At 34.9% G+C, this 41,647-nt stretch carries 20 protein-coding genes and 4 pseudogenes; all 24 read left to right on the top strand.

The features are described from left to right. Positions 1-99, top strand: a pseudogene (locus BX659_RS19760) (fructose-6-phosphate aldolase); the annotation flags it as partial. A 108-nt stretch (positions 100-207) separates the two neighbouring features. Further along, a complete protein-coding gene (gene tkt / locus BX659_RS16490; protein WP_106231949.1) occupies positions 208-2,178 on the top strand; it encodes a transketolase in 1,971 nt (656 codons plus the stop codon). Positions 2,179-2,644: 466 nt separating this feature from the next. Beyond that, positions 2,645-3,676, top strand: a complete 1,032-nt coding sequence (locus tag BX659_RS16485) for an aldose epimerase family protein (protein ID WP_097019323.1) — start codon at positions 2,645-2,647, stop codon at positions 3,674-3,676. Positions 3,677-3,975: 299 nt separating this feature from the next. Next, positions 3,976-4,974 (top strand): LacI family DNA-binding transcriptional regulator, encoded by a 999-nt coding sequence (locus BX659_RS16480; protein WP_097019322.1) that lies wholly within the window; start codon positions 3,976-3,978, stop codon positions 4,972-4,974. 758 nt (positions 4,975-5,732) lie between these two features. Further along, positions 5,733-7,781 (top strand): ABC transporter substrate-binding protein, encoded by a 2,049-nt coding sequence (locus tag BX659_RS16475; protein ID WP_097019321.1) that lies wholly within the window; start codon positions 5,733-5,735, stop codon positions 7,779-7,781. 103 nt (positions 7,782-7,884) lie between these two features. After that, positions 7,885-8,868: an ABC transporter permease gene (locus BX659_RS16470; protein WP_097019320.1), complete on the top strand. Its 984-nt coding sequence runs from the start codon at positions 7,885-7,887 to the stop codon at positions 8,866-8,868. 13 nt (positions 8,869-8,881) lie between these two features. Then, entirely contained in the window at positions 8,882-10,015 is a 1,134-nt protein-coding gene (locus BX659_RS16465) for an ABC transporter permease (RefSeq protein ID WP_097019319.1), read from the top strand. Positions 10,016-10,047: 32 nt separating this feature from the next. Further along, on the top strand, positions 10,048-11,064 hold the full coding sequence (locus tag BX659_RS16460) for an ABC transporter ATP-binding protein (RefSeq protein ID WP_097019318.1): 1,017 nt from the start codon (positions 10,048-10,050) through the stop codon (positions 11,062-11,064). Then, entirely contained in the window at positions 11,054-12,139 is a 1,086-nt protein-coding gene (locus tag BX659_RS16455) for an ABC transporter ATP-binding protein (RefSeq protein ID WP_097019317.1), read from the top strand. Before BX659_RS16460 ends, BX659_RS16455 begins: the two co-directional genes overlap by 11 nt. Before the next feature lie 42 nt (positions 12,140-12,181). Further along, positions 12,182-13,666, top strand: a complete 1,485-nt coding sequence (locus BX659_RS16450; protein WP_374956487.1) for an alpha-N-arabinofuranosidase — start codon at positions 12,182-12,184, stop codon at positions 13,664-13,666. Positions 13,667-14,025: 359 nt separating this feature from the next. After that, the gene (locus BX659_RS16445) at positions 14,026-16,836 is read left to right on the top strand and encodes a LamG-like jellyroll fold domain-containing protein (protein WP_253250808.1); all 2,811 of its coding nucleotides are present in this window, start codon (positions 14,026-14,028) and stop codon (positions 16,834-16,836) included. A gap of 181 nt (positions 16,837-17,017) precedes the next feature. Continuing rightward, entirely contained in the window at positions 17,018-19,090 is a 2,073-nt protein-coding gene (locus BX659_RS19620) for a family 43 glycosylhydrolase (protein ID WP_097019326.1), read from the top strand. A gap of 481 nt (positions 19,091-19,571) precedes the next feature. Then, positions 19,572-20,528, top strand: a pseudogene (locus tag BX659_RS19755) (LamG domain-containing protein); the annotation flags it as partial. Continuing rightward, on the top strand, positions 20,505-21,944 hold the full coding sequence (locus BX659_RS19750) for a glycoside hydrolase family 43 protein (RefSeq protein WP_374956486.1): 1,440 nt from the start codon (positions 20,505-20,507) through the stop codon (positions 21,942-21,944). The pseudogene BX659_RS19755 and the gene BX659_RS19750, both read left to right, overlap by 24 nt. A 138-nt stretch (positions 21,945-22,082) precedes the next feature. Beyond that, positions 22,083-24,899: a LamG-like jellyroll fold domain-containing protein gene (locus tag BX659_RS16430; protein WP_253250807.1), complete on the top strand. Its 2,817-nt coding sequence runs from the start codon at positions 22,083-22,085 to the stop codon at positions 24,897-24,899. Positions 24,900-25,035: 136 nt separating this feature from the next. Continuing rightward, positions 25,036-27,420, top strand: a complete 2,385-nt coding sequence (locus BX659_RS16425; RefSeq protein WP_181186455.1) for a hypothetical protein — start codon at positions 25,036-25,038, stop codon at positions 27,418-27,420. A gap of 169 nt (positions 27,421-27,589) precedes the next feature. Further along, entirely contained in the window at positions 27,590-31,015 is a 3,426-nt protein-coding gene (locus tag BX659_RS16420; RefSeq protein ID WP_097019314.1) for an alpha-L-arabinofuranosidase C-terminal domain-containing protein, read from the top strand. Between the two features lie 828 nt (positions 31,016-31,843). Further along, positions 31,844-32,776, top strand: coding sequence for a hypothetical protein (locus tag BX659_RS16415; RefSeq protein WP_097019313.1), 933 nt, complete (start codon positions 31,844-31,846; stop codon positions 32,774-32,776). Positions 32,777-32,943: 167 nt separating this feature from the next. Next, positions 32,944-34,167, top strand: coding sequence for a LamG-like jellyroll fold domain-containing protein (locus BX659_RS16410; RefSeq protein WP_097019312.1), 1,224 nt, complete (start codon positions 32,944-32,946; stop codon positions 34,165-34,167). A gap of 535 nt (positions 34,168-34,702) precedes the next feature. Then, positions 34,703-36,670, top strand: a complete 1,968-nt coding sequence (locus BX659_RS16405) for a methyl-accepting chemotaxis protein (protein ID WP_172431993.1) — start codon at positions 34,703-34,705, stop codon at positions 36,668-36,670. A gap of 330 nt (positions 36,671-37,000) precedes the next feature. Beyond that, a pseudogene (locus BX659_RS16400) lies at positions 37,001-37,963 on the top strand (glycoside hydrolase family 43 protein); the annotation flags it as partial. A gap of 24 nt (positions 37,964-37,987) precedes the next feature. Beyond that, a pseudogene (locus tag BX659_RS19745) lies at positions 37,988-38,407 on the top strand (RICIN domain-containing protein); the annotation flags it as partial. 510 nt (positions 38,408-38,917) lie between these two features. Then, positions 38,918-40,249, top strand: coding sequence for an MATE family efflux transporter (locus BX659_RS16395; protein WP_097019309.1), 1,332 nt, complete (start codon positions 38,918-38,920; stop codon positions 40,247-40,249). Positions 40,250-40,315: 66 nt separating this feature from the next. Beyond that, complete coding sequence (locus tag BX659_RS16390) at positions 40,316-41,278, top strand: acetylxylan esterase (RefSeq protein WP_097019308.1); 963 nt, start codon at positions 40,316-40,318, stop codon at positions 41,276-41,278. Positions 41,279-41,647 lie beyond the last annotated feature (369 nt).

Here is a 41,647-nt window from a genome sequence, read left to right as displayed (position 1 = left end):
ACAATTCCTTATGGAGTAATTGAAAAGATGTCAAATCATCCATTAACTGATAAAGGAATCGAAAGCTTCTTAGCAGATTGGGAAAAAGCACAAGGATAATTAAAATAGTGTGAGTGACTAGTGTGGGTGTGAGTTAAGGAAAAAAGAAATTGATAAAAATACTCACCCTCACACCGACACTTACACTAAATTATAAGGAGGGCAATTATGTTAAAGCAAATAGCTAATACAGTTAGAGGTTTATCGGCTGATGCAGTGCAAGCAGCAAACTCTGGTCATCCTGGGTTACCTTTAGGATGTGCAGATATAGGAGCTTTACTTTACCAAGAGGTGATGAAGCACAATCCAGCTAATCCAACTTGGGCAGACCGTGACCGTTTTGTTTTATCTGCAGGGCATGGATCAGCTTTGATTTATTCTTTATTACACATTTCTGGTTATGATTTATCCTTAGAGGATTTAAAGAACTTTAGACAATTTGGTTCTAAGACTCCAGGACATCCTGAATATGAAGATGTACCAGGTGTAGATACAACTACTGGACCTTTAGGGCAAGGTTTTGCTAATGCAGTGGGAATGGCAGTAGCAGAGCGAATGATGGCTGAAAAATACAATACCGATGAATTTTCAATCGTAGATCATTATACATATACTTTACTAGGTGATGGGTGTATGATGGAAGGTATTACTTCAGAGGCAGCATCTTTAGCAGGGCATTTAGGCTTAGGAAGATTAATTGCTATTTATGATGATAATGAAATCTCAATTGGTGGTAGTACTGACATTACTTTCACTGAGAATGTTCCAGCTAGATTTAAATCTTATGATTGGCACGTGATTGATGCTGTAGATGGACATGATATCGATGCTTTAAGAGCAGCAATTGAAGAAGGTAAGAAAGTAACAGATAAGCCAACTTTGATCGTAGCTCACACTAAGATTGCTTGCGGTGCACCTACTAAAGAAGGAACAAGTGCAGCTCATGGTGCTCCATTAGGTGATGAAGAGATTCAAGGATTAAAAGAGAATATAGGTTTACCTGCTGACCAGAAATTCTACGTGTCAGAGGAGGTAGCAGAAGCTAGAGCAAAAAGAGCTGAAGAGTTAGCAAAGCTAGAAGAAGAGTGGAAAGCTACTTTTGCTAAGTGGGCAGAAGCTAACCCAGAGTTAAAAGCAGAGTGGGATCAAGCTCAAAACTTAGAATTGCCTGCTAACTTTAAAGAAGTAATCTCTAACTTTGAGATAGAGGCTCCAATTGCTACTAGAAGTTCTTCTGGGGCTACTTTACAAAAAGTTGCTGACGAGGTACCTTACTTAGTTGGTGGTTCTGCAGATTTAGCACCATCTAATAAGACTTATTTAGATAAATATGCTGAGATACAAAAGGATAATTATAATGGTCGTAACTTCCGTTTTGGTGTAAGAGAGCATGCGATGGGTGCTATTGCAAATGGTATCTCACTACATGGTGGATTAAGACCCTTTGTTTCAACCTTCCATGTATTCTCAGATTACTTAAGACCTGCAATTAGAATGGCAGCTTTAATGAAGCAGCCAGTAGTTTATGTCTTTACTCATGATTCAATCTATGTTGGTGAAGATGGACCAACCCATCAACCAATTGAGCATACAGAAGCTTTAAGATTAATTCCTAACTTACAAGTATTTAGACCAGCTGATGAAGAAGAGGTCAAAGCAGCTTGGGTTGCAGCAATGGAAAAAACTGATGGACCTACAGTGTTAGTCTTAACTAGACAGAACTTACCTCACCTTGATAAGGTAGGAGGAATTGAGGGATTCTACAAAGGTGGATATGTGGTTAAGGATGCTGACAATGCTGATGTAACTTTAATTGCTTGCGGTAGTGAGGTTTCTTTAGCAGTAGAAACAGCAGAATTATTAGCTAAAGAAGGTAAAGAGGCTAAAATTGTTTCTGTACCTGAAAGAAGTAACTTTGCAGCTTCTGGAACAGAGTATGTTGAAGAAGTTTTAGGAGATACTGAATTAAGAGTAGCAATGGAAGTAGGGGTTGCTCAAGGTTGGTATCAATTCTTAAGACCTCAAGATATGACAATTAGCATGGAAACCTTTGGTGCTAGTGGTCCTGGTGAGCAAGTAGCTAAGCACTTTGGTTTCACAGCTGAAGATGTAGCAGAAAAAATCTTAGCTAAGTTATAAAAATAAGGTTTAGTACAATATAGTAATTCTGATAAGAATCCATATACTTTAAAGCAGAGTATTATGGATTCTTATTTTGTAGAAAAAATGATGTAATAAAAGGATATTAGGACACTTTTATCTCAGTGTACAGTGTACGGTTGACAGTTAAAGGGCTTTAAAGATTTTTATACCGAAGAAAATTATTGTTTGAACGAAGCAAAAATTGAATTAAAATTTAAAGTTAATCAAAATCTTAACTAGAGAGAGTCTAATATTAATAATAATTAAGACTGTGATTGCTGAGAGAGTTTAATTTTCTTCTAGACTTTTTGGTGACTTTTAGGGCAATGCTAAAAGTTACTCGGGAAAAAGCTGATAAGCTTTCCCGAAAAATATTTTAATGATTTTGCTTACTTTTTAAAGTATAGAGTATCTTGATATATCTATTAAGCAATAAAAATCATGTAGCTAAGGAGATGATCAGATGGAGATAACAAAAAAGAGCTTTGGTAAATTAGCAACTGGTGAAGAAGTAATCGAATATATCTTAAAGAATGAAAAATTACAGGTTAATGTACTTAACTATGGAGGGATTATTACAAAGATCTATGCTCCAGACAAAAATGGTAAGATGGAGAATGTGGTATTAGGTTATGATAATTTAGAGGACTATCTAACTAAGTCACCTTACTTTGGAGCTATTATCGGTAGACATGCTGGCAGAATAAGCAATGCAGAATTTAAGCTTAATGGAGAGGTCTATCAATTAGCTGCCAATGAAAATGAAAATAACCTACATGGTGGAACTGGTCTTGATAAGCGGATTTGGGAGGTAACAGAGCTAGAAAATGGACTAGAGCTAAGTTATTTCAGTCCTCATTTGGAAGAAGGCTTTCCAGCAGATGTAGAATTTGTAGTTAGATATTTATTAGTAGGTGATACCTTAGAAATAGAGTATCAAGCTAGACCAGATAGAGAGACTATTATTAACTTAACAAATCATAGCTATTTCAATCTATCAGGAGAGGCTAAGACTGATATTTTAAATCATGAATTGATGATAAAATCTGAGAAATTTTTAGTCTTAGATGAACAGTCAATGCCTACAGGAGAGATTAGAGAGGTAGAGGGAACTCCTTTTGATTTTAGAGAATTTAAAGAAGTAGGTCAAGAGATTGCAGCAGATTATCAACAGCTTAAATTTACAGGTGGTTATGACCATCCTTATGTTTTAGAAGAAGGAGAAAACTCTGTAACATTAAAGGATAAAGAGTCAGGAAGAGTATTAAGTGTTTCGACAGATCAACCAGTATTAGTCTTTTATGCTGGAAATCAGATAAAAAGAGAGGATCAAGGAGTATTAAATAGTGGTCAAGAAGCCAGAAAGCATTTAGCTCTCTGCTTAGAGACTCAAGATTACCCAGATGCAATTAATGTTGATAGCTTAGCGACTAAGACCTATACACCAGAGAAGATTTATACGGCAAAGAGTATTTATAGTTTTTATATTGATTAATCTTATATTATCTTTGAGTAAGTAAAAGAAACAGTAGAGATAAAGGTAGTTTATAAGTAATAATACTTAGTTAAAGAATCTATAAATCCCACTAGTTTTATAAATAAGATAAGTAAGTTTATTTTATTTTTTAGAAAAGATATTTTAAGAAAATAATCTTCATATTTGTAATTACTTGACAGGGGGTATTATATAGAGTTATAATTAATCTTAACCGGTTAGAATATAATTAATTATTATATAAATAGATAGTATTCATTATAATTTAAAATAGTTTATAAGATTAGGGGGATTAATAAATGGCTACTATGAAAGATGTTGCAAAGCTTGCAGGTGTTTCAGTTGCTACAGTTTCTGCTGTTATCAATACTGACTCAGGTGTTAATGTCAGTGATAAGTTGACCAAAAGAGTTGAACTGGCTATAAAAGAGTTAAATTATAGACCTAATAGGATAGCGAGGGCTCTTTCTAGAAAGGAGACAAATACTCTGGCTCATCTGGTTCCATCTATTGACAATAATTTCTTTTCTCAAATAGCCAAGAGTGTTGAAGATATGGCTTTTGAAAGAGGATATAGTGTTTATTTGTGTAATACAGAAAGCAAGACTGATAGAGTAGAGTTATATATGAAGAACTTATTAGAGAACAGAGTTGATGGAATTATTACTACTTTAACTTGGGAGATTACTGAAAGTGATTTTATTGAAACAATAAATTCTGAAGGTATCGCTGTAGTTGGATTGGCTGGAGGTAGAATAATAGATGAGATTGATACTGTTACAATAAATGATGTAGATGGAGGAGTTATTGCCACTAAACATCTAATTGATGCAGGACATATGCATATCGGTTTTATTGGGGTTGAAGATAGTAAGACAACTGAAGACAGGCTTATTGGTTATAAAAAGGCTTTAGAGGAATTTCAAATAGATATAAATGAAGACTATATAGAATTAGGAAGTGAATTTTCTAGGGGAGAAGGATTTAGGCTTACTGAAAAATTAATCAAGAGAAGTCCTGAATTAACGGCTATTTTTGTGTATAATGATGTAATGGGGACAGGAGTTATAGATAAGTTGAATGAGCTTAAGATGAGTATACCAGAAGATATAGCCATTATTGGTTTTGATGACAGTGTAGCTACTTATGTTAGACCGAATCTGACTACTATGGCTTTACCTAAAGAGGAGATGTCTAAACTTGCTATAGATATGTTATTTGATAGAATCAAGGGCTCTAAAGAAGCACCACAGCATAAGAGTGTGTTACCCAAGCTAGTTAAAAGGGAATCTACTTGAGCTGATTACTAGAATAGATAATAGCATTATACCGTCTGTAGTTGATAATTGGTTTTGTTATCAACCCCTTTCTATTTTTGCTGTATTTAAGCTTTTCTAACTAATTTTGTGGTAACGCTACCACAAAATTAGTTAAGAGTTTTATTAGCCTAAAAATATAATTTTAAGGTGTAATTACTAGTATAAGTGAGTTATCCCCTTTTAAATACTTTTAATCATCAATAAAATTAGTTTTATTGATTGACATTAATGAAGATTAGGTATATAATTAAGGTAACAAACATCTTCTAATCGGTTAGAAATATTTTTTTAGAGGTAATCTAAACGGTTAGAAATATTTTTTAACCTTTTTCTAAACGGTTAGAAAAGAGGCGTTATAATTTTTGGTTATTGTGAAGTAGTATCCTATAATTTTTAGAAGATAATAAAAACTACTTAGTATAAGCGGTGAATTTTGTAATTATTATAAGAAGATAAAAACTCAAATAAATTATTCTTTAAAACTATAAGCTGAAATAAGAAATGATAATTTGTTGAGATATCATAAGTTATTACATTAAATTACTGTGTTTAAGATTAAATCACCCTCTTTTGAGCTAACTGTGGAAAAAGGTACTTAAATAAGTTATAATATAATCAGAAAATATAAGTTTATAAGTCTATAATAATACCCGCAAATATTATCTAATTTATAATTAGATAATATTTTGAAATGGGTATTTTTGTTTATCGAGATTTTAATACAAAGGAGGAATATAATGTTTAAATTCAGAAGTACTATATTAATTTTAATGCTGGTTTTAGTAGTAACTCTAGTAGGTTGTAGTGGAAGTGACCAATCTGCTAATAACGAGAAGGTAGAGACATCTAAAACAGCAGAAAAGACTCAAGATAAAGCTGATAATTCTACTGGTCAAGGAGCAACAGGAGCACCTGTTAAAGTTGGCAAATATGGTGAAGCTCCAATGTTACATGCTAAAGTGGAAGCAGGTGAATTACCACCTGTAGATGAAAGATTACCAGAAGAGCCTATGGTAGTTGATCCAGAAGATGAGGTCGGTTTATATGGGGGTACTCTTCAGTTAACACAGTTTAACACTGATAGTTTAGGTATTCCTGGACAGCTTAATTCAGAGGCTCCACTTACACACAATAAAGACTTAGATCATCTAGAAACTATCGGAAACTTCGTTAAAGATTGGAAGTTTACTGATGGTGGTAAGAAATTAACTCTTTATTTACGTAAAGGGGTGAAATGGTCAGATGGAGAACCATTGACTGTTCATGATTTTGTATTCTGGTTTGAAGATGTTATGCAGAATAAGGAGATCAGTCCTATATTCCCAGCTTGGTTAGCTCCAGGTGGAGAGCCTATGAAAGTAAGTGCTTTAGATGATTATACTTTAGAGTTTAATTTCAAAATTCCTTATTATGGATTTATTGATTGGATAAATGGTTATTGGTATCGAGGTATGGACTTCTTTATACCAGCTCACTATTTAAAGCAATATCATGTTAAATATAACCCTGATGTAGTTGAAATGGCTGAGAAAGAAGGATATGGTTCATGGGTTCAATTATTTAATGAACAAAACTCAGCAATCTTTACTGATCCTAAGCCTGTTGGAAGACCAAGACTTTCTGCTTGGGTAGTAAAAGAGATAACTACCACTGGTAGAGTATATGAGCGTAACCCTTATTATTGGAAGGTTGACTCAGAAGGTAACCAATTGCCTTATATTGATAAGATCAAAACAATTATTACACCAGATGCAGAAACACGTAAGTTAAAGATACTTTCTGGAAATATCGATTATGCAAGTGCTTTCCTTTCTTTAAAGGATTATCCTACTTTCAAGGCTAATGAAGAATCTGGAGGATATGATGCTTGGATAGGAAAATCAATTTGGGCAAATAGAGTTACTCTTGGAGTTCAACATCAATATCAAGATGATCCAGTTATGGCTAAGATCTTAGCGAATAAGAAGTTCCGCCAAGCTCTTTCTATAGCAATTAATAGAGAAGAGATCAACGAATTGGTATTCTTAGGTCAGGGAACTCCTCGACAGTTAGCTTATACACCTGGTACTGTACCGGTATATAAAGAGGAATGGGCTCAATCTTATGCTCAATATGATCCAGAAACAGCTAAGCAATGGTTAGATGAGATTGGATTAAAGGATAATGATGGTGACGGATATAGAGAAAGACCTGATGGAGAGATATTAATCCTTAATCTAACAGCGAATTCCAGTAGATCTGTAGCAGTTGAAACTTCTCAATTAGCTCGTGATTATTGGGAAAATATAGGTATTAAAGTTAACCTTAAAACACTAGAAGAAGGATCTTTATGGCAACAACTAGGAAATGGTAAGAGTCAAATCTTGACTCAGTTTATGACAGGTTCTAGACCACCTTGGGATCAATATAACCCTGCTATCCAGACACATTATGAATGGGGTAACTGGTTTAATTATTATAACCCATTTGATGGAACAGTTAGAGATATTCCTGAAGGTGCAGATGCTACTAAACCACCTCAATATGCAATTGATTGGTATACTTGGGGACAAATGATTCCTCATGTTAACGAAGAAAAACAGAAAGAACTTTTAACTAAGATTGGAGATATGGTTGCTGAGCAAGTGCCATCAATTGGAACTGTTGGTATGGCTGGACACGTAGGAATCTCTAATAAAGGACTTGGTAATGTACGTAGAGTTGGAGATAACCCTTCTGTAGCAGCAACTAAGAATGCTTATGTTGAGCAATTCTACTGGAAAGATGCAGCAAGAAGAAATCAATAAGCTACAAAAAAGTTGATTAAGAAAATATAATTTCAGAAATCATATTCATTCGACATCTGTCGGATGAATGTGATTTTTAGAAAATGATAGGGAGGAGATTTCATTGTTAAACTATATAATCAGAAGATGTCTAATGGCAATTCCGTTATTGATTGCAATCTCTATTGTTACTTTTATAGTAATTAAGTTACCACCTGGAAGTTATTTAGAGACTTATATAGCAGAACAGCAAAGATTAGGTGGGGAAGTAACACAAGATAGAGTTGAGGCTATTAAGCAGCGTTATGGCTTAGGTCAACCAACTTATGTTCAATACTTTAAATGGATTAGTGGTTTTCCCCGTGGAGATTTTGGAATGTCCTTTAAAGCTCAGCAACCAGTTGCAAAGATAATTAAAGAGAGAATAGGGTTTACAATCTTACTTTCTTTAGCAACTGTTTTATTTACTTGGAGTTTAGCCGTTCCGATAGGTATTTATTCAGCAGTACGCCAATATTCTGTCTTTGACTATGTCTTTACCTTTATTGGTTTTATAGGGGTAGCAATACCTAATTTCTTATTGGCATTATTCTTAATGTTTATAGGTGTTAAATTTTTCGGAGCAGATCTTAGTGGTCTTTTTTCAATGGAATACATGGGAGAACCTTGGAGCTTCGGTAAATTTATCGATATGTTAAAGCATCTTTGGGTACCCGTTGTTGTAGTAGGAACAGGAGGTATGGCTGGACTTATCCGTATTATGAGAGGGCAGATGCTAGATGAATTACGTAAAGCTTATGTTCAAACAGCAAGAGCAAAAGGTTTATCTGAATATATTGTTATTGTAAAGCATGTGGCTAGAATAGCTATCAATCCCTTTGTTAGTACAATCGGATGGATGTTACCAGGGCTTATTTCTGGAGGAACCCTTGCTGGAATTGTATTGGGATTACCAACTCTTGGTCCAAAGCTTCTTGATGCACTTAAAACTCAGGATATGTATTTAGCAGGTACAATTATGATGCTATTGAGTTCCTTAACCATTATCGGAACTTTAATTTCAGATATTCTATTAGCGATAGTTGATCCTCGAATCCGTTATGAATAGGAGGTTGTAGTATATGGAAAATGAAAGTAATATTAAAATAAATGAAGATGTTTCAGTAGATAATACTGATCTTGAGCGTAAGAAGCCAGCTTCGCAATTTGAACTTATCTGGCGTGACTTTAAAAAGCATAAGGTTGCAATGTTTTCAATGGGATTTTTAATCTTATTGTATCTATCTGCGATATTTGCTGGCTTTCTTTCAACTTATGATCCTAATCAACGTTTTACTGAGTACACAAATGTTGCTCCACAACGAATCCATATTATAGGAGAAGATGGTTTACAAAAACCCTTTGTTTATGGGCTTAAAGGCGAGCGTGACCCATTAACTTTAGCTAAGATTTATAAAATAGATGAAAGTAAAAAACATTCAGTGAAATTTTTTACTAAAGGACATCCTTATAAATTATTAGGACTATTTAAAACTAATATTCATCTTTTAGGTGTTGATGAAGGTGCTATGTTCTTATTTGGAACTGATGGTTTAGGAAGAGATTTGTTCTCTCGTACTTTATATGGTGCTAGGATCTCCTTATCAGTTGGTTTTGTTGGGGTTGCTATTACTCTTGCTTTAGGACTTATGATTGGAGGTATATCAGGTTATTTTGGAGGGACAATTGATAATATCATACAGCGAATAATTGAATTTATAATGTCTATTCCACCAATTCCTTTCTGGTTAGCTTTATCAGCAGCACTTCCTCCAGATTGGTCGGTACTTCAAACTTATTTTGCTATTACATTAATTCTATCGATTATAGGATGGACAGGTTTGGCTCGTACAATCAGAGGACAGGTTTTTGCTCTTAAAGAAGAGGATTTTGTTAAAGCTGCTCACTCTTTTGGAGCCAAAGGAGGTACAATTATTTTTAGGCATCTATTGCCAAATTGTATGAGCTTTATTCTGGTAAATGTTACTATGGCAATACCTGCAATGATTTTAGGTGAAACAACTTTAAGTTTCCTAGGTCTTGGTCTTCGTCCACCTGCTATCAGTTGGGGAGTATTGTTGATGGATGCTCAGAATATAAGAGCTTTAGCTGACTATCCTTGGCTCTTTATACCAGCAGGCTTTATAATAGTTACAGTTTTAGCATTTAACTTTGTAGGAGATGGGGTAAGAGATGCAGCAGATCCTTATCATTAAACCTTGTGTAGAAAGTGAGGGGAGTTAGAATTATGGATAAAAAGAAGATATTAGAGGTTAAAAACCTAAGAACCTATTTTTATACCCATGAAGGTGTAGTTAAGGCCGTTGATGATGTTGATTTTGAAATCTATGAAGGTGAGACCCTAGGAGTAGTTGGAGAGAGTGGTTGTGGTAAGAGTATGACATCTAAATCAATTATGAACCTAGTTCCTAAGCCAAAGGGCAAGCTTGAACCTGGAAGTAGCATTAAGTATTATGGTTTAGATGAGGTTGTTGACATTACTTCACTTTCTCCGCGTAGTAAAGAGATGAGAAGTCTGCGTGGAAATGAGATGGCGATGATCTTCCAAGAGCCGATGACATCATTGAATCCAGTTTATACAATTGGTTCTCAAATTATAGAGGCTGTTCGTTTACATCAAGGTGTAAGCAAGGAAGAGGCTAGAGAGATAGCTATTGAAATGATTAGAAAGGTGGGGATTCCTGCTCCAGAGAAGCGGGTTGATGAATATCCCTTTGAATTAAGTGGTGGAATGCGTCAAAGAGCAATGATTGCAATGGCGTTATCTTGTAATCCGAAGTTCTTAATTGCTGATGAGCCAACTACAGCCTTAGATGTAACTGTAGAAGCTCAGATTCTTGATTTGATGCAAGACTTACAGGATGAATTTAATACTGCCATTATGTTTATTACCCATGACCTTGATGTAATTGGTGAGATTGCTGATAGGGTAATGGTTATGTATACAGGAAAGGTAGTAGAGACAGCAAGTGTAGATGAAATTTTTTATAATCCTAAGCATCCTTATACTAAGGGGTTATTGAGTTCTATACCAAAGATAGGAAATAAAGAAGAGTTAGTTCCAATCGAAGGTACTGTTCCTAATCTTACTGAGCTCCCTAAGGGGTGCTATTTTGCTCCTCGTTGTCCACACGCGATGGATATTTGTAGAGAGAAGATGCCTCCAACATTTGACATAAATGAAGAGCATTCAGTAAAATGTTGGCTTTCTGAAAAGGAAGGGGGTAGTATGAATGAAGAATAATGATATAATACTCGAAGTTGAAAATCTAAAGAAGTACTTTCCTATTAAGAAAGGTCTTTTGAAGAAGGTTGTGGGGAATGTAAAAGCAGTAGATGGTGTAAGCTTTAGTGTTAAAAGAGGAGAAACAATTGGAATAGTAGGAGAGAGTGGTTGTGGGAAATCTACAACTGGTGCCTGCCTTTTGAAATTGACTACTCCTACTGCTGGTAGTGTGAAGTATTACAAAGCTGATGGTGAAGTAATCGATATTCTAACAGCAGATGATGCTACCTTAAATGAGCTTAGAAGAGATATTCAGATGATTTTTCAGGATCCAAGTTCTTCCCTTAATCCTAGAATGTCAGTTCGTGATATAGTTGCTGAGCCTTTACGGGTCCAAAAGATTGGTACTAAAGCAGAAAGAACTGAAAGGGTAAGGCAATTATTAAGAAGAGTAGGATTAAGCGATTATCAAATGAATCGTTACCCTCATGAGTTTAGTGGTGGTCAGAAACAGAGAATTGGAATTGCTCGTGCTCTTGCACTAAATCCTAAGATTATCGTCTGTGATGAACCGGTTTCAGCTTTAGATGTTTCGGTTCAAGCTCAGGTTCTAAATTTATTATCTGATTTGCAGAAAGAGCTAGGGTTGACTTATCTATTTATAGCTCACAACTTGGGTGTAGTAGAACATATTAGTGATAGAGTTATAGTTATGTACCTTGGCAAGATTGTGGAGATTGCTAAATCAGATGATCTTTATCAAAAACCTCTTCACCCTTATACTGAGGCATTATTAGGTTCTATACCTGAGGGAGATCCTAGATCTAAGAAGAAGAGGGTTAGACTAGAAGGATCAGTACCAGACCCATCTAATCCGCCAAAGGGATGTAATTTGGCTCCTAGATGTCCATATGCTTATGATATTTGTAGAAATGAAGAACCTCCATTGAGGAAAATGGATGAAGATTCTGAACATTATGTTGCATGCCATTTTGCTAAAGAGTTGAGGTTGTACGGATATGATGACCTTATCAAGAAGATGGAAGATGATGATAAGGTGGATGATAATAAGAAAGATGAAGATAATAAATAAAAATTCTAATAAATTTTATTAAAAGTTGGAAGGTGGTTATTGATTATGAATAAAGCATTTTTAAATTTAGATGTTAAAAAAGGAAAGATTAATAAGAATATTTATGGTCACTTTGCAGAACATTTAGGAAGATGTGTTTATAAAGGAATCTGGGTTGGTGAAGATTCTGATATTCCAAATACTAGAGGGATTAGAAATGATGTAGTTGAGGCTTTAAAAAATATCGATATTCCTGTTCTTAGATGGCCAGGAGGATGCTTTGCTAGTGAATATCATTGGAAAGATGGGATTGGACCAAGAGAAGACCGTCCTAAGGTAATCAATACTTTATGGGGCGGAGTAGTAGAGAACAATCACTTTGGAACCCATGAATTCTTTGACTTATGTGATCAACTTGAAACAGAACCATATATCTGCGGTAACGTAGCTAGTGGTACTGTACAAGAGATGCAGCAATGGGTAGAATATATGACCTTTGATGGTAAATCACCTATGGCTGATTGGAGAAAAGAGAATGGAAGAGAAGAGCCTTGGGATTTAACTTATTTTGGTATCGGTAATGAGAACTGGGGATGGGGAGGATTTATGCGCCCTGAGTATTATGCTGATCTGTACCGTCGTTACCAAACCTTTGCTCGTGATTATGGTGATAATAAGCTTTATAAGATTGCTGGTGGAGCAAATATCGATGACTATAATTGGACTGAGGTTTTAATGAGAGAAGCTAAGGACTTCATGAGTGGTTTAAGCTTACACTACTATGTTCATCCAGGTGGTTGGGAGAACAAAAAGAAAGCTACAGGATATGAAGAGGATGAATGGTTTGAAACTATGCAAAAGACATTATACATGAATGAATTGATCGAGAGACATACTACAATCATGGATAAGTATGATCCTGAAAAGAAAGTAGCTTTAATTGTAGATGAGTGGGGTGGATGGTACCAAGTTGAAGAGGGAACAAACCCAGGATTCTTATATCAACAAAATACAATCCGCGATGCTTTAATCGCTGGTGTAACTTTCAATATATTCCATGATCATTGTGATCGAGTACAGATGGCGAATATTGCCCAAACAGTTAATGTACTACAAGCTATGATCTTAACTGATGAAGAGCAGATGATCTTAACTCCAACTTATCATGTCTTTGAAATGAATAAAGTTCATCAAGATGCTACTTTATTAGCTTTAGATTTAGAATGTGAAGACTATGAGTATGGTGAAGAGAAGATACCAGCAGTTAGTATAACTGCTTCTAGAGATGCTGAAGGGAATGTCAATATTACTCTTTGTAACTTAAATCCTAATAAAGATATTAAGGTTGATATTAACTTGATTGCAGCTGAACTTAATCTATCTAATGTAAGTGGAAGAGTGTTAACTGCAGATACAATAGATGCTCATAATACTTTTGAAAATCCAGAAGTAGTTAAACCTGCTGAATTTACAAATGCGAAGTTAACTGATTGTGGAGTTGAAGCTGTATTACCTTCAAAATCAGTAGTTTTATTGACATTATCTTAATTAAATAAATCAGATTAATCTGATTTGATAGATTTCTTAACCGATTAGAATAAGTTCTATAATATTTTAATAAGGTTCTAATCGGTTAGAAAACATTCCAATATTTGAAAATATATAGCAGTTTCTACAGGTTTTATATAAGTTATAAATAGATTTTAAATAATTTTGCGAATATTATGAATTTAAAAGAAATCTTTCTTAATTATTTGAGTTAGTTTTTAACTTTCAATTTGTTTCATTACAGATTAAAGACAATTAAATAAGGTATAACACTATAAACCTATAAGCCTATTATCAATATCATTAGCTCTTAAATGATTATATGAAATAGGCTTTTTTTAATAAGGGAGGTAATTTATGTGAAAAAAAGATTAAATATAGATTTATTATCCATATTACTATGTCTATTATCATTCTCTATTGCTTTTTCCATAAATGTAGAAGCTATGTCATCAGCTCCAGTAGAAACAGAAGCTGGAGGAGGATTAATAGCTCACTTTACTTTTGATGGTAATTTAGAGGATAAAACTAATAATTTCGTAGAAGGGAAAGTTACTGGAGATCGTATTGATAATAGCGGTGGCTCAATTACTTATGATGATGGAATTAAAGGTCAAGCTGCTGTATTTGATGGTCAATCAGGTCTTCGTTTAGCAGATGGATTGATTAGAGATAATAGCTATAGTGTATCTATCTGGCTAAATCCAAAGGAGATTACAGATTATACGACTACCTTTTTTGGAGCAGTACCAGCAGATGATGCATCAAGCCAATGGATTAGTCTAGTACCACAAGGACCAGCAGGACGTACAATGATCTGGTCTGGGGAGAATTGGTATGATGCAGCAACTAATCTAACAATTCCAACAGAGCAATGGACTCATGTAGCCTTCACAGTAGATAATGGTAAAATGAAGGTCTATTTAAATGGTCAAGAGCAATTTGCAGGAAAAGATTTTCCTGATCTCTTTACTAACAAAGAAGCTGTCTTTGCTTTAGGAGTTAACTATTGGGATAAACCTTTTGAAGGGATGATAGATGACTTACGTATTTATGATGAAGCTATTTCAGCAGATAAGATAGCTAAGCTTGCTGAAGGAGCAGCTGAGTTAGAAGTACCAGATGAGGTTATAGTACCAATAGATCCTAATAGTGTATCTGTCCATGATCCGATGATAATCGAAGAAGATGGTACCTACTATATCTTCGGTTCTCATTTGGGTGCAGCTAAGTCTGAGGATTTAATTAGTTGGACAGCAATAGGGAATGGTTTTACTCCAGATAATCCTATTATTCCTAATCCAACTAAAGAACTAAAAGAGGCTTTAGAATGGCCAGATCCAGAGGATGCTGTAAGTACTTGGGCTAAAAGTCCTATCAAGCTCAATGGCAAATATTATCTATATTTTAGCTCTAGTGCTTGGGGTGCAACAAGATCAGCTATCGGGTTAGCTGTTGCTGATGATATTGAAGGACCTTATAAATATGATAGGATGATAATTAAGTCCTATAATGAAGGAGAAATAAACGTAGAGGGAGTTTCTCATGATCCTAATATTCATCCAAATGCAATTGATCCTCATGTCTTCTTCGATGCTGAAGGTAAGCTATGGATGCTTTATGGATCTTATGCAGGTGGAATCTTTATGCTAGAAATGGATCCTGAAACTGGATATCCAAAATCAGATAATACTTATGGTAAGAGAATCACAGGTGGAAATCATAATCCTATGGAAGGATCTTATATTCTTTATAATCCAAAGACTGAATACTATTATCTATTCCTTTCCTTTGGTACCTTAGCTCCAGATGGTGGATATAATATCCGAGTGGCTCGTTCTAAGAATCCAGATGGACCATACTTCGATCCTCAAGGAAATGATATGGCAGATCTTATAAATGTGGATGGAAGTAATTGGGCTAATGCTGAGCCTTATGGGGCAAAAATGATTGGTAACTTTGCCTTTGTTGAGTCAAAGCTAGGTTATCTTTCTCCTGGACATAACTCAGCTTATTATGATGAAGAGACTGGCAAGATGTATGTTATCTTCCACACCCGTTACCCAGGTCAAGGTGGAATCCATCAGGTTAGAGTCCATCAAATGTTAATTAACTCTAAAGGATGGCCTGTAATTACTCCACAGAGCTATAAAGGAGAAACTGTTGCTAAATACTCTAAAGAAGAGGTAACAGGAATCTATCAATATGTAAATCATGGACACGATATCCAAGCAACCTTTGGAAATCCTGGTGGAGATATAAATCTATCAGAGAATATCAAATTGGCTGCAGATGGAACTATCTCTGGAGCAGTTGCAGGGACTTGGCAGCTGACAGGTGATTATACAGTTGATCTAACTATTGACGGTGCAACTTACCATGGAGTCTTCTTAAAGCAATGGGATAGAGGACTTAAAAAGAATGTAATGACCTTCAGTGCTTTATCTAATGAAGGTATCTCTATTTGGGGAACTGAGGCTGTAGGTGATATATCCTCTGAAGATGAAACAGCCAAAAATGATGTTAGTGAGGATATTAATGTAGATATAGAGGGTGGCTTAATAGCACACTATACATTTAATGAGAGTTTAGAAGATACAATTGGTAGCTTTGCAGCAGGTAATGTTGTTGGAAATACTATTGATGCTAAAGGTAGTGGTACAATTACTTACAGTGATGGTGTAATTGATCACGCTGCTGTATTTGATGGTAAATCAGGTATTCGTTTACCAGATGGATTGATTACTGATAATAGCTATAGTGTTTCACTCTGGTTAAATCCTAAAGAGATTAAACAGTATGTGACGACTTTCTTTGGTGCTCAAACTCAGGAGCAATGGATCAGTATTGTACCAAATGGTCCTACAGGAGATACTATGCTGTGGTCTGGAACAAAGTGGTATGATGCTGCTGCTGGTATGCAGATTGATACTGATAAATGGAGTCATGTAGCAATTACTGTAAAGAATGGTGAAGCTAAGGTTTATATAAATGGTAGCCAGGAATTCTCTGGTAGAGGTTTTCCTAAGGTCTTTAGTGGAGATGATACCAAATTTGCTTTAGCTGTTAACTGGTGGGATGCTCCATTTAAAGGTATGATCGATGATTTACGTATCTATGACAAGGCTATCTCTAAAAATACTGTTAAAGAGCTTGCTAAAGGTTTATAGAGATAATTTTTGCTAGGTGTTAATTTAGGGAGGTTATTATTAAACTATCTTTATAATAACCTCCTAAATATTTTTATTACTAAACTATCTAAAAGGAGGAGTTAATGTGAGAAAGAAAATAAATCTGATCTTGTCATTTCTATTATTATTAACAGTTGTATCTTCTACAGTTGTATTTGCTATGTCAGCTAAGCCAGTAGAAGAAACTGAGTATATAGAACCAGTTGCTAATGAAGATGGTTTAGTAGCATATTATACCTTTGACAAAAATTTAAAAGATGCAACCAGTAATTTTGGAGAGGGTGAAGTTGTTGGTAAGCTTGTTACTAGTAACGATAGCGGTTCAATTACTTATAGTAAAGGTATGAGAAACCAAGCTGCTGTATTTGATGGTAAATCAGGTGTTCGCTTGCCTAAAGGATTGATTACAGATAATAGTTATAGTGTATCCATGTGGTTGAATCCTAGAGCAATTACAGATTTTACAACAACCTTTTTTGGTGGTATAAATGAAGAAGAGACTGGTAGACAAAAGTGGATTAGTCTTCAACCAAAAGGTCCAGTAGGTAGGACAATGCTTTGGTCTGGGAATGATCCATGGTATGATGCCGATACTCCTTTAACAATACCTAAAAAGCAATGGACTCATGTAGCCTTTACAGTAGATAATGGCAAGGTAAAGGTATATCTAAATGGGAAAGAGTTATTTGCAGGAAGAGATTTTCCTGATATCTTTACTGATGAAGATTCTGTTTTTGCTCTAGCGGTTAACTATTGGGATACTCCTTTTAAAGGAATGATCGATGAATTACGTATTTATGATGTGGTTATAGATGAGAATAGAATAGCAGAGCTTGCTAAAGGAGCTGCTGAGTTAGAAGCACCAGATATGATTAAAGTACCATTAGACCCTAATGGTGTATCGGTTCATGACCCTTCAGTAATCAAGGCTGATGGTACTTATTGGGTCTTTGGTTCTCATTTAGCTTCTGCTTATTCTAAGGATTTAATTAACTGGAAACAGTATAGTGATCATGTCCACAATGGTAATCCACTGATTCCAAATGTGACAGAAGAGATGAGTGAAGGGCTTGAATGGGCACAGACTGACACTTTCTGGGCACCTGATGTAATTCAGTTAGAAGATGGAAAGTATTACATGTACTATAATATGTGCAAAGGTGATTCTCCAAGATCAGCTCTTGGTCTAGCTGTATCAGATAAGATAGAAGGTCCTTATCAGGATAAAGGCATCTTCTTAAAATCTGGAATGTGGGGAGAAGCAGGTGCAGATGGTGAAATTTATGATGCTACTATCCATCCAAATACTGTTGACCCTGATGTCTTCTATGATAAGGAAGGGAAGCTGCGGATGGTTTATGGTTCTTACTCAGGAGGAATCTTTATTTTAGAACTTGACCCAACAACAGGTAAGCCTTATGCTGATCAAGGTTATGGTAAGAAGCTATTAGGAGGAAATCACAGTAGAATTGAAGCACCTTATATATTATATAGCCCAGAAGCAGATTATTATTATCTGTTCTTAAGCTATGGTGGACTAGGTGCTGATGGTGGTTATAATATTAGAATAGCCCGTTCTAAGAATCCTGATGGACCTTACTATGATGCGAAAGGCCAAGATATGATCGATTCTCATGGCTCAAGGGGTACCTTCTTTGATGATGCTGCTATCTCACCTTATGGTGTTAAGTTAATGGGTAACTTTGTATTCCACCATCAACTGGGAGAACTAGCAAAGCACGAGTTAGGGTATGTATCACCTGGTCATAATAGTGCTTATTATGATCAAGAAAGCGGAAAACATTACATTCTCTTCCACACTAGATTTCCAGGTCAAGGTGAAGGTCATCAACTTAGAGTACATCAGATGTTTATAAATAGTGAAGGTTGGCTTGTAGTTGCGCCTCATAGATATAGAGAAGAGACTATTGGAGAATATACTGTAGAGGATGTTATTGGTCAATATGAACTTGTTAATCATGGTAAAGATATCACAGCAGATATAAAAGAATCTGTTATTATTAAGCTTAATGAGGATGGTACCATTTCTGGCGAGGTTGATGGTTACTGGGAACTTAGTGAAGGTTATAATGTTAAATTAACAGTAGATGGTTCAACTTATAATGGTGTATTCTTAGAACAGTGGGATGATGGTTTGGAAGAAGATGTAATGACTTTTAGTGCCTTATCTCAAGGTGGAGTTTCAATTTGGGGAAGCCATCTAGATGAATAATTTATCTATATAGATAAATTATTCATCAAAGGAATAGTGATAATATTTTTCGTGGATAAGCGATTTTTAGGGGGGATTGTGACACTTTTGCTCTTAAAAAGTGAGCAAAATTATTAAAACATTTTTCGGGAAAGCTTATTAGCTTTTTTCCCGAGTTACTTTTAGCATTGCCCTAAAAGTAACCAAAAGGTCTAGAAAAGAATTAAAACTCACTACGCAATCAAAATTTATTGAAATTAAGAGATATAGTACTTCTAATTCATAGATTATGCTGTAACTATAATTACTTGATAATAATTGCTTCGTTCAAACAATAATTCTTTTCGCTTTTAAAGACCTTAATTCTCAATCGTACACTGTAAACTGTACACTGAGATAAAAATGTCACAATATCCTTCTATAGTGGTATTTTTAAATTTCGACCTAAAGCTGGATGACTATAAATTAAGAGGTATTATTACTATCCTGATGGAGGGGTTTGATGAATTTTTCAAAAGACAAGTCTTTGATTCTTGTTTTATTACTAGTGATTGTTAACATTTTAGGGGCTTGTAGCAGTGGTGGTAGTGGTGGTGATGAAGCAGATGTAATATTAGGTACAAATAATTTAACAGTGAGTATCCAAAATGATAAAGGTCATTTGATAGTAGCTGATATCATTATTAAAAAAGATGGGAAAACAATTGCTAGTAAAAGTGCTTCGGTGGCTGAATTTAAATTAGCAGAAGGTACTTATGAAGTCGTTGCTACAGTTGGAGCTGAAGAAGAGAATAATAGTGTTATCATGGGTGATACAGATCAGAAAATAACTTTTGATACATTTGCATCTAATTCTGAGATTGATAGCTTAGTAGCCCATTTTAATTTTGAGGCTAGTTTAGCAGATATAACTGATAATTTTACAGCAGGTACAGAAATTGGTTCATCAATTGGTGAAAGTGGTGGAAGTATCACTTATAGTAAGGGGATCAATGGGCAGGCTGCAGTATTTGATGGTAAGTCTGGTGTTCGTTTGCCAGATAAGCTAATTACTGATAATAGTTATAGTGTCTCTGTTTGGTTGAAACCAGACCAGATTAGAGACTTAGCAACAACTTTCTTTGGAGCTATTCCGGCAGATAAGGAATCAAGTCAATGGGTTAGTCTAGTACCAAAAGGTCCAACAGAAGCTCATACAATGCTCTGGTCTGGAGAGAATTGGTATAATGCCTATACCCCTTTAATAATTCCTGTAAATCAATGGAGCCATGTAGCCTTTACAGTAGATAATGGCACGGTAAAGGTCTATCTAAATGGGGAAGAAATGTTTGTAGGTAGAGATTTTCCTGATGTATTTACTGGTGAAGATTCTATCTTTAGTTTGGGAGTTAATTATTGGAATGATCCCTTTAAAGGGATGATAGATGACTTACGTATCTATGATGCAGCTATATCTGCTGATAAGATAGCTAAGCTGGCTGAAGGGACTTCTAAATTAGAAGTATCAAATAATATTGTAGTACCTATTGACTCTAATGGTGTGTCAGTTCATGACCCTTCAGTAATTAAAGCTGATAGTACTTATTGGGTCTTTGGTTCTCATTTAGCTTCTGCTTATTCTAAGGATTTAATTAACTGGGAGCAGTATAGTGATCATGTCCATGATAATAACCCTTTGATTCCAAATGTGACAGAAGAGTTAAGTGAAGGGCTTGACTGGGCACAGACTGAGACTCTTTGGGCACCTGACGTGATTCAGCTCGAAGATGGTAGGTATTATATGTACTATAATATGTGTGAAGGTGGCTCTCCAAGGTCTGCTCTTGGTCTAGCTGTAGCTGATAATGTAGAAGGGCCTTATCAGGATAAAGGTATCTTTTTAAAATCTGGAATGTGGGATGAAACTAGTGAGGATGGGACTATTTATGATGCTACTATCCATCCAAATACTGTTGACCCTGATGTTTTCTTTGATAAGGAAGGGAAGCTGTGGATGGTCTATGGCTCTTACTCAGGTGGAATCTTTATTTTAGAGCTTGATCCAGCAACAGGTAAGCCTCATGCTGACCAAGGCTATGGTAAGAAGTTATTAGGAGGAAATCATAGTAGGATTGAAGCTCCTTATGTACTCTATAGTCCAGAGTCAGATTATTATTATCTATTCCTAAGCTATGGTGGTCTTGCTGCAGATGGTGGTTATAATATTAGAGTTGCTCGTTCTAAAAATCCTGATGGCCCTTATTATGATGCCAAGGGTCAAGAGATGATTGATGCTCATGGACCAGCTGGTACTTCATTTGATGATGAGGCTATTGAACCTTATGGTATTAAACTGATGGGGAATTTTGTATTTCTTAAAGAAGAGATGGAGCCAGCAACAGATCATTTGGGGTATGTATCGCCAGGTCATAATAGTGCTTATTATAATCAGGAAAGTGGAAAGCACTATATTTTCTTCCACACTAGATTCCCAGGTCAAGGTGAAGCACACCAAGTTAGGGTTCATCAGATGTTCATAAATAGTGACGGTTGGCCTGTAGTGGCTCCTCACAGATATGCAGAAGAGACTATCGAAGAATATTCTGTAGAGGATATAGCTGGTAGATATAAGTTTATTAAGCATGGTAAAGATATTACAGCTGATATAAAGTATTCTATTATTATCGAGCTTAATGAGGATGGAACAATCTTTGGAAATGCTAGTGGTAGCTGGGAACTTAATGGAGACCATGATGTTAAGTTGACAATAGATGGCGTAACTTATAATGGTGTTTTCTTGCGACAATGGGATGAAGCAAATAAGCAGAATGTAATGACCTTTACTGCGTTATCTGCAGAGGGAGTTTCAATCTGGGGAAGTCAGATTGTAGAGTAAACTAATGAACAATATTAATTGTTGAATTGATTATAAAGGTTAATGAATTTAGGGGGATTATTATGAGATTATTTTTCTAAAATAACCTCTTGAATTTTACTATAATAAAATTTAAAGTATTGAAAGGGAGGAAGAAATATGAGAAAAAGATTGAAGTCTATACTATCACTTGTAGTACCGATGATGTTATTGTTAGCAATTGTATCATCTACAAATGTACTTGCTATGTCATCTGAGCCAGTAGAAGAGCCAGGTGATTATAAAGAACCTGTTGCTAATGAGGATGGTTTGATTGCTCATTATACTTTTAATGAAAGTTTAGTAGATGAACTTGATAATTTTGGAGAAGCTAAGATTGTTGGTAAGCGGATTGATGCTAAGCGTGGTGGCTCAATTACCTATGGTGAAGGGATGAGAGGTCAAGCTGCTATATTTGATGGTAAGTCAGGTCTTCGCTTATCAAAGGGATTGATTACAGATAACAGTTATAGTGTATCCTTTTGGTTAAAGCCTGAAGAGATCACAGCCTTTACAACAACTTTTTTTGCTGGTTCAGTTGATGAGTCAGATAAACAGAAATGGATCAGTTTTGTACCATCAGGGCCAGGTGAAGAGACTATGCTTTGGTCTGGAAATGACCCTTGGTATGATGGTAGTACTTATATGAAGATAGCCAAACAAGAATGGGTCCATGTAGCTTTTACAGTAGACAATGGTAAGCTTAACATTTATCTTAATGGACAAGAGAGATTTTCTGATGCAGGTTTCCCTGATATCTTTACTGATGAAGATAGTGTCTTTGCACTAGGAGTTAACTATTGGGATACTCCTTTTAAGGGTATGATTGATGATTTACGTATCTATAATCAAGCTATCTCAGCAGATAAAGTAAAAGAGCTTGCTGATGGAGCTAAGGAGATAGTTATCAAAGGACCACAATTTAGAAATGTAGCAGTCCATGACCCAATGATGGTTAAGGAGAATGGGACTTATTATGTCTTTGGTTCTCATTTAGGTGTTGCTAAATCTAAGGATTTAATGAAGTGGGAAGCTGTAGGTAATGGTTGGAGTAACAGTAATCCTGTTGTACCTAATGTAGAAAAAGAATTTAAAGAGGCTTTAGAGTGGCCAGAGCCAGATGCTGAAACTACTTGGGCTAAAAGTATACTAAAGCTTAATGGTAAGTACTATATGTACTTTAGTACAGCTCATTGGGAGTCTCCTAGATCAGCTATTGCCTTAGCTATTGCTGATGATATAGAAGGACCTTATAAGTATCAAGGTATGTTAATTAAGAAGTATGAGAATGGAGAGTACAGTGAAGAGGCAGGAGAGAAGTATGATAATTCTATCCATCCTGGTGTAATTGATCCTCATGTCTTCTTTGATGCTGACGGTAAGTTATGGATGGACTATGGTTCTTATTCTGGAGGAATGTATATCTTAGAGATGGATCCTAAGACTGGTTATCCTAAGCCAGGGCAAGGGTATGGTAAGAGGCTTGCTGGTGGAAATCATATGCCAATGGAAGGACCTCAAATTCAATATAGTGAAGAGACAGGATATTATTATCTATTCGTTTCCTTTGGAACTCTAGCTTCTGATGGAGGATATAATATTAGAGTAATGCGTTCTAAAAACCCTGATGGACCTTATACAGATCCACAAGGAAATGATATGGTTGACTTTATCAAAAAGGGTATTGATGGACGTAACTGGAGAAATGCTGAGCCTTATGGGGCTAAATTAGTTGGTAACTTCAAATTTGTTGAATCAGATCTAGGTTATCTATCTCCTGGACATAATGCAGCTTATTATGATGAAGAGCTTGATAAAATGTTTATTATCTTCCATACTCGTTTTCCAGAAATGGGAGAGATGCATAGCTTAAGAGTACATCAGCTTCTAATGAACTCTAAAGGATGGCCAGTAATTGTTCCTCACCGTTATGCTGGAGAGACTGTAGAAGCATATTCAAAGGAAGAAGTCTTAGGTGTATATCAATATATTAATCATCAGAACGATATTCAATCAACCTTTGGAGTTTCAGGTGGAGATATCCATCTATCAGAGAATATCAAGCTTAATGCTGATGGTACTATCTCTGGAGCAGTTGAAGGAACTTGGGAGAAGGTTGGTGACTATCAAGTTAATATAACTATTGATGGTGACACTTACTACGGAGTCTTCTTAAAGCAGTGGGATGATGGATTAAAAGAGTATGTAATGACCTTTAGTGCTTTATCTGATGAAGGAATCTCTATTTGGGGAAGTCAACTTCCAGGTGATGTAAAGGTTAAAGCAAAAGAAGAAGTAGTAGCCAAGGAACCTGTTGCTGATGAGGATGGTTTAGTAGCTCATTATACCTTTGATGAGAATTTAGAGGATACAACTGGTAATTTTGAGCAAGGTAAAGTGATTGGTAATAAAATCACTGCTAAAAATGGGGGATCAATAGACTATAGTGAAGGTATCAAAGGAGAAGCTGCTGTCTTTAATGGTAAATCTGGTATTCGTTTAGCAGATGGTCTAATTAGAGACAATAATTATAGTGTAGCTTTCTGGTTAAATCCTAAGAAGATTACTCAATTTACGACAACCTTCTTTGGAGCTCAGGCAGCTAATCAATGGTTCAGCTTTGTACCTAATGGTCCTGCTGAAGAGACTATGCTCTGGTCTGGAGAAGATTGGTATGATGCTGTTACAGGTATGACTATTGATGCAAAGAAATGGAGCCATATCGCTATTACTGTTGATGAAGGTGATATTAAGGTATATGTAAATGGAGAGCAGAGGTTTGCAGGTCAAGATTTCCCTAATGTCTTTACTAATGCAAAAACTCTATTTACTTTAGGAGTTAACTGGTGGGATACTCCATTTAAAGGAATGATAGATGATTTACGTATCTACAATAAGTCTCTATCTGCTGAGAAAGTAAACAGCTTAGTGAAGTAATAATAGAAGTATAAGAGTATAATAATACCCATGATTAGCATCTTATTTAGATTAATGGATGACGAAAGTGGGTATTGTTATATTTTAAGGGATTAATAATATAGAAAGAAGGTGTGTAAGTTTGCACAAGTTGAAGGTGGATTTAAGCGAAGATACTGGAGAGATCAGATATGGAGGAATTGGTTTTTTATATGGCTTAGGTGATAAAGGTATCCCAAATTATAATACTTTAGCTCCTTTAAAGATTCAGGTTGCTGCCCAAAAAGCACCTGAAGGTCTACAACATCCTAATGGTGATGCTCTAGAGATAGCAGATATCTATAAAAAATCTGGTGGTAAACAGATTCAAATCTATATGCAGGATGTTTACCCTAAGTGGCCTTATGATGAGGCGGACATTGAAGATTATTTAGAGAAGGTAGAGCTTATTGCTAAAAAGGTAGCTGCTAACTCAAATCGTGAAATCTTTGCCTATGTTCCTTTTAATGAGCCTGATGCTATCTGGTATAACATACATAACAAGAAAGAAGATTTCTTTAATGATTGGAAGCTTGTCTATCAAAGAATTCGTTCCATTGATAAGGAGGCTTTAATTGCTGGTCCCAATAACTCCTATTATGATGAAGGCTTCTATGCTGATTTTATGGCTTTTGCTCAGGGCAATGATTGTTTGCCTGATGTGGTGACTTGGCATGAATTGGATAATCATTTTTATTCAGAGTGGTATGATCATTATAACTCTTATCGTAAGATTGAAGATACCTTAGGAATTGCACCAAGAGAGATTGCTATTAATGAGTATGGAACCTTTATGGATCTGTCGGTACCAGGTCAATTGATTCAATGGTTGGCTCGTTTTGAAGATACTAAGGTCGATGCTTGCTTAGCTTATTGGCATGATGCAGGCTCTTTAGATGATCTAGTGGTCGAGAATAATAAAGTTACTGGTGCTTGGTGGTTATACAAGTGGTATAGTGATATGACAGGTCATACAGTCAAGGTAACTCCCCCTAATAGGAATAAGGCAGGTTTGCAAGGTATAGCTACTTTAGATAGTGAAAAAGAGGAAGCTAGGCTATTATTAGGTGGGGTAAATGGTGATATTGATATAGTTATTGATGGATTTGAGGATATAGACTCTTTTGATAATGATGTATATATTGAGATTTTATCTGCTGAGTGGACAGGTCAAAAAGGTGCATCTATTGGACCAAGTTTTGAGTTAGCAGGAGATTATAAGATAGTAGATGGTAAAGTTGCTATAAAAGTGCCTAAGGTGGAGATATCATCAGCCTATCAGCTAATAATAACTGCTGATAGAGATAATAAAAGTACTGACTATCAGAAGTCATGGAAGCAGAGTTATCAAGCAGAGGAAGGGAAAATAACTAATGCCAGTATCTTTGCCGGAGGCTATTTTGATGGTAATAATCTCTATAATCCTACGGACAATTATAACTCTAAAGGTCATCGGGTAGGTGATATTAGAAGAGATAGTAGTAGAGTTGAATTTAGTGTTGAGGTTCCTCATACAGGAAATTATCTAATGGATATCTTCTATGGTAATGGGCATGGAGATATAGCTGAACAGTTAGTGCAGGTTGATGATAGACAGTGGAGTAAGGTGGTGTATCCTCCAACTATTGCTTGGAAATATGAAGCTAGAAAATCTGTTGAACTCTATTTAGAGAAAGGTAATCATACTATTACCTTTGCTAAGGCTGATAAAGCTATGAGTAGAGCTAAGCTATCAGTGGATTTGGATAAGATTGATCTAACTTATCTGGGCTTAGATGCTGATACAAATTCTGCTAGAATAGCTTATCTAGAGAGATTTACTTTTGATGAAGGTGACAACTCCTTTGTTATCAGTGTTCAAGCTGATGCTTACTATACTATAGAATTAGACTATGGTGCTAGCTCAAATAATAGTGAAGCTATAACTTTAAAAGTTAATGATTTAGAAATAACTAATCTGTCTTCTAAAGATAATAAGTATCTAACTATATTCCTCCAAGCTGGAATTAATCTAGTTTCCTTTGCAGATAAGCAGCTTGCTATTGAAGCGATTAAATTGCATAGCCAAGAAGCTATTGCGAGCTTTGAAGCTGAATCTAATATTAATACTTTATCTGGAACAGCAGTAATCAAAGAGAGCCGATATGCCTCAGGTGGCAAATATGTAAGTGGAATTGGAGCAGGAGCAGAGAATAAGCTTATCTTCAATCAAATCAAGGTTACTGAAGCTGGAAACTATAAGCTGCTGATACACTATGCCAATGCCCAAAAGTTAGGTGGTCATATGTATAATGTCGATATAGTAGATCGAGCAGCAGAAATCAATGTAAATGGAGAGAAGACACAGAAGGTCTATTTCCGCAATACCTTTACGTGGAACAATTATTGTACAGTTGTGATTGATATAAGGCTAAAAGCTGGAGAGAATACAATAACCTTCGCTAATGAGACTAGCTTGGCACCTGCTATCGATAAGGTTGAAATATATAAAATTTATTGTTAAGTATATATTTTTAATGGGGTGTGCTAGTTTAATCTTGATATAAATGGTGTGCTTTTATGGGGATATTGCGACACTTTGAGTGTTAGGCGGATAGGTGGTTGGAGGGTTAGGTTTGACCTAACTATCTATCTCCAAACTACCTAACTTCAAATAATTGGGAGAGTGGATTATGAGAAAAAAGTTATTGATAATGTTCCTTCTTACTATACTAATTACTAGTATGAGTTTAAATGCATCAGCATTCTGGTTTTTTGATGACCTTTTTGGTGGTGGAGATAAAGAAGAATCTAAAGCTGTCAATCAAGAGATGATATTATGGTACAAATTTGATGAGAAAACAGGTGAGACTGTTAAAGATTCATCGGGAAATGGTAATGATGGTATTGCAAAAGGTGATAATAGTTGGTCTGCGGGGAATATAGATGGTGCCATAACTTTAAATGGAAGAGATGCTTATGTTCAACTACCTGATGATATCTTGACAGGTATTAAGGATATCACTATCTCTACTTGGATTAAACAGGAGCAAGTAAGACCTTGGCAGAGAATTTTTGACTTTGGTATAGGCACAGATGCGTATATGTTCTTAACGCCTAACTCTTCATTACAAGATGCGCGCTTTGCCTTAACAGCAGGTGGAGGAAATAGAAATGAAGAGGTTGTGATTAAGAGTAGTCCTATCAATGAACTAGGAGAGTGGAAGCATCTTGTAGCTGTATTAGCTGGGGATCAAGGAATAATCTATGAAGATGGAAAGAAAGTAGCTACAGGAAAGATTACTGTCAATCCAACTGATTTAGGCACAACTACAGCAAACTATATCGGGAAGTCACAATATGATCTAGATCCTTATTTCTCTGGAGAGATAGATGACTTTCGTATTTATAATCGTGCCTTAAGTCAAGCAGAGATAGTAGCTTTAAGAGAAGAGGCCTTCAGTGCCGAGGATGCTGTAGAGAAGGATAAGGCAAAGCTTGATTTAGGAAAGTTAGATGCTATAACCCATAATCTAAAGTTACCAGTAGCAGGTGATAGTGGAACAGAGATTAGCTGGACTTCAAGCAATTCTGAAATAATAGCAACAGATGGAAGGGTAACTCGTCCTCAAGCAGGAGCAGGGGATATAAATGTATCATTACAGGCGACAATTAGCAAAAAAGGTGTAAATGCTATTAAAGAGTTTATGGTAACAGTTTTAGAAACTGGTCATACACCTTATACTTTAGAAGTTGATGTTGACCAAGAGGGAGTCGAGATTAGTCCTATCTTATATGGAGCATTCTTTGAGGATATAAACTATGGAGCTGATGGAGGATTATATGCTGAGCAGATTAAAAATCGTTCCCTTGAATACGACAAAAGCCTAGAAGGGTGGTCTTTAGTTACTAAGGGTTCAGGTAAAGGAAAATTATCAGTAGATGATAATGAACCATTGAATGAAAATAATCAACACTATCTTGAATTGAATATCAAAGAATCTGGTGATGGTGTTGGTATTAGCAATGCAGGTTATTGGGGGATTTTAGTTGAAGAAGGTAAAGAATATAACTTCTCAATGTATGCTCATGCTAATGATAATTTTAATGGTACAATTAATGTTAGTCTTGAAGATAAAGCTGGAACTATTTATGGACAGACTCAGATTAAAAATATCTCTAAAGATGATTGGAAAAAGTATACTGCTAGAATTAAGGCAGACAAGAGTATTGAATCTGCTAAATTGGTAGTTACCGCCTCTGATACAGGAACTGTTTTCATGGATATGGTCTCTCTCTTCCCAGAGGATACTTGGAAAAATAGAGAGAATGGATTAAGACCAGATTTAGTTAAGATGCTTGATGAAATAAATCCAAGCTTCTTCCGGTTCCCTGGCGGATGTATAGTTGAAGGAATTGATTTAGATAATGCTTATCATTGGAAGGAAACAATTGGTGACCTTGCAGAAAGAAAGGTTAAGTATAATTTATGGGGATATTATCAATCTAATGGTTTAGGCTATCATGAATACTTCCAATTAAGCGAGGATTTAGGTGCAGAACCCCTGCCAATCTTGCCTGCTGGATTATCTTGTCAAGCTCGAGGAGCAGAATTGGAGGATATGGATGAGATTGAGCATTGGATTCAAGATGCTTTAGATTTAATCGAATATGCTAATGGTCCAGTAACCAGTAAGTGGGGGGCTAAAAGGGCTGAAAATGGTCATCCTGAACCCTTTAACTTAAAATATTTAGGAGTTGGAAATGAAAACTGGGGACCTGAATATTATGAGAGATATGAGAAGTTCCATGAGGTTCTTAAGGCTAAGTATCCAGAAATAAAGTTGATAACTTCTAGTGGACCAATGGCTTTTGATTATAATTATGCTCGAGCATGGGATTGGTTAAAGACTCAACCTGCTGACATTGTAGATGAGCATATGTACATGCCACCAGAGTGGTTTTTAGATAATGCTGATCGATATGACAGTTATGATCGCAGTATGCCACAGGTGTTTGTAGGTGAATATGCTGCCCATGGAGCTGGTAGAAGAAACAACCTTGAGGCTGCTATAGCAGAAGCAGCTTTTATGACTGGTCTGGAAAGAAATTCAGATGTGGTAGTGATGGCTGCTTATGCACCATTATTTAATAATGTTAATGGTACTCAATGGGCTCCTGATTTAATCTGGTTCAATAAATCAGATGTCTTTGGTACACCTAGCTATTATGTACAGAAGATATTTAGTCAGAATGTAGGTGATATTACTTTAGCTACAAATCTAAGTGAATATAAAGAAGAGAGTGAAGATATTACAGGTTTAATTGGACTTGGTAGCTGGGAAACTAAAGTAGAATTTGATCAGATCGAAATTACTAGTGATGGTAAAGTGTTATTTAGTGATGATTTTAATAGTAATGATGCTAATTGGAAAGTATTTGATGGAGATTGGAAGGTAGAAGATGGTCTTTATAAGCAGACTAGTCGTAAGTCTAATACTGCTTCCTATGCTGGTAATACTAATTGGACTAACTATACCTTAAAATTGAAAGCTCGTAAGATAAGTGGAAATGAAGGTGTGATTGTTTACTTTGGAATTAAGGATGAGAATAATTATTATCGACTTAATTTGGGAGGCTGGGGTAATAGTCATAGTGCCTTAGAAAAGGTGTCTAAGGGTAGAGGTGAGATCATCGGTAAGAGCTCTATGAAGACCATTGAAAAGAAGAAATGGTATGATATTAGAATTGAATTAGCTGGTAATAGAATCCGTACCTACTTAGATGGTGAGCTGATCCATGACATCATTGATGACGTCAATTCTGGTCCTCTTTATTATGTCAGCAGTCAGGATAAGGAGACTGGTGATATTATCCTAAAGGTAGTTAATAGTTCAGATAGAATATTAACTACTAAGATAGTATTAAAAGGAGCTGAAGATATCATCGGTACTGCTACTGCTACTATCTTGACTTCTGATAAGCCAACAGATGAGAACTCCTTTGAAAATCCTAAAAAGGTCTCACCTATTACTGTAGAGTTGACAGGTGTAGCTAGAAGCTTTGAGTATAATTTTGATAAAAATTCAGTTACAGTCTTACGGATTAAGACCAAGTAAAGTGTGATTTATAGACAAACAATCTTAGAATAAAATTCAAATATGATTTTATATAGAGATATTGCGACACTTTTTTTATTAGGTAGACAGGTGGGTAGGTGGTTAGGAACTGCTTAACTACCTAAATTTCTAACTCCTAACCACCAAAGAAAAAGTGTCGCAATATACTCATTAATTTTCACTTTAGACTTTGATATATAGTAAAAGTGGTTCTTAGATATTATTTAATAAAATTTCTCCATATAATCTTTTATTTATGCTTGACATTATAAAACTATTAGTATATAATTTTTATATAAGTTAGTAAGTTGTTCTAATCGGTTAGAAAATTTGTTTTTAGTGGGTGAATTTGAACCAAAAATTTTTCTGCTCATTCTAAACGGTTAGAAAAAAGTAAAATATAACTAATATAAGGAAGCTGATTTTAGGCTAGAAGGATTTTGATATTTCTCTACAAGGGGGTGAAGATAAGTTACTTGTTCAATTACAATGGCATAATAAGGATAATAAGATTATAAGTTTATAATACCCATATTTTAATTTGACGAGCTATCTGTGTCAAGAAATGGGTATTTTGTTATGTTAATAAGGATAAAATTACTTCTTAGTGATGGTTTTCCTTATAAGGACATCTTTTAAAATTTTTTTAAGATATTTCTAATCGATTAGAAATATCCTTTGAGTCCATAAGCTTAGCAAAATGTCGATTTATTCTGAAATTTCTTAATATTCATTATTTAATGGAATCAAATGTATTATTATGAAGTTCTTTAAATGGGGTAAGTAAGGAATTTCATTCTTAAATCTATTATAAAAGGAGAGATTATAGTGAAAAAAACTATATTATTGTTGGCGCTAATCTTAACATTATCAACATTATTATCAACAGGAGCTATGGCAGCTGTCCATGGTACCTTTAGAACAGCTGCAGAATCAGTGAATAGAGAATGGAGCAATGGAGATAAGCTTGGTTTTATAAACTGGATTAACTTTGATGGGTTCTTTAAAGGAGATGATTGGGGGAACTTTCAATTAGGTGTTAAATCATGGAAGATGCATGTATATGAAGCTACAGCAGCTGGTAGTAACGATGATGGTTTAATCTATGGTGATGGGGATTTATCGGGAAATCATGGTGGAGAGACAGGTTTTGAATTTAGACCAGGTTATCAGAAGAATACTGCTTGGGGAACTTATGGTGGACAACTAATCTTCTCTCAAGGAAGAGGTTTCGAAACTGTTAATTATGATAGTTGGGATACAATTAAGCCAGAAGTTAATATGACCTATAATCTAAGTAATAAATCAAGAATATTTACCAGAGCATTATATGAGTATGCACAGAGAGACAAGATAGACTATGTAAATGATTGGGCTGAAATTGAAGCTCAATATAAATATGATATAGCAGGAGGAACTCTTGGAGTAGGTATATTTATAGGAGAAGGTTTTGAAGAAGAAAATTTCGAAGGACTTGATGATCGCGATGAAATTAGAGGATTATTAAACTATGCTAAATACTTCCCTCAAACAAAGATCTTCATGAATTCTTATTCTGAAGTAAGACGTTGGGATAATGCTGCAGGAGACTATGCAAACCAAGCTAAGCTTGGAGTATTTATTAATAGACCAGTAAGCAAGAATTTTATTTGGGAAGCAGAGGCTAATGTATTCCACGAGTTTGATGTTAATGATGGATTTAATGGTAAAGCATATCAAGAATTATTCTTTATGACAGCTCTAAGATATAATTTCTGGTAAAATTCATTGGATGTATAGTTATTAGATGATAGCTTATATAACTAAGCTGCTGAGGGAAAAAGGTAATAACTTAAGGTGAAATGATTCTTTCGGTAGGTAAAGAAATAGTTAACGCTATTTTAAGAAGATAAACTAATTTGAGATAAAATATTAAAGGAGGAAGAGATATGTCTTTGAAAAAATTAACTTTATTCGCTTTATTACTTACATTTTCTTTAGTGCTAGGAGCATGCAGTGATGATGGGGTAGTTTCTAAAGATGAGTATAAAATATATGGAGAAGTTACAGCAGAAAATCTAGATGGTGTTCAGGAACCGGTATCTGGTGTAACCATTTCTATCTCAGGGGATACAAATGGTACAGTGTCAACAGCTGCTGGTAAGTGGTCAGCGGTTGTTAAAGGTGATGTTACTATACAAGCATCTAAATATGGTTATCGTTTTGATGGTGATCCACTTACAGCTACTGAATCTGTAAATAATTTAGATTTTGAAGGAACTCTTTATATGCCAGTAGTTGACCGAGCTCCAGGTGCAATTTCTGAGGAAGGTAAAGATGTTAAACTAAGCTACAGAAATGGTTATACTATTTACTATACAGTTGCTGAAACTGTTGCTGCTGATGATGATACTCCTAATGATAATGATGCTGATGATATAATAGCAGAGAATAATGTATATTCAGCACCAATTAAGGTTGTCCCTGGTCAAACAATAAAAGCTGTAGCTGTTAAAGATGATGATAATACAATTGTAACTGATGTTCTTGTTGCTAAATATACTAAGATTACTTTAGTAGCTAAATATACATTTGATGATGAGACTGCAACAGATTCTTCAGAAAATGGAAATGATGGAACCTTAGAAGGTGGAGTTTCTATAGTTGATGGAGTAAATGGTAACGCAGTAGAGCTTGATGGAAATAATGGTTTTGTGGATCTTCCTGATGGAATTCTTAATGGAGTTGGTGACTTTACTATTGCAACTTGGATAAACGTTCATAAATTAAAAGACTGGTCTAGAATATTTGACTTTGGTAAACCTGAAGCATCTAGTCTATTTATGGCTGCTAATGAGCCTTCAACATATGTTGATCTTTCTGGAAGTAAGGTAGATGCAGTTGGTGCTCCATATATTGTAGCTGATGGTGAGTGGCAACATGTAGCCTTAACTCGTTCTGGGAAATCACTTGTTATGTATATTAATGGTAAGGAACGTGTTAGAAATGACAATGCAACTGATAAGGTGTTTGGAGAGACTACTGGTAACTATATCGGAAAATCCAATTTTGCAGCTGATACGAACTTAAGTGCACAGTTTGATGAATTTGTAATTTATAAGGGAGCTTTATCTGCTGATGGAATTAATGAGTTATATAACGGCACATACTAGGCTTCTAGTAAATAATAAATAATAAGTTTCAAGAGGTTGTTTTGTTAACTTTAACAAACAACCTCTTGATTATATATTTGGTAGCTAACTTTAATTGGAGGGAGCTTATAGCAGAGCTATGCTTTGAATAACATAATAATTTTTTACTATTTAAATTATAGTTGAGGTTACTTGTTGTTGTTAATGATTATCTAATTATTTTTTGATATTTACAGTGATGACAAATCTTATTGTTTCTAGAATGCTTAGGGATAGATTTTCAGGAGGATTTGTTCTATACTTATTTACAAAACTCTATTTGAGGGTTCTTTTCTTGTTGTTTATTGGTATTATTTTAATAAAATGTATTACATTTCACATAACTACTATAGCAAGATCATTGGAAATGGGGGGCTTAATACTGATTGTTATCGGTCTAATGAGGTAGTAGCAGTTTTTATATTTATCATTTAAAGGATTGGATTATCTAGGAATTATAACTTAATTTTTTATCTTAAATAGCGACCAATTCTCGATGGTTAGGGGGATGGGACTTATGTTGGAGAATTTAAAGACTAAGTTAAAAAACTTGAATTTGAAATGGAAGATATCATTGATTATTATCTGTATAATAGTATTTGTCATGTTCTTAGTTACTTTTACGATTAAAGAGTATACTGAAGGGGTGATCTTAGAGCAGGTTAATAAGCAGATTACTACTATCAATTATTATCAGAAGAGCAATATTACTGACTTTATAGCAAGGTTAGATAAGGTGATGATGCCTTTATTAAAGGATGATATGGTTAGCATTTTTGTCAAGATGGCTGATGGTTTTAAAGATAAGGATTTATCAGAGGATGCTAAGCTAATGACAGATACTGGTCAGCTTACCTTTAAGGGGTTCTTATTTAATGATTCCTTTGTATATAAGACAGGTAAGCAGCTCAAAGCAGCCTTAGAACAGATTGAATATTCAAAATGGGCTTATTTGACAAGTAAAGAAGGTATAGTTATTGCTGATTCTAGAATAGATTCATTAAGTGATAGGAAGCTAGCTAGAAAATATATTGGTAGAAGCTTAGCTGCTGATCAATATAAAAATTTGGATTTTGGTGACTTAAAGTATATTGAAGAAGAGCCTTTATTATTACTAAATCTCCCAATGTATAGGAGTGATTCGCAAGAAGAGATAATAGGTTATTTGGTAATAGGTATTACCCTTGATTTATTTGCCAATAACTTAGAGACTTCATTAGGTGATTATGGTAATGCATCTTTAATTAATAAAGATGGGGTTATTTTAAAAGATCAAAATGAAGAACTCTTAACTAATAAGATAAAAAATAAATGGTATTTAAGCCAGATGGATAAAGGGGTATTATCTAAAGCTCAAATTGTGAAGCATAACTATCAGATCATAAATAAGATTGATGGGGCTAATCTATATTTAGCCAGTACAATTCCTATAGAGAAGATTAATTCCTCTGCTAGAAGAATTAGAAATGTAATCATCCTTATCTCAATAATAGGAACTCTCTTATCAGTAGGTATAGCTATTGCTTGTGCTAAATACATCACTACTCCAATTACCCAAGCTATGGATTTTGCTAAGAAGATCTCTTCGGGCAATTTAAATATAGCTGATTTGGAGATTAAATCAAGTGATGAAATTGGTAATTTATTTGCTAATCTTAATAATATGAGGCGTAATTTAAGTAATATGGTAGGTGATTTATTAGAAGCAATAGATGATATATCAGCTTATAGTCAAGAGTTATCAGCCTCTGCTGAAGAGAGCAGTGCAACTATAGAGAATACAAACTATGCTCTAGAAGAGATGGCAGCTAGTATTAAACAACTTTCAGCAAGTAGCCATAGTATGACTGAGTTGGCTAAAGAAGCTGACTTAGAGGCTGAAGTTGGTGATGGCAATATAGAGAAGATAAATGATAATATGGAAGAGATTAATCAAGAGGTTGTTAAGGCAGTGAAGACGATTAATAGTTTAAATGATAACTCTAAGAAGATTGGTCAGATAATAGGGCTAATTACTAATGTTGCAGAACAGACAAATTTACTTGCTCTAAATGCAGCAATAGAGGCAGCTAGGGCTGGCGAGCATGGTCGAGGATTTGCGGTAGTTGCAGATGAGATTAGAAGCCTTGCTGAGGAGACTTCTCAAGCAACAAATAAGATTGCTAGTATAATTACAGAGACTCAGAATAAATCTGATGTTGGTTTAGAAGCTATTAAGAAGGTAGAAGTTAAGACTGCAGAAGGGAAGAAAATAGTTCAGGATACAGGTCAGGTTTTTGAGCAAATTAGAGCTTCCATAGAGAATACTTCCATGCAAATTACTGAAACTGATTCGGTAGTACAGCTATTAAAAGAAAATAGTAGTGAGTTAATAATTAGTTCAGAGAATATAGACTCTATGTCTAAAGAAGTGGCTAGTTCTTCTCAAAATATGGCTAGTATGTCTAATCGCCTACAGACATTGGTTGAAGATTTTAATATATAAAGAAGATAAGTCGATTATATGTATAATGTACATTTATTGATTATAAAGGATTATAGCTAATTAGAGCACTATTTAAGTTTAATTATTTTACTCTAGTTATATTAGTAGATACACTCTCATTTCTAGCAATTACTATTCCATAGAAATCATTAAATAATCTAGTGCTTTACTAAGAGTTATTTAGGAGATTTTAATTGGAATTATTATTGAAAGGGGGTGAGAGACATCAAGGTCATAGGAGCTCCATAAAATTTAAGGCATCACCTTATCTTTTTGAGTTATGATCTTTAGGCAGATAGTATACTACTAATATTAATGGAGGTTAGCTAAATGATTAAATGTACAGGTAAGAAGCACTATGTTTTATTGGCGATGACCATGTTGTTAATGATGGCAATTTCTTCTGTGGCTTTGGCAGCTGATTGGAGCTTAGCTGGAGATATTGGAGCTCATGATCCTGCTTTGACAAAAGAGGGCAATACATGGTGGCTGTTTCACACAGGTACAGGTATACCAGTAAAGTATTCAGGTGATGGTGTTAACTGGACACAAGGAATTCCTATTTTCAGCTCAGATCTTAGCTGGTGGGCAAATTATGCTCCAAATTATGATCCTGATAACTCTGTATGGGCACCTGATATAGAGTATTATAATGGTAGATGGTGGCTATATTATTCTGTTTCGGAGTTTGGAACTAGAAATTCAGCTATTGGTCTGGTTTCAGCTAGCAGTATAGCTACAGGTGATTGGCGAGAAGACGGAATGGTTATTTCTTCTTCTCAAAGTGGAACATCATACAATGCTATAGATCCAAATCTGATCATTGACAGTTCTAATAATCCATGGTTGGTCTTTGGATCTTGGTCTGATGGGATTCATATCACAAGAGTTGATAAGAATACTATGAAGCCTACAGGAACAATCTATTCTATCGCTAGTAGGTATGTTGGTAGTACTCCTGCTGGTTTAGAAGGGGCAAACATTACTTATCATGATGGTTATTATTACTTATTTGCTTCAATTGATAAGTGTTGTAAAGGTGTTGAGAGTGATTATAAGATAGTCTATGGGCGTTCTAGCAACATAACTGGACCTTATATTGATAGAAATGGAATTGATATGAGAGATGGTGGTGGAACAGTCCTTACTGCCAGTGATAGTAGATATAAGGGGCATGGGGGGCAAGATGTCTATAATAATTTATTAGTTCATCATGCTTATGATGCCAATAATAATGGTGCTCCTGTACTTAGAATCAAGAATTTATATTGGAGCAATGGCTGGCCTACTCTAAATGATGGTTATAAAAAAGGCTTCTATAAATTACAGAATAGAAATAGTGGGAAATATCTTGAAGTAGCTTCTGCAGATATAGCAGATGGAGCTAATATACAGCAATGGGGAGATACAGGTCATGCTACTCAAGAATGGATGCTCTATCCAATTGGCGGTGGATATTATAGATTACAGAATAGAAATAGCTTAAAATATCTTGAAGTAGCTAATGCAGATACAGCAGATGGGGCTAATATACAGCAATGGGAGAATACTGCCCATGCTACTCAAGAATGGCAATTAGTTAATGTTGGAAATGGATATTACAAGTTAATTAATAGAAATAGTGGTAAGGCTATTGAGGTATATAACTTATCTACTGAAGATGGTGGAAATGTTGCTCAGTGGACAGATCTTGGAGGAACTAATCAGCAGTGGAAATTGATTTGGGTTAGCTATTAAGCTAATTATAACAAATAGTTGACAATTAATCCCTTAGATAGAAATATATATTTCTATCTAAGGGATTATAAAATCATTTTTATTAATTTACTTCTATCCAACATGTATTATCCTATAGTTTTCTAATCTTAATCTAGGATAATGATCTTGTTGGGATTTTTCATGTTTAATTTTAGGCTGTTATAATTATATAGATAATAGATAGAAAATCGATATTTAGGAGGTAGGTGGGTAGAGGTTAGGAAAATCGAACTACCTAACTAGCCAACCACTAACTATCTATCTAATAAGAAAGTGTAGCAACATCCCATTGAGTTTTACTTTAGTTTTAGACATTTATACTATGGAATAATATTAAGTTTTAATTATAAATAAAAATTTGATATCTCCCTATAAGAAGAGACTATTTGGATTATAATCTAGTTAAAAATCACTAAATAAAAAAGCCTTAATATAGAGATATAATCAAATAGTTAATATAATATTTAATAAAAAGGAGTAATATAAGAGATGGAAAAGAGAAAGAATTTATATCAACTTGCAGGACCTATTTTTATTGAAATTCTATTATTTATGCTATTAGGGGTAGCAGATATCTTTATGTTAAGTCAGTTTGATGACAGAGCTGCTGGAGCTGTAGGGGCATCTAATCAGATTATTGGGAATTTGAATATAATATTTGCTATAATCTCTGCAGGTACGGCAGTATTAGTAGCTCAAAATGTTGGAGCTAGACAGAAAGAAGAGGTAGAGAAGGTAAGTGCTGTATCCCTTGTTGTTAATCTTTTGCTAGGGATAGTTATTAGTATTGCTATGGTAGCTTTTGGAGATGTAATATTAATTAAAATGGGAGTTACAGCAGATTTGATAAAGTATGCCTCTGAGTATATGAAGATAGTAGGAGGTGCTTTGTTCTTCCAAGCTATATTAAATACGCTAACAGCTATATTAAGAAGCCATGGTTATACTACAGAATGTATGATGATAACAGTAGTAATGAATATTTTAAATATCTTTGGAGATGCAGTCTTTATATTTGGATTGTTTGGGCTACCGGTTTTAGGGGTTAAAGGGGTAGCAATTGCAACTACTTTCAGTAGAATATGTGCAACTATTGCTGCTTTCACGTTATTATTAAAGAAGGTACTTTCAATTAAGATGTTTACACATTTGAATGAGAAACCTGTAAAAGTGCTTAAAAGATTGGTTAAGGTAGGTTTTCCAGCAGCAATGGAGAATATGTCCTATAGTTTATCCCAGACGGTACTGATGAGAATTATTCTAGTCAATTTGGGAGAAGTGGCTTATATTACGAGAACCTATGTCTGGACAATAGTCTCTTTTGCAATGTTATTTTCATTGGCTATAGGTCAAGCAAACCAGATTATGATTGGGCAACTAGTAGGAGCTAATAAGATAGAAGAGGCCTATCATACTGGTTTTAAGAATTTCAGAATTGCTATGATCTTTTCAGTAATAGGTGGGATTATTCTATTCTTCTTTGGAAAATCATTTATGTCCTTTTATACTGATAACCCTGAAATTATCATGTTGGGAGCAACAACCTTGATGGTAGATGCCTTTTTAGAGCCTGGTCGAAACTTCAACATTGTCTTAATCAATGGTTTAAGGGGGGCTGGAGATGTAATCTTTCCTGTAGTTATGGCAATCATCTCTATGTGGATAGTTGCAGTTGGTGGAGGGTACTTCTTTGGTGTGGTTTTAGGCTATGGTCTTCCTGGAATGTGGGCGACTTTCATGCTAGATGAATGGATTAGAGGGGTCTGTATGCTATTTAGATGGAATAGTAGAAAGTGGGCAGAGAAGTCACTGGTTGGCTAGTATCAAGCAATCAATTTTATTGTGATATAAGATAAATTCAAAATAATAATACAAGGAAGTGATAAGATGAACTTATTTGATATGCCTTTAAATGAACTTAAATCTTATAAGCCGCAGTTGACTAAGGAGGATGATTTTGAAGAGTTTTGGCAAAGAAGTATTGAAGAATCAGAAGATCAGCCCCTCAACCCAAGCTTAAAACAAGTAGATTACCCTGTTGAAGAAGTAGAGGTTTATGATTTGTTTTTTGATGGTTTCAAGAACTCAAGGATTTATGGGAGATATATTCTGCCTAGAGCTGCAGATAAGAATAATAAAGTTCCTGTAATAGTAATGTATCACGGTTATAACTGGAATAATTTGGTGATTAGTGATGTATTACATTATTCATTGATGGGCTATGGAGTGCTATTAATGGATGTTAGAGGTCAAGATATTAACAGTCCTGATCATAATTTCTATGATAATGGTGGGGCAGCTGGCTGGATGACTAAAGGAATTCTCAATCCAGATAATTATTATTATCGTTATGTTTATATGGATTCTGTTAGGGCTATAGATTTTTTGATGACTAGAGAAGAGGTAGATCATGAAAGAATTATTGTTGAAGGTGGTAGTCAAGGAGGAGGGTTGGCTATTGCTGTAGGTGCTCTTTCAGCTAAGATTAAAGCTGTAATGGCTGATATACCCTATTTATCTAACTTTAGACGTGCTATAGAACTTTATAATGAAGGTCCTTATGAAGAGATATATCATTACTTTAAATTACATGATAGTTTACATCGAACTGAAGATCAAGTCTATAGGACTTTAAGTTATTTTGATGGAATGAATTTAGCCAGTAGAATTAGGGCTGATGTATTATTAAGTGTAGGATTAGAAGATGGTATCTGTCCACCTTCAACTGCTTTTGCTCTTTATAATCATCTGGATACTAATAAAGAAATTAAAGTTTATCCTGAATATGGTCATGGTGGCTTTAGCCAACAGAAGGAAGAAAAGATATTATTTTTAAAGAAGATCTTTTAATAATAGAGTTAGGTTTACATATTTTATCAAAACAAACAATTGAATCTATTACCTTGAAAAGTAATTCTGGGAAAATAAAATAACTATGAATTTTCATAGTTATTTTTATATTTGAGTATTTTAAAAGGTGCGATTTTTTGATGATAATGAGGTTTAATGGTTATATTGCGATACTTTAGCTACTAGTTTCTGGCCTCTCCTACGAGTTTAAAAATCATAAACCCTCCGTGATAAATCTGCTATTAGCTAAGAACTTATAAAACTAGAGGCTAGTTGGTTAGTGTCATGACATCGTTAACTTTTTCTAATGCTTAAGTTTTGTTCCATGACATCGTTAACTTGTTAGAGCTACTTTTATTCCATGACATC

The organism is Orenia metallireducens (assembly GCF_003001995.1).
GTDB lineage: Bacteria > Bacillota > Halanaerobiia > Halobacteroidales > Halobacteroidaceae > Orenia > Orenia metallireducens_B.
Note: the sequence above shows the minus strand (reverse complement) of the source record. Positions and strands in the feature narration are given on the sequence as shown.

Bases quoted from the DNA above. Each gene is read 5' to 3' on its own strand.
- tkt (WP_106231949.1), top strand. From the start codon at position 208: ATGTTAAAGCAAATAGCTAATACAGTTAGAGGTTTATCGGCTGATGCA.
- BX659_RS16485 (WP_097019323.1), top strand. From the start codon at position 2,645: ATGGAGATAACAAAAAAGAGCTTTGGTAAATTAGCAACTGGTGAAGAA.
- BX659_RS16480 (WP_097019322.1), top strand. From the start codon at position 3,976: ATGGCTACTATGAAAGATGTTGCAAAGCTTGCAGGTGTTTCAGTTGCT.
- BX659_RS16475 (WP_097019321.1), top strand. From the start codon at position 5,733: ATGTTTAAATTCAGAAGTACTATATTAATTTTAATGCTGGTTTTAGTA.
- BX659_RS16465 (WP_097019319.1), top strand. From the start codon at position 8,882: ATGGAAAATGAAAGTAATATTAAAATAAATGAAGATGTTTCAGTAGAT.
- BX659_RS16460 (WP_097019318.1), top strand. From the start codon at position 10,048: ATGGATAAAAAGAAGATATTAGAGGTTAAAAACCTAAGAACCTATTTT.
- BX659_RS16455 (WP_097019317.1), top strand. From the start codon at position 11,054: ATGAAGAATAATGATATAATACTCGAAGTTGAAAATCTAAAGAAGTAC.
- BX659_RS19620 (WP_097019326.1), top strand. From the start codon at position 17,018: ATGTCAGCTAAGCCAGTAGAAGAAACTGAGTATATAGAACCAGTTGCT.
- BX659_RS16430 (WP_253250807.1), top strand. From the start codon at position 22,083: ATGAGAAAAAGATTGAAGTCTATACTATCACTTGTAGTACCGATGATG.
- BX659_RS16420 (WP_097019314.1), top strand. From the start codon at position 27,590: ATGAGAAAAAAGTTATTGATAATGTTCCTTCTTACTATACTAATTACT.
- BX659_RS16410 (WP_097019312.1), top strand. From the start codon at position 32,944: ATGTCTTTGAAAAAATTAACTTTATTCGCTTTATTACTTACATTTTCT.
- BX659_RS16405 (WP_172431993.1), top strand. From the start codon at position 34,703: ATGTTGGAGAATTTAAAGACTAAGTTAAAAAACTTGAATTTGAAATGG.
- BX659_RS16395 (WP_097019309.1), top strand. From the start codon at position 38,918: ATGGAAAAGAGAAAGAATTTATATCAACTTGCAGGACCTATTTTTATT.
- BX659_RS16390 (WP_097019308.1), top strand. From the start codon at position 40,316: ATGAACTTATTTGATATGCCTTTAAATGAACTTAAATCTTATAAGCCG.